Raw genomic sequence first — 57,671 nt, forward strand, 5'->3', positions numbered from 1 at the left:
GGGCGCCACGGACGGCGAACCACAGGGACAGTCCCACCGCGGCGAGGCCGAGCGCGCCGACGATCGCGGCCTTGGCGAGCTCCCGGTAGGCGAACGCCCGCCCGCGCTCCGCGGAGTTGACGGCCGCCCGGGTGCACAACTGCATGTAGCGCTTGACGGCGTGGTCGGTCGTGGTGCGCCAGGAGCCGGCCGCGACGGCCTCCCCGGCACGCTGCGCGCCGGCCCGCAGCAGGAAGTCCTCGCCCCGGGTCAGCTCCCGGTGCACGTCTGCCCGCTGGAACCCCTCGAAGAGTGCGCGTGAATCGGCGGGGAGGTCGGGCACATAGGTCTGCTCGAAGACGCGGCGGTCCTCGATGGTCGCGGTGAGCGTGTCGTACTGCCGGTCGGTGAGCGATCCGGCGGCCCGCGCCCCGGCGACGAGGGCGTCCTCGCGCGACACGAACTCCCTCACCCGCACCAGCTCGATCACGACCTGGGCCTCGCGCGCGAGTTGTCCGGCCTGCAGCGCGGTGAGCGCCGACTGGACGTCGAAGCCCGGTTCCACGAGGTCGCTGTACTCGGTGACGGCGCGGTCCCAGGAGATGTCGCGGGACAGCACGCGCTGCCGCAGGCCGTCGAGGCCGTCCACGGAGTCGAGCACGGTGTCGAGGACTTGGCGCTGCCGGTCGGAGAGCGTGCCCCGGTCGCCGCCCCGGATCGCCTCGCGCATGGCCGTCACGGCACGGTCGGTCCGGCGCTGCTGCTCCATCAGGTCGAGGGCCGCGGCCGTGCGGGGCTCCGCGCCCAGGTACGCGGCGGCGAGCCGACGTTCGATCTGGATCTGCCCGATCGCCGTGTCGACGGGGGTGCCGAAGGACTCGTACACCCCCTGGACCCGGACGAGCGCGCGGAGTTCGCCGGTCACGGAGACCATGGCGAAGCTCCACAGCGCCATGAGGGCGACGACCGGGGCGAGCGCGAGCGCCACGATGCGGGTACGGACCGTGGAGGGACGGCCGAAGGGCCAGCGCATGGACTCCCCAGGACGGCAGGACGGTCGGGTGGCCGGGCGACGGTTCGTTACCCATCGGTGTTACTCGCTGGTAGCGAGTGCGCGGATCAACCTAGGGGATGGCGTGCTCGAAGCGCAATGGCTGTCCGCGCCGGCTCCCGGCTCACCCACCTGCCGTCGGGCCGGCCGGCTCGGCCGTGCCTGGACCGACGGCGCGGGGCAGCGCGAAGGTCGTGACGACCGCCGCGTGGTCCGACGGCCACTCGTTGCCCGCGACGTCCGGCCAGCATCGCGGGGTGCCGCTGACGACCGTGCGCGAGTCGAGCACGCGCAGACCGCGGTGCAGGACGAAGTCGATGCGGTCCTGGGGTTCGGGCCGCCCGCTGCCGTCCTCGTGCAGCACGTGGACCGGCGACCAGGTGTGGCCCGGTTCCCGCGCCGGGTCGGGGTGGGCCTCGCGGTACGAGTCGCGCAGGCCGGCCTCCTCGGCCGCCCTCGTCACGGGCCACTCGACGTCCTGCCGGTCCAGATGCGAGGGCGCGTTGAAGTCGCCGGTCAGCACCACCGGGACGGCGTCGTCGGCCGCGTCGTCGATCCGCCGGAGCACCTCCCGCATCTGCTCCAGGCGTACGCCTTCGTGGGCGATCAGCTCGACCGCCGCGAGCCCGTCGAAGCGGGCCTCGTACGGGCCGTACGGCGTGTAGTCGAGGTGGGCGGTCCACACGTCCAGCTGCTGTCCGTCGTCCAGCCGGATCCGCACTCCCGTACCGCCGTAGAAGCCGACGTCCGGGTCGCCCAGGCGGGCCGTGACGGGGTACCGGCTGATGACGCCGAGGTTGTCGCCGGCGCGGTGGTGGTGCCAGCCGAGCGCGTCGGCGAGTTCCCGGGCGGAGTCCCCGTACGTCTCCTGGAGCCCGACGACGTCCGCGCCCGTCTCCGTGATGACCTTGAGCTGCTTCGCCCGGTGGTCGTCGACCTCGGTGCCGCCGCACCACAGGTTCCAGCTCATCACCCGCAGCTCGCACGGCGCGACCATCGCCCGCAGCCCGTCCGGGGTCACCTCCTCCAGGCTGGCGAGGACGGTGCGTCCGGCGGCGGGGGCGATCGGCGCGAGGGAGGGCACGGCGAGCACGGCGCAGCCGGCCGCCTCGGCGGAGGTGACCCCGGTCGGGGTGTCCTCCACGGCGACGCAGGCGGCGGGCTCGACGCCGAGGGCGCGGCAGGCGGCGAGGTAGGGGTCGGGGGCCGGCTTGGTGCGTTCGGTGTCGTCGGCGGTGACGGAGACGGCGAAGCGTTCGGCCCCGAGAGCCCTGAGGACCGTGTCGGCCACGGCCCGGGGCGACGCGGTGACCAGTGCGGTGGGCACGCCGTCACGGGCCAGGGCGTCCAGCAGCCGCGTCGCCCCCGGACGGGGCACGATGCCGGTGCGGACGCGGTGCGCGAACTCCCCGTGCAGTTCCTCGGCGATCTCCCGCACCGGGGCTCCGGTGATCCCGCCGAGCCAGGCGGCGGTGTGCTCGACGGGCCGTCCGAGCACCTCGGGCTGGTCGGCTACGGTCAGCCCGTGCCCGAGCCCGTCGGCCACCTGCTCCACCGCCTCCCACCACAGCCGCTCGGTGTCCACGAGCGTGCCGTCCATGTCGAACAGGACGGCCTGGAGGGTGGGCCGCGGGGTGGTGCGGTGGGTCACGGGGCTCTCTTTCGTCGGTGGGGGGCGTCGGTGGGTGGGACGCGTGCAGGAGTCTGTGTGGGGGGCGCTGGGGCTCGCCGGCGCGTGCCCCGCGCCGCTCAGGCGGAGCGCTCGGCGACCAGGACGGGCCTGTCGGGCAGGCTCACCGTGACCGCGCCGCCCGGGCCGAGTGCCGCGGCCTCGTGCGTGGGCAGGTCGGCCTTGACCTCGGTCCCGTCGGCGAGCCGCACGGTGACGCGGGTGGCCGCGCCGAGGAACGCGGTGGCCACGACCTGGGCGTCACCGCCGTCGTCGGCCCGGACCCGGACCACCTCGGGCCGTACGAGCACGTCGACCTCCCGTGCGCCCGGGGCGTCGCCGTCCACCGGCAGCCGCAGACCGAGGACCTCGACGGTCCCGCCGTCCAGCCGCCCGGGGATCCGGCTCATCGTGCCCACGAACTCGGCGACGAAGGCGGTGGCCGGGCGCCCGTACAGCTCGGCGGGTGCGGCGCACTGTTCGAGCCGCCCGGCGCGCATGACCGCGACCCGGTCCGCCATGGAGAGCGCCTCCTCCTGATCATGCGTCACGAACACGGTGGTGATGCCGAGTTCCTGCTGGAGGCGGCGGATCTCGTCGCGGAGGGTGAGCCGCACCTTGGCGTCCAGCGCGGAGAGCGGCTCGTCCAGCAGCAGGACGCGGGGCCGCAGCGCGAGCGCCCGGGCGAGGGCGACCCGCTGCTGCTGTCCGCCGGAGAGCTGGTGGGGGAAGCGTTCGCCCTTGTCGGCCAGCCCCACGAGGTCGAGCAACTCGGCCGCTCGGGAGTGCCGTTCCGCCGTGCGCACCTTGCGCATGCGCAGCCCGAAGGCCACGTTGTCGAGGGCGCTCAGGTGCGGGAAGAGGCTGTACGACTGGAAGACCATCCCGGCGTCACGGCGGTGCGCCGGGACTCCCGTGACGTCCTCGCCGTCGACCAGCACCTCGCCGGAGTCGGGGTGCTCGAACCCGGCCAGCATGCGCAGTGCCGTGGTCTTGCCGCAGCCGGACGGGCCGAGGAGGGCGAGGAGTTCACCCGGCCGCACCGTCAGGTCGAGGCCGTCGAGGGCGACGGTCTGACCGAACTCCCGTCGTAGGGAACGGAATTCGACGGTGGCGGCCTTTTCGAGCGTGGCGACGGTCATTGGTTCATCCCCGGTCTGCCGAAGCGGTTGCGGTACGGGAGCGCCCGCCGAGGACGGCGAGCGTGAGGAGCAGTGCCCAGGTGACGAGGAGGCTGAGCACGGAGACGGCGACGGACAGCTGGGCCTGCGAACCACCGACGCTGTAGATCCACACGGCGAACGGCTGGAAGCCGAGCAGCTGGGCCACCGTGAACTCGCCGAGGACGAGGGCCAGTGTGAGGAAGGAGGCGTTCAGCAGGGCCCCGCGCAGATTGGGCAGGACGACCCGGACCAACGCCTGCGGCCAGCCGGCGCCGCAGCTGCGGGCGGCCTCGACGAGGGTGCGTACGTCGACGGCACGCAGCCCCGCGTCCAGGGCACGGTGCACGAACGGCAGCGCCATCACGACGTACGCGAGGACCAGCACGAACGGGAAGTCGGGGTTCTGGAGGGCCACGAACGTCTGGAACAGCGGCGTGCGGGAGAGGTGTTCGGGACCCCACTTGAGCACGGTGGAGATCCCGGCGACGAACGCGATCGGCGGGACGACCAGCGGCAGCGAGCAGACCACCTCCACGACCGGCCGCAGCCGGGGCGCGCCGAGCCGCAGGGCGACCATGGCGGGCACCATCAGCAGCAGGACGACGGCGATGGTGGCGGCGGCCAGTTCCAGCGAGAGCAGCAGGCTGGAGGCGAAACCGTCGGTGGAGACGATCTCGCTGTACGCGTCGAGGGTGACACCCCGGCCGGGCACGTCCACCGTGAAGATCACGGACGCCGCCAGGGGCACCAGGAAGTACAGCCCGGCGAGGGCCAGGACGGCCCAGCGCCACAGGTTCAGGCGAGCCATCGCGCGCTCCGTCGTTGCAGGGGCAGGTACACGGCCATGACCAGTCCGGCGACGAGGACCATGTCGAGGCTGAGGGCGAGCGCCACGTTCTCCTGGCCGACCAGGACGTTGCCGGAGATGGCGTCGGCGATCTGGAGGGTGACCAGCGGGACCGCGCTGCCCACCATGGCCGCGGCGGTCGCGTACGCGGCGAAGGCACTGCCGAACAGCAGCACCAGGCCGCCGAGGAGCGAGGGCGCGAGGACGGGCAGGGCCACGTGCCGCCAGTACTGGAAGGCGCTCGCGCCGTTGTTCTGCGCGGCCTCGCGCCACTGGGAGCGCAGTCCGTCGAGGGCGGGCGTGATGGTGAGCACCATCAGCGGGACGAGGAAGTACAGGTAGACGACGACCAGGCCCCAGAAGCTGTACAGGTTCCAGCCCTTGCCGGTCAGGCCCAGGTGCCGGGTGAGCACGCCGGAGTTGCCGAGGGTGGCGACGAAGGCGAAGGCCAGCGGGACACCGCCGAAGTTGGCGAGGACGCCGGACGCGGTGAGCACGGCCTCGCGCAGGGCACGCGAGCGGGAGGTCACCACCGCCTGGGCGAGCGGCAGTCCGAGGACGGTGGCGATGGCCGCGGAGACGGCCGACAGCTTGACGCTGCCGACCAGCGCGGTCAGATAGGCACCCTGGAGCGAGGCGGTCAGGTTGGCCGCGGTGTACGACGTGGCGCCGGTGGCCTGGTCCTTGACGGTGAACGCGCCGTTCAGCATGGCCAGGGCCGGGATGCCGAACGCGATCGCGACGAAGACGAGCAGCGGGACGACGGCGAGCCGGCCGGAGGCGCGGCGCCGCCGCTGCTGCTTGCCTGCAGCGGCGGGCGCCGTGTCGGTCTCGGTGAGGACGGCGGTCATCCGGAGACGGCCTTGCCCCAGCCCTGGGCGAGGACCGTCTTGGCCTTGCTCTGCTGGGCCTCGCTGGGGAAGCTCGGCGTGCCGGAGACGGCGGGGAGCTTGTCGGCCGCGGTCTTGTCGAGCGTGCCGGCCTTGTCCATGGCAGTCATCAGGGCCGGGCGGGCGTACCCCTTGAGCCAGAGGTTCTGGCCCTCGGCGCTGTACAGGTACTCCTGCCACAGGCGCGCGGCCGCGGGGTGCGGGGCGCCCTTGTTGACGGCCTGCGAGTAGTACTGGGAGAACTGGCCGTCCGCCGGGACGGCGACCTTCCAGTCGACGCCCTTGGACTTGAACTCGTCGGCGTAGCCGGCGTTGAGGTAGTCCCAGTCGATGCTGATCGGCGTCTCGCCCTTCTCGACGGTGGCCGGGGTCGACTCGACGGGCGTGTAGTTGCCGTTCTTCTTCAGCTCGGCGAAGAAGTCCAGGCCGGGCTGGATGTCGTCGAAGGAGCCGCCGTTCGCGAGCGAGGCCGCGTAGACGCCGCCGAAGGCCGAACCGGACTTGGTGGGGTTGCCGTTGAGCGCGACCTTGCCCTTGTACTGCGGCTTGAGGAGGTCCTTGAAGGTCGTCGGGCACTCCTTGACCTTCTTGGCGTCGCAGCCGATCGAGATGTAGCCGCCGTAGTCGTTGTACCAGCGGCCCTCCGCGTCCTTCTGGCCCTCGGGGATGTCACCGAACCCGGCCACCTTGTAGGGGGCGAGCAGCCCCTGCTGGGCGGCGCTCAGTGCGAAGGAGCTGCCGAGGTCGAGGACGTCGGGGGCGCGGTCCTGGCCCTTGCGGGACGTGACGGCGTTGATCTCGTCCTGGCTGGAGCCGTCCGGGTTCTCGACCTCGACCCGGATGCCGTACTTCTTCTTGAAGCCGTCGATGAGGGCGCCGTAGTTCGCCCAGTCACGGGGCAGCGCTATCGCGTGCAGCGTGCCCTCCTTCTTGGCGGCCCGGACGAGGGCGTCGAGGCCGCCGAGGTCCGCGGCGGAGGTCGCGGTGGCCGCGCTCTTGCCGTCGGCGGTGGTCGCCTTGTCGTCGGGGGCGGCGCCGCAGGCGCTCAGGGCGAGTGCGGCGGCGACGGCGAGGCCGCCGGTGAGGAGGGCGGTCCTCGGCAGGAACACGGTCACGGTCTCTCCAGGAGTACGCACGAGGGTGTGGTGGAGCGGAGAACTTGTCTGAACAAGTTGGCCTCAGTAGGCCCGCCGGTGGTGTCCTGTCCGTAAACTTTGGCGAAACCGTGACCCCCGATTCCCTGCACAATCCCGGGCATGCCCGAACACGTCCCGATCTGGACTAGGCTGATCACGCTGTGCACAGCAGTCGGATCCGAGGGGAAGCATGGCGGCGCGACACGAGGAGATCGCCGACGAACTGCGGCGGGCGATCGACCGCGAGCAGTACACGGTGGGCAGTCTGCTGCCCGCGGAGACGGACCTCGCGGCCCAGTACGGCGTGTCGCGCGGCACGGTCCGCCAGGCGGTGGCGGCGCTGACCGCCGAGGGACTCATCGGCTCACGGCAGGGCGCCCGGCGCGTGGTCCTGGCCAGCCGGCGCAGCCAGAGCTTCGCCGAGCTGCGCAGCTTCGCCGAGTGGGCGCGCGCGATGGGGCGCGAGGCGACCGGGCACGTGGTGGCGCAGGAGTACCACCCGGCGACGACGGAGGACGCCATACGCCTTCAACTCCGCGAGGGGACAAGGGTGTTGCATGTGCTGCGGGTCCGCGGCCTGGACGGCGAGCCGGTGCTGCTGGAGCGGACGGTGTACGCGGACTGGGTCTCCCCCGCCGTCGAGGTCATCGAAGCGGACTGCCCGTCGGTCACCCAGCGGCTCTTCGAGGACACCGGCGTGGTCTTCGCCTACGGCGAGCACGTCATCGACGCGGTCGCGGCGGGCGCCCAGGACTCCGAACTGCTCGGCGTGCGCCGCACCAGCCCGCTGCTGCGGGTCCGCCGGGTCACCACGACACGCGAAGGGCGCCCGGTGGAGTGGTCCGACGACCGCTACCGCTCGGACGCCGTGAGCTTCAGCGTGCACAACTCGACGGGAAACAACGCCCTGGCGAGGAAGACGGCGGACTAGCCCCGAAGGGGGCGCGAGGAACGACGCGCCCGGCCACGAACGACCCCGCACCGGGGCCAACCCCGCGGCACCCCCGTCAGGGGCGCGAGCAACGACGCGCCCGGCCACGGACAACCCCGCACCCGCGCACAGCCCGAACCCCCACCCCACCGGGTGCACAGGGCACTTGAGGGGGCGCCGCCTAGGTGGGCGACCCCGAGGAGAACCTCCGCAAGAGGGGCGACAGCACCAGCACCGACTTCGTCCGCTCCACGAACGACTCCCCGGCGATCCGTTCGAGGACCCGCTCGAAGTGCCGCATGTCGGAGGCGAAGACCTGCACGACCGCGTCCGCCTCCCCGGTGACGGTGGAGGCGGCCACGACCTCCTGATAGCGCTCCAGCCCCCGCTGGATCGTCTCCGGCGAGGTGTTGCGCCGGCAGTAGATCTCGACGAACCCCTCGGTCTCCCAGCCGAGCGCCGCCGGGTCCACCCGTACGGTGAATCCGGTGATGGCGCCGGTCGCGCGCAGCCGGTCCACGCGCCGCTTCACGGCGGGCGCGGAGAGGCCGACCAGTTGCCCGATGTCGGCGTAGGAGCGGCGGGCGTCCTCGGCGAGGGCGTGCACGATGCGTTCGTCGAGATCGTTCAGCACTGCGGGTGGTTCACTTTTCTACGGTGGCGATACGGGAGCGGCGATAGCCGTAACTGAAGTAGAACACGAGCCCGACGGCCATCCAGACTCCGAAGACCACCCAGGTGACGGCCGAGAGGCTGCCCATCATCCACACGCACAGCGCGAAGCCGATCGCGGGCAGCACGGGCGACAGCGGCACCCGGAAGGTGCGCCGCATGTCCGGGCGGGTCCGGCGCAGCACCACCACGGCGATATTGACCAGCGCGAAGGCGAAGAGCGTGCCGATGCTGGTGGCGTCGGCCAACTGGCCGAGCGGGATGCAGGCGGCGAGGACGCCGCAGAAGAGCGAGACGATCACCGTGTTCGCGCGGGGCGCGCCGGTCTTCGGGTGGACCTTGGAGAAGACCTTCGGCACCAGGCCGTCGCGGGACATGGCGAACAGGATGCGGGTCTGGCCGTACAGAACGGTCAGGACGACGCTCGCGATGGCGATGACGGCGCAGGCGGCCAGCAGGGTGCCCCAGAAGGTCTGACCGGTGACGTCCTTCATGATCTCGGCGAGCGCGGCCTCCGAGTCGCCGAACCGCCGCCAGGGCTTGGCACCGACGGCGACGGCCGCGACGAGGACGTACAGGGCCGTCACGATGACCAGCGACAGCATGATCGCGCGGGGCAGGTCGCGCTGCGCGTCCTTAGCCTCCTCACCGGCCGTGGAGGCGGCGTCGAAGCCGATGTAGGAGAAGAAGAGGGTCGCACCCGCGGCGCTGACGCCCGCCATGCCCAGCGGCATGAAGTGCTCGTAGTTGCCGGAGCGGAAGCCCTGGACGCCGATGGCGCAGAACAGCACCAGCGCGGCGATCTTCACGACCACCATGATCGTGTTGGCGCGCGCCGACTCCTTCGCCCCGCCCAGCAGGAAGGCCATCGCGAGCAGCACCACGATGAGGGCCGGCAGGTTGAAGACGCCGCCGTCGCCGGGCGGCGCGGAGAGCGCGTCCGGGATGGTGACGCCGATGGTGCCGTCGAGGAGCTCGTTCAGGTACTCGCCCCAGCCGACCGCGACGGCCGCGACCGAGACGCCGTACTCCAGGACCAGACACCAGCCGCAGATCCAGGCGATCAGTTCGCCCATGGTTGCGTACGCGTAGGAGTACGAGGACCCGGCAACCGGGATCGTGCCCGCCAGCTCGGCGTAGGAGAGGGCGGAGAAGAGCGCGGTGAGTCCGGCGATCACGAAGGACAGGGTGACCGCGGGCCCGGCCTTGGGGACGGCCTCGCCGAGGACGACGAAGATGCCGGTGCCGAGCGTGGCGCCGATGCTGATCATGGTGAGCTGCCACAGCCCGAGGGAGCGCCGCAGCGTTCCCCCCTCGCCCTGGCCGCCCTCGGCGACCAGTCGTTCCACCGGCTTGCGGCGCATGAGCCGCGCGCCGACGCCGGGGGACGGTGGGGAGGATGTGGTGCGGGACTGCGGGGGTGCGCCTTGGTCGAGCACGCGCTGGCTCCTTGATCGCTGCCGGTCGGAACGGCGGGGACCGGCGGCACCCCTGCGAGCAGGAACCCACCGAGCGGGGTCCCCGCCACGCCTATGTACAGCGCATGACCCTACGAGTCCGGCCTTCACGGGCGTAATGCAGCAACCTTGCGCATCTCCGCAAGATCGTTGCGTTCATCGCATCCCGGCGCGTGTTCGTTGCGCGACCCCTTTCGATGGTTGCGCGCGGCGCCTTTCCGCACGTCGCTCGGGGGTTCGCGACGGCCCCGCGAGGGCGGGCACGGACCGCTCCGCGCCCTCCCGCGGACAGCACTCCACGACCCTCGAACTGCCGCCGCCCGAACGCGATCTCACGACCCGTCACCACACGGCACCGGACCCGCCCCGGCCATCGCGCGCCACACGCCGGCAGCCACGCAGCCGCCGCGTGCGCGGCCGAGCGGCCACGGCGAGGCACACACCGGCAGCAGCGCACTCGCCCGGCCACCACGCGTGGGCAGCCGACAGGCCACCCGTGCGCCCGGCCGGTCTCCTCGGCGCACAGCCGACCGGGCACCACGTGTACGCCCCGGCGATCGCGGCCCCCGGGCAGTGCCGGCCGGTGTCCTCCCGGCCGGTCCCGCCGACGGTCTCAGCTCTCGTCCGGATCTCCGGCCAGCGCCCGCGCCCGTGCCGTGTCGTCCTCGTCGAAGCCCATCAGCCCGGGCTGCCCGTAGGCCGCCGCCTGCGCGTCGATCCAGCGCGTATGGGCCTCCCAGGCGGCCTGCTTGCTGGTGCCCAGGGCCGCGCCGATCTGCGACCAGGAGGCACCGCTCGCGCGGGCGGCGCGGACGGTGAGCTGACGGCCGTGGGCCGCCTTGCGGGCGACCACCTCGCTCAGCGCGAGGAGTTCGAGGAGTTCGGCCCGGTCGAGGGACTCGGCGTCGCTCCCCGCCCCGGCCAGCGAATCCCGCGCCCGCAGGTCGTCGAGGCGGGCCACCGCGGTCAGCAGGGTGTGCTGCGGTTCGCAGCTCTGTGGCGTCGTCATGTCTCCAGCGTCACGTCAAGCGAGCTTGACGTCAAGAGAACCTGACGCCCGCCGGTCCGCCCTCCTCTCGACCGACCGCCGCCCGGTCCCCCGGCACCCGCCGGCCCGTCCGGGGCACGACATGCGTACGGCCCCTCTCCCCCCGCAGCAGGGAAAGGGGCCGTACGGCGGGTGCGCGCGTCAGCTCCAGCTGGCGTGCAGCGGCTTGCCCTCGGCGTAGCCGGCCGCGCTCTGGATACCGACGACGGCCTTCTCGGCGAACTCGTCCAGGGAGTTGGCACCGGCGTAGGTGCAGGAGGAACGGACACCCGCGATGACCGAGTCGATCAGGTCCTCGACGCCTGGACGGGCCGGGTCGAGGAACATGCGCGAGGTCGAGATGCCCTCCTCGAACAGCGCCTTGCGGGCCCGGTCGTACGCCGACTCGTCGCTGGTGCGGTTCCGCACGGCACGGGCGGACGCCATGCCGAAGGACTCCTTGTAGAGACGGCCGTCGGCGTCCTGCTGGAGGTCGCCCGGGGACTCGAACGTCCCGGCGAACCAGGAGCCGACCATCACGTTCGACGCGCCGGCGGCCAGCGCCATGGCGACGTCGCGCGGGTGCCGGACACCGCCGTCGGCCCACACGTGCTTGCCGTACTTCTTCGCCTCCGCGGCGCACTCCAGGACGGCGGAGAACTGCGGCCGGCCGACGCCGGTCATCATGCGGGTGGTGCACATGGCGCCCGGCCCGACACCCACCTTGATGATGTCCGCGCCCGCCTCGACGAGGTCCTTCACGCCCTCGGCGGCGACGATGTTGCCCGCGACGATCGGCACCTGCGGGTCGAGCCCGCGCACCGTCCGGATCGCGCTGATCATCGACTCCTGGTGGCCGTGCGCGGTGTCGATGACGAGCGTGTCGACGCCCGCGTCGAGGAGCTGCTTGGCCTTGCCCGCGACGTCGCCGTTGATGCCGACGGCGGCGGCGATGCGCAGCCTGCCGCCCGCGTCGGTGGCCGGCGTGTACAGCGTGGCGCGCAGGGCGCCCTTGCGGGTGAGGATGCCGGCGAGCCTGCCGTCGCCGTCCACCGCGGGGGCGTAGCGGCGGTTGGCGGCGTCGAGCCGGTTGAAGGCCTCGCGCGGCTCGATCTCCGCGTCGAGCAGCAGCAGGTCCCGGGACATGACCTCGGTCAGCTGCGTGAAGCGGTCCACGCCGGTGAGGTCGGCGTCGGTGACCACGCCGACCGGGCGGCCGTCCTCGTCCACGACGACGCCCGCGTTGTGCGCGCGCTTGGGCAGCAGCGCCAGCGCGTCGGCGACGGTCTGGTGGGGCGCGAGGACGATGGGGGTGTCGAGCACCAGGTGGCGTCCCTTGACCCAGCTGATGACCTCGGTGACGACCTCGATCGGGATGTCCTGCGGGATGACGACGAGGCCGCCGCGGCGGGCGACGGTCTCGGCCATCCGGCGGCCCGCGATCGCCGTCATGTTGGCGACGACGAGCGGGATCGTGGTGCCCGTGCCGTCCGGGGAGGTGAGGTCCACGCCCTGACGCGAGCCGACCGCGGAGCGGCTCGGCACCATGAAGACGTCGTCGTACGTCAGGTCGTAAGGGGGCTGGATGTCGTTGAGGAAACGCACGTGCTGCACATCCCAGTCGATCAGAGGTGGCCCCCGGACAGGTCAGCCAGGGGGAAGAGCACGTACTTCATTGTCCCATGCCGCCCTGTATGCGGTGCCCGCACAGATCATCCAGGCTGGTCAGGGAGGAGTTCGTCGGATCCTCCGAGAGAGAGGACGACGGAGAGTGCCGCGTCGAACCGTTCGTAGTGCCCGGCGGCCGACTCCAGCACCTGTTGCGCGACCTCCCACTCGTCGGGCCGCGCCTTCGCGTACCGCCGCCAGCCGGTCACCACGAGCAGTCTGCCCGGACTCGCGGGCCCCCAGTCCGGGTCGCCGAGGACGTCCGCGAGCGCGTCCCAGTTCCGCCCGAACCACTCCGGCAGGTCGAGGGCGCGCACGCAGCGCGCCATGAAGCCCGCCTTGTCGGTGATCCCCGTCAGGTCGAGCACGCTGACCTGCCAGCCGGCCGCGTGGCAGACCTCCGCGAGGGGGCTTCGGGTCATCTCAGCACCGCCCTGAACGACTCGTAGTGGTCATCGGTGTAGTACACCTCGTCGTGCAGCCCGGTGACCAGGCGTCGGGCGCCCCGGTCCCGTTCGCCCGGGGTCGGGACCGTGTACTCGTGGTAGTACCCGCGCTCGTGCAGCGGAAGCAGCCGTTCGAAGTTGCCGAAGACGGTTCCGTCCTTGGCGTACGGAAAAGGGCCGCCCCGGTCGATGAGGACGAGGGTCCGGCGTGCCTCGGCCGGGAGCCGGGACTCGGCGACGGTGGACATGCCGCCGGCCCAGGACAGGGTCGCCGTCGGCGTGCCCGCTCCCGTCGGCGCAGGCGTGTCGGAGGACGCCCGCGTGCCGGTGGAGTCTCGCGTACCCGTCGGCGTGTCCGTCGACGTCGTGCCCGTCGAGGGGTTCGTGTCCGTCGACGCGCAGCCCGTCAGCAGAACCGCGAGGCACAGCAGGAGGCCGGAGAGCGCACGGGGGACGGACCGCAGCAGCATGCCGCCGATGCTGCCACGGCCGCCCCGGACGGGCGCGCTGTCAGGGACCGTCCGGGTCCGCCCGGTTGAGCGCGGGACGCGGCGTCGGTCCGGCCGTCATCAGATAGTCCGCCGCGGAGGTGTCCGTCACCAGGCTGGTGACCAGCCCGGAACGCAGCACCGCGTCGATCGCGGCGGCCTTGCGCTGCCCGCCCGCGATGGCGACGACCTCGGGGATGCGCCGCAGCCGGTCGGCCTCGACCGTGATGCAGCGCTCGCCCAGATCGCGCCCGACCCGGCGCCCCTCCGCGTCGAAGAGGTGCGCGGACATCTCGGCGGCGACGCCGAGGGACGCGTAGTGCGCGCGCTCCTCGTCACTGAGCATGTCGTGCACCGTGGAGATGCCGGGCTCCCAGGAACCGATGGAGACGCACGCGACCGTGACCTTGTCGAAGTACTCGAAGGCGCGGGCGATGCCCGTCTGGTGGCGCAGCGCGGCCGCGGTGGCCGCGTCGGGCAGCAGCATCGGCGCGTAGATGGGGTGCGCGTCCCCGCCCGAGACCTGGGCCGCGCGGCGCACGGCCTCCACCGAACCGCGCTCGGCGGTCCCGGCGTCGTACACGCCCGTCAGCTGCACCACGGTGCACGGCGGGAGCCGGTCGAGCGCGGCCGCCATGTGGATGGTGGAGCGGCCCCAGGCCAGACCCAGCACGTCGCCCTCGTTGACCAGCTCGCCGAGCAGGTCGGCGGCGACCTCGCCGAGGTTCTCGGGGTCGGGCGACTCCTCGGCATCGGCCGGGGACTCGACGACGACGGCGTGCCGCAGCCCGTAGCGGGCGCGCAGCGCGTCGGAGCGCTCCGCGTCCAGCTCTGCGGGCACACGGATCTCGATCCTCACGAGATCTCGTTCGAGAGCGGTCTCCAGGACCCGGGCCACCTTGAAGCGGCTGACGCCGAACTCCTCCGCGATCTGGATCTTGGATTTGCCCTCGAGGTAGAAGCGGCGGGCCATGGCCGCCGCCTGCACCAGCTCAGCGGGTCCCATCCGCATGGCTGACCGGCCCGCCGACATACCCGACACGGCGATCTCCTCACTGCTGTTCACATTCTGGATTCGCCGTTCATCCTTGCAGATCCGGCGTACTTGATCAGCCCGGATGGGCGCCGTTCACGTTCCCGTGGCTCAGTGGTCGCACGCCCATGCCGCCTGGGCCGTGGCGTCCCGGGCCTGGGTGCGCAATGCACGTACCGCCTGCGCCGGGTCCGCCGCCCCGTACACAGCCGAGCCCGCGACGAACACATCGGCCCCCGCCTCCGCGCACCGCTCGATCGTGGAGGCCGACACGCCGCCGTCCACCTGGAGCCACAGTTCGAGGCCGTGCTTGCTGATCAGCTCACGGGTGCGACGGATCTTCGGGAGCATGATGTCGAGGAAGGCCTGGCCGCCGAAGCCCGGCTCGACCGTCATGATCAGCAGCATGTCCAGCTCGGGCAGCAGATCCTCGTACGGCTCGATGGGGGTCGCGGGCTTCAGCGCCATCGAGGCGCGGGCGCCCTTGGCGCGGATCTCCCGGGCCAGCCGGACCGGGGCCGCGGCGGCCTCGGCGTGGAAGGTGACGGAACCCGCCCCCGCTTCGACGTACTGCGGTGCCCACCGATCTGCGTCCTCGATCATCAGATGACAGTCCAGGGGCGTGTCCGTCGCACGGGCCAGGGACTCTACGACCGGCACACCGAGCGTGAGGTTCGGGACGAAATGGTTGTCCATGACGTCGACATGGAGCCAGTCCGCCCCTTCCACCGCTTTTGCCTCCTCGGCAAGACGGGCGAAGTCGGCGGACAGGATGCTGGGGTTGATCTGCACGGCCATGCCCCAAGCCTGCCATGCCCCGGACCGGTTGCTCTCCCCGGTCCGTACCTGGACCCTCAGGCGGATGTTGCGGGGCCCTCCGTCATGCCATGCTGGCCGCCGACCGGATCCAGAAAGGGCTACGGGGGTGGCCATGACGGACGGACAGGGGCGCCATGTGCGCCAGGGACTCATCGGCTTCGTGTGCGGTCGCCGCAGCAAGTGGCTGATCGTCGGACTGTGGCTCGTGGTGCTCGTGGTCGCGGCGCCGCTCGCCTCGAAGCTCACCGACGCGCAGGACAACGACGCGGCCTCCTGGCTGCCCGGCTCCGCCGAGTCCACCCAAGTCCTGGACGCGTCCAACCGGTTCAGGCCCGAGCAGATCCCCGCGGTCGTCGTCTACGCGCGCGACGGCGGGCTCACCGACGCGGACCGGCAGCGGATCACCGAGGACGTCCGGGAGATCAAGGCGCTCACGGCCCACGGTGTACGCGGCGCCGAGACCCGCGGTCCCGTCTACGACACACCGACCGCCCCCGAGGCCGCCCAGATCTTCGTCCCGATCACGATGGACGAGAAGGGCTGGGAGGAGATCGCGCCCGCGGTCGACTCGCTGCGCGACCGGGTCGGCCGCAGCGGCGCCGGGCTCAGCGTGCACATCACGGGCCCGGGAGGCACCTCCGCCGACTTCTCCAAGGCCTTCGAGGGCATCGACTCGACGCTGCTGTTCTCCGCGATGGCCGTCGTGATCGTGATGCTGCTGCTCACCTACCGCAGCCCGACCCTGATCTTCGTACCGCTGATCGGTGTGGTCGCCGCGCTCTTCGCGGCCCAGGCGCTGATCTACCTCCTCGCGAAACACGCGGGACTGACCGTCAACGGCCAGAGCGCGGGCATCCTCACCGTCCTCGTCTTCGGCGCGGGCACCGACTACGCACTGCTGCTGGTCGCCCGCTACCGCGAGGAGCTGCGCCGCCACGAGGACCGCCACGAGGCGATGGCGCTCGCCCTGCACCGCGCGGGCCCCGCCGTGCTCGCCTCCGGCGCCACGGTCGTCCTCAGCATGCTCGTGCTCCTGGCCGCCGAGATGAACTCGACGCGCGGCCTCGGTCCGGTGGCCGCGATCGGTGTGGCGATCGCCCTGCTCGCCATGCTGACCCTCTTCCCGGCCCTGCTGCTCGTCTTCGGCCGCTGGGTCTTCTGGCCGGTGATCCCGCACCTCGGCTCGGCCGACCCGACCGCGAGCGGCGTGTGGGCCCGCATGGGCGGGCGCATCGCACGCGGGCCGCGCCTGGTGTGGGTCGCCACCGCGCTCGCCCTCGCCGTCCTCTCGCTCGGTCTGCTCCAGCTCCGCGCCGGTGGGATCGGCAACGCGGACGCGTTCACCGGCAAACCGGACTCGATCACCGGCCAGGAGGTCTCGGCGCGGTACTTCCCGGCCGGCAGCGGCGACCCCCTGGTCGTCATCGCCGACCAGGCACGTGCGGACCGGGTGCGCGCAGCGGTGGCCGGCACCAAGGGCGTGGTGCCGGACAGCATCGCCGTGCCCGAGGGCACGAAACCCTCGTACGACGGCAAGGTGCTGTTCGAGGCGACGATGACCGACCCGGCGGACGGCGACGCGGCGAAACGGACCGTCGAGCGGGTGCGCGACGCGGTGCACGCGGTGCCCGGCGCCCACGCCGAGGTCGGCGGCGGCACCGCGTCCCTCCTCGACATGGACGAGGCGACCACCCACGACAACATGCTGGTCATCCCGGCGGTCCTGGTGGTCGTGCTGCTGATCCTGGCGGTCCTGCTGCGCGCTCTGGTGGCCCCGCTGCTGCTGATCGGCACCGTCGTGCTGTCCTTCGCGGCGGCACTCGGCGCGAGCGCGCTGTTCTTCCGGCACGTCTTCGACTACGCGGGCGAGCAGACCGACTTCCCGCTCTTCGTGTTCGTGTTCCTGGTGGCCCTGGGCATCGACTACAACATCTTCCTGACCACCCGGATCCGCGAAGAGGCCGCCCGCGACGGCACCCGCACGGGTGTGGTGACGGGCCTGGCCGCGACCGGCGCCGTCATCACGTCCGCCGGCCTCGTCCTGGCCGGCACGTTCGCCGCCCTCGGCACCCTGCCGATGGTCGCCTTCGCGGAGATCGGCTTCGCCGTGGCGCTGGGGGTGCTGCTGGACACCTTCGTCGTGCGCTCGGTCCTCGTGACGTCCCTGTTCCTGGACGTGGGAGAGAAGGTGTGGTGGCCGAACCGCCTCGCCCACGAGGAGGGTTCCGCGCGTACGGAGCCGGACTCCTCCGCGGCCCCGGAACCGGCGGCGCGGCAGGAGTAGGCCGCGCGGCAGCGTCCCGGGGGGCGCGGCCGACCCGCCCGAGCGCCGTGGCGGCAACCGGGTCGCGGCCGGGCAGGGGATCCGACGCCACCGTCCCGCGTGAACCGGCGTCAGCGTCCGGTGGCGTTCACCCGGTCCGGCGGATCAGGGCGAGGTACATCGCGTCCGTGCCGTGCAGATGCGGCCACAGCTGAACGTCGGGGCCGTCGCCCAGGGCCGGTACGCCCGGCAGGAACGGGCGGGCGTCGAGCAGTTCGGCGGAGCCGGCGTCGTAGTGCTTGAGCACGTCGTCGACGACCGCGCGGGTCTCCGCGAGGTGCGGCGAACACGTCGCGTACCCGACGACACCGCCGACCCGCACCGAGTCGAGCGCCGTCCGCAGCAGCCCGCGCTGGAGGGGGGCGAAACCGTCGAGGTCGTCGGGGCGACGCCGCCAGCGGGCCTCGGGACGGCGGCGCAGCGCGCCCAGACCCGTGCAGGGGACGTCCATGAGCACACGGTCGAAGGTGCCGGGCCGCCACGGCGGCCGGGTGCCGTCGGCGGCGATGACCTGGTAGGGCCCGGGGTTTCCCGCGAGGGCCTTCGCCACCAGACCCGCGCGGTGCGGCTGCTTCTCGGAGGCCAGCAGCACCGCGCCGCGTTCGGCGGCTAGCCCGGCCAGCAGGGCGGCCTTGCCACCGGGGCCGGCGCAGCCGTCCAGCCAGGTCCGGTCGGGCCCGTCCAGCGGCGCGTTCGCGAGGGCGAGCGCGACCAGCTGGCTGCCCTCGTCCTGGACGCCCGCGCGCCCCTCCCGCACGGCGTCGATGGCGCCCGGCTCGCCGCCCTCGGTGAGCCGTACCGCGTACGGCGACCAGCGGCCCGGGAGCGCCGATTCCTCGCCGAGCGCGTCGAGCAGTTCGTCGGCGCCGAGACGGCCGGGGCGGGCGACGAGCGTCACCTCGGGCCGTTCGTTGTCCGCTTCGAGCAGGTCCTCGATTCCGGCACGGCCGCCGCCGAGCGAGTCCCACAGTGCGGAGACGACCCAGCGCGGGTGCGAGTGCACGACGGCGAGATGGTCCTCGGGGTCCTCGTCGTAGGGCGGTGCGACCTGCTCCAGCCAGCCGTCCAGATCCTGCTGCGCGACCTTGCGCAGCACGGCGTTCACGAACTTGGCGCGCCCGTCGCCGAGCACGACCCGGGCGAGTTCGACGGCGGAGGAGACGGCGGCGTGCGTCGGGATCCGCGTCCCGAGCAGCTGGTGCACGCCCAGGCTGAGCACGTCGAGCACGGGCGGGTCGACCTCACGCAGCGGCCGGTCGACGCAGGCCGCGATGACGGCGTCGTACGTGCCCTGCCGGCGCAGCGTTCCGTAGACCAGCTCGGTGGCCAGCGCCGCGTCCCGCCCGTCGAAGTCGCCCTTCTCGCGGGCCTTGCGCAGCAGCGGCGGCAGGACGAGGTTCGCGTACGCGTCACGCTCGTCCACGGCCCGCAGCGCTTCGAAGGCGAGCATGCGGACCGGGTCCTTCTGGGGACGGCGGTAGGGCTTGCCGGGCTTGCGCGGCCGACGGGACTGCTCACTCACGAAAAAGGTGCTCCGGATCCTGGATGGTTCGACCCGTCCAGCCTACGTCCGTACGGGCACGGCCGACCCCGCGGGCCGGGTGCGCCCGCGTGCGCGCACCCGGTCCGCGGGGACGTCGTCGTCAGACGCCGAGCCGCTCCCCGGAGGGGATGCGCACGCCGCGCGCCCAGTCCGCGGCGCGCATCGGCTTCTTGCCCTGGGCCTGGACCCAGAGCAGCTCCACGGCGTACGAACCGGTCCCCGCGTACACGTTGTTCTTGCCGACGGCCAGCTCGCCCGGGGAGAGGTCGGTGTGGTCCGGGAGCGGGGCGACCTGGATGAGCTTGAGCCGCTCGCCGCGGAAGACGGTCCACGCGCCGGGCGCCGGCGTGCAGCCCCGCACCAGCCGGTCGACGCGGAGCGCCGGGGCGGACCAGTCGACGTGGGCGAGCTCGACGGTGATCTTCGGCGCCGTGGTGACGCCGTCGGCCGGCTGCGGCACGGCCTTGAGGGTGCCGTCCTCGATGCCGTCCATCGTCGCGGAGAGCAGCCCCGCCCCGGCGAAGGCGAGCCGCGTGAGCAGATCCCCGCTGGTGTCCGTGCGCCGGATCTCCTCGGTGACGGTGCCGTACACCGGGCCCGAGTCGAGGCCCTCCTCGATCAGGAAGGTGGAGGCGCCGGTGATCTCGTCCCCCGCCATGATCGCGTGCTGCACGGGGGCCGCGCCGCGCCATGCGGGCAGCAGCGAGAAGTGCAGATTGACCCACCCGTGCGCCGGGACGTCCAGCGCGACCCGGGGCAGCAGCGCGCCGTAGGCGACGACGGGGCAGCAGTCCGGAGCGATCTCCCGCAGCCGGGCCAGGAAGTCCTCGTCACGCGGCTTGGCCGGCTTCAGCACCTCGATCCCGGCCTCCTCCGCGCGCTGGGCGACCGGGCTGGCGACGAGCCGGCGGCCCCGTCCGGCCGGGGCGTCGGGCCGCGTGACGACGGCGGCCACCTCGTGGCGCCCGGAGGCGATCAGGGCGTCCAGGGCGGGAACGGCGACCTCGGGGGTACCTGCGAAGACGAGCTTCATGGGTGGCGGCTGGCCTCTCGGGCGGGAGTTCGTATCGGCTCGCGCGACAGCCGGCGAACCGGGTCGTGCGGGGCAACTCACCAGTCTATGCGGCACGGGGGCCCGCGGCTCGGGAGTATCCGCGCGGGGCACGTACGCCCCCGGGAGGCGGACCGGACGGCGTGCCGCCCCGTCCGCCTCCTGGGGGCGTACGCGTCAAGACGCGCCCCGTGCATATGCCCTTACGCGCCCGCAGCGTGACCACTCACCCGGAAACGCGTTGGTCAAGAAAGAGTTGACCACAAGGGCCGCATGTGCGGCCCGATCCCTTTTCAACGCCGGTTCGAGAGGCTTGTTCATGGCCGACCACGCAACCCACGACGCCCAGGCTCGGGCCAGCCTGCACTTGCTGGTGCGCGACATCGAGCGGGTCCGCCGGCAGGTGGACGCACTGCGCACGCTCACCGCCCAGTTGGGCAACGTCTACCGCCCGCGCCGCTCCGGCCCCTCCGCGGGCTTCGTCGTCTACGGGCGCGCCCCCGCCCCGACCGTCCGTCTCGCGCAGGAGCTGCGGGACAGCGTCGAGACCCTGGTCACGGCCGCCGTGGACTTCGACCGCTCACTCGGTTTCTCGTGGGACGCGGTCGGCTCGGCCCTGGGGGTCACCAAGCAGGCCGTGCACCGCCGTTACGGCGCCCGCCGCGCCGCCGCCCAGGCCGCCGCGGAGGCGGAGCGCGCCACGGAGACGGCGGGCCCCCGGGCGGTGGCCGTCAACACCGGCATCCCCACGGTGCCGACGGTCCCCGCGGCCCGCTCCATGCCGACCCAGCCGACGGGAAGTCCCACCCTCCGCGAAGAGGTCAGGCCCACGGCGTTCCCGGGCCCGCGCAACGGCTGATCCGCCCGTCACCGCCTCCCGGTGTCCACAGCCGACCCGGGAGGCAGACGCATGCCCGCGCCAAGTCGTGCCGGGCACCCACCTGTAGTGGGCTCGCTGTACGCTCACCGGGCTGCAGGCCCGCCGGGCACACACCTGAAGTCGGCCCGCGCCGGGGGCGCGCTCGGGGTACAGGCCCGCCGGGCACCCACCCGCAGTCGCCCCGGGCCGGACGCGCACACGGCGTGCAGACCGTCGGGCGAGCACCGGTCGAGGGCCCCGGCGGACCACACGGACCGAGCCCGCCTCCTGCCGCGGGGAACGCTCGTTGCGAGCGCCCGCTCCACGCCGACCCGAACGGCCGACACGAGCACCCACCCCACACCGACCCGGACGGCCGCGGCGACCGCCGACGCATCGCGCCGAGCGGCACTCACCCGATGTCGAGCGGATCGATGCGGATCCGTATCGGTTCGCTCCCGCCGCGCGCCAACCGCGCCGCCTGCGCGGCCTTCAGCGCGGCCGCCAGCGCGGCTCCGCTCCCCGGCGGCACCCGCACGAGGACCCGCTCCCAGTGCTCCCCGGGCGGCGGCCCACCGGCCCGCCGAGGCCGCCCCGCCTCCGTACCGGGCACCGGGACGGGCCCCAACACCTCGGCATCATGGGGCAGTTGGGCGGCCGTGAGGAACTCCGCCAACGCCTCCGGCGCACCGGACACCGCGGCCATCCGCGACACCGGCGGGAAGCCCAGCTCGGCCCGCTCGGCAAGTTCCCGCACGGCGTGCCCGACGGGATCCCAGCGGACCAGTGCCTGTACCGGACGCAACGTCGGCTCGGCGACGACCACCACGGTCCCGCCGACGCCCTGTGGACGGACGAGCGCCGCCGCTGCCAGCCAGCGCCGCAACGCGTCCTCGCCGGCCCGCAGATCGGGCCGCCCGAGCATGGCCCAGCCGTCCAGGAGCAGCGCGGCCGCGTACCCGCCCTCGGCCACCGGTTCGGCGCCCGGAGTGCTCACGACCAGGGCGGGCGCCTCGGAGACGGTGTCCAGCACCTGCTCCCGCCCGGACGTACGGACCGGGACGGCCGGGAAGGCCCGTCCCAGCTCCTCGGCGGTGCGCCGCGCCCCCACGATCTGTGCCCGCAGCCGGAAGCCTCCGCATTCGGGACAGTGCCAGGCGGGCTCGCCGCGCCCGCACCAGTCGCACCGCAGCTCCCCCGCGTCCTGCGCCTGGAGCGGCCCCGCGCAGTGCCGGCAGCGCGCGGGGGCCCGACACTGCGCGCAGGCCATCCGGGGTACGTAGCCGCGGCGCGGCACCTGCACCAGCACGGGGCCGTGCCGCAGGCCCTCCCTGACGGTCTGCCAGGCGAGCGTGGGCAGCCGGGCCGCGCGGGCCGCCTCGTCCCGCGCGAGGTCACCGTCGCCGACGGTCCGTACGAGGGGTGCCGTCGCACGGACCTGGTCGCGGTCCGCGACCAGTGGCAGCGCCCATCCGCTCTCGACGAGCTGCGCGGCCTCCACCGTGCAGCTCCAGCCGCCCAGCAGGAAGCCGCACCGGTCGCGCGAGGCCCGCAGCTCCAGCACCTCCCGGACGTGTGGGAAGGGGGCGTTGTCGTCGCTGTGTCCGGCGTCGCCGTCGTCCCAGACGACGACGAGCCCCAGGTTCCTCACGGGCGCGAACATGGCGGCGCGGGTGCCGACGACGGCCCGCACGGCCCCGCGCCGTACGGCGAGCCATTCGCGGTAGCGGCGCTCCTGCCCGGCGTCGGCCGTCAGCACGGCGTGCTGCCCCTCCCCCAGCAGTGCCGTCAGGGCGGCGTCGACGCGGGCGGCGGGCCGGCCCGCCGGTACGACGACCAGTGCCCCGCGCCCGGAGGCCAGCGTCGCCTGCACGGCCCGGGCGATCTCCTCGGCCCACTGGGGCCCGGGGAGCGCGGTCCACACGGCCCGTGGTGCACCGCCGGAGGCGAGGGAGGCGAGGAAGTCCGGCCCGCGGCCGTACCGCTGCCAGGTGCCCGGGGCGGGCGCCGGGGGCGGAGGCGGTGCGGGGGTGGACTCCCGGGCCTCGGCCCGCGCGTGCCGGGGCGGGACGGCGAGTTGCAGCACATCGGCGAGGGAGCCGGCGTAGCGGTCGGCGACGGCCCGGGCGAGCCCCAGCAGTTCGGGGTCCAGGACGGGTTCGGGCGACACGACCTGCGCGAGCGCGGCCAGCGGCCCGCTGTAGTCGGACTCGGCGATCCGCTCGACGACGAACCCGTCGATGAGTCCGCCGCCCTCACGGCGCCCGTCGCGGACATTGCGGCCGCCGGCGCCGAACCTGACCCGGACCCGGACGCCCGGCTGCGCGGCCTCGTCGAGCTCCTCGGGCACCGCGTAGTCGAAGTACCGGTCGAGATGCAGCACGCCCTTGTCGACCAGCACCCGCGCCACCGGCAGCTCCTTGGCCAGCGCGGCCCCCCGCCAGGTACGCGGCTTGGCCTTCGGTGCCTTGGCCTTGCGCACGGCCTCCCGGATCAGCGCGAGCTGCTCGGGCGGCGCACTCTCCGCGCCGCCTTCCCCCTGACCGTTCTCGCTGCTCACAGCAGCATTCCTACCAGACCCCACTGACACGGGACGGCCGTCCCGGCCCCCACCGGCACGGGCCCGGAGCCCGAGCCCCGCGACCCGGGCCGGCCGGACACCGGTCCCGTCACGAACACCGAGGCCCGGCTCCCCCGAAGGGCAGCCGGGCCTCGTGACAGTACCGGTCGGACCTTACAGACCCGCGGCCCGGCGCAGCGCGTCCACGCGGTCCGTGCGCTCCCAGGTGAAGTCGGGGAGCTCGCGGCCGAAGTGGCCGTACGCGGCCGTCTGCGAGTAGATCGGGCGCAGCAGGTCGAGGTCGCGGATGATGGCCGCCGGGCGGAGGTCGAAGACCTCGCTGATGGCGGTCTCGATCTTCTCGGCCTCGACCTTGGCGGTGCCGAAGGTCTCGACGAAGAGGCCGACGGGCTCGGCCTTGCCGATCGCGTAGGCGACCTGGACCTCGCAGCGGGAGGCGAGGCCCGCGGCGACGACGTTCTTCGCGACCCAGCGCATGGCGTAGGCGGCGGAGCGGTCGACCTTGGACGGGTCCTTGCCGGAGAAGGCGCCGCCGCCGTGGCGGGCCATGCCGCCGTACGTGTCGATGATGATCTTGCGGCCGGTGAGGCCGGCGTCACCCATCGGGCCGCCGATCTCGAAGCGACCGGTCGGATTGACCAGCAGGCGGTAGCCCTCGGTCTCCAGCTTGATGCCGTCGTCCAGCAGCGCCTTCAGCTCCGGCTCGACCACGAACTCGCGGATGTCGGGGGCCAGGAGCGAGTCCAGGTCGATGTCGCTCGCGTGCTGCGAGGAGACGACGACCGTGTCCAGACGGACCGCCTTGTCGCCGTCGTACTCGATGGTGACCTGGGTCTTGCCGTCGGGGCGGAGGTAGGGGATGGTGCCGTTCTTGCGGACCTCGGACAGGCGCCGCGAGAGCCGGTGCGCCAGGTGGATCGGAAGCGGCATCAGGTTCGGCGTCTCGTCGGTCGCGTAACCGAACATCAGACCCTGGTCGCCGGCGCCCTGCTTGTCCAGCTCGTCCTCGTCGCCCTCGACCCGGGACTCGTACGCCGTGTCGACACCCTGCGCGATGTCCGGGGACTGCGAGCCGATCGACACCGAGACGCCGCAGGAGGCTCCGTCGAAGCCCTTCTTGGACGAGTCGTAGCCGATCTCGAGGATCTTGTCGCGCACCAGCTGCGCGATCGGCGCGTACGCCTTGGTCGTGACCTCGCCGGCCACGTGCACCAGGCCGGTCGTGATCAGCGTCTCCACGGCGACGCGGGACGTGGGGTCCTCGCGCAGGAGCGCATCGAGAATGGTGTCGCTGATCTGGTCAGCGATCTTGTCGGGGTGACCTTCGGTCACGGACTCCGAGGTGAACAGGCGACGGGACACAACGCTCCCTGTGGTTGCAGCGGCTGCTGGCTGATCATTGGTGGACGGGACGGGGGCTGCGCCCGGCGTCGTCCGAGAACAGTTTATCTGTCGTGCCCACCGGCAGGTCCCCCTGTCTCGCTTGTCGGAAGCGCTGTGACCTGCGGCACGGGCATTCTGCGCCATGGCGATCCGCCTCCGCCAGGGCCACCGCACCTGTTTTTGCGCGCCGGGAGGCATCTGCCGGGACGGGTGAGAAAGCTACTCCAATCGGCGCGTCACGAGGTCCCACACGGTATCGGCCAGCGCTTCCTTGGGCCCGTGGGCCACCGGGGTCTCGCTGCCGTCGGCTCCGAGCACGACGGCCTCGTTCTCCTCGGAGCCGAAGGTCTTGCGCTCGCCCACCTCGTTCACCACGAGGAAGTCGCAGCCCTTGCGCTCCAGCTTCTTCCGGCCGTTCGCGAGGACGTCGTCCGTCTCGGCGGCGAAGCCGACCACGACCTGGCCGGGGCGGGCCCGCGTGGCGGAGATCTCCGCGAGGATGTCGGGGTTGCGGACCAGGGCGACGGGCTCGGGCTCCTGGCCGTCCTTCTTCTTGATCTTCCCCGCCGCGTACGCCGCCGGGCGGAAGTCGGCGACCGCCGCCGCCATCACGACGACGTCGGCGTCCGGGGCCGCCTTCAGCACGGCCTCGCGCAGCTGTACGGCGGTGCCGACCTGGACGACGTCCACGCCCGCGGGGTCCGGCATGCCGGTGTTCGCGGCGATCAGCGTGACCCGGGCTCCGCGCGCGGCGGCGGTGCGGGCGAGGGCGTACCCCTGCTTGCCGGAGGAACGGTTGCCGAGGAAGCGGACCGGGTCGAGGGGTTCGCGGGTGCCGCCCGCGCTGACGACGACATGCCGTCCGGCGAGGTCGGGCTCCGTCACGCCGCGGGCCAGCACCCGACGGCAGACCTCGAAGATCTCCGCGGGCTCGGGCAGCCGCCCCTTGCCGGTGTCGACGCCGGTCAGCCGCCCGACCGCGGGTTCGACGACGACGGCGCCGCGGCGGCGGAGCGTCGCCACGTTCTCCTGGGTGGCGGGGTGTTCCCACATCTCCGTGTGCATGGCGGGCGCGAAGACGACCGGGCAGCGGGCGGTGAGCAGGGTGTTGGTCAGGAGGTCGTCGGCCAGGCCGTGGGCCGCCTTGGCGAGCGTGTCGGCCGTCGCGGGGGCCACCACGACGAGATCGGCCTGCTGTCCGATGCGGACGTGCGGGACCTCGTGGACGTCCGACCAGACCTCGGTGGACACGGGGTGGCCGGAGAGGGCGGACCAGGTGGCGGCGCCGACGAAGTGCAGCGCGGACGCGGTGGGCACGACACGTACGTCATGACCGGACTCCGTCAGCTGTCGCAGCAGCTCACACGCCTTGTAGGCGGCGATGCCGCCGCTGACCCCCAGAACGACCTTCGGCTTGTCCACCGGGCCTCCCCACACTCGACTACGTACAACCCCATGACACACCACAGGCCCGACAGTCGCGCTGCCGGGCCTGTGGAAAAGACTTCTGCAATCTGCAGATCTTGCTTACGGTGTGAGATTGCCGACTACGCCGGGCCCTCGATGGCCTCGGAGGTCAGCAGACCCGCGTTGATCTCGCGCAGGGAGATCGAGAGCGGCTTCTCGTGGACGTGGGTGTCGACGAGCGGACCGACGTACTCGAGGAGGCCCTCGCCGAGCTGCGAGTAGTACGCGTTGATCTGGCGGGCACGCTTGGCCGCGTAGATCACGAGGCTGTACTTCGAGTCGGTGGCCTCAAGGAGCTCGTCGATCGGAGGGTTGATGATGCCCTCGGGCGCGGTGATGGAAGAGGACACGCTCTGCCTTCCGAAAGGTGGGATTGATCAGTGAAGATCACACAACGTCCATCAAGGCTAGCAGCTCGCGCGCCACGTCCTCGACGGAGGTGTTGACCAGGGTGACATCGAACTCCGGCTCGGCCGCCAGCTCGATCTTGGCGGCTTCCAGGCGGCGCTCGATCACCTCGGGCGGTTCCGTGCCCCGCCCGGTGAGCCTGCGCACCAGCTCCTCCCAGGAGGGCGGAGCCAGGAACACGAGCAGAGCCTCCGGCATGGACTCGCGAACCTGACGTGCGCCCTGGAGGTCGATCTCCAGGAGGACCGGCACGCCGGCCTCCAGGTGCTCCAGGACGGCCGCACGCGGCGTCCCGTAGCGATTGCCGGCGAATTCGGCCCACTCCAGCAGCTCACCGTTGGCGATGAGCTTGTCCATCTCCTCGTCGGAGACGAAGAAGTAGTGGACTCCGTGCTTCTCACCGGGGCGCGGCTTGCGTGTCGTCGCCGACACGGAGAGCCAGACCTCGGGGTGTTCCTTGCGCATATGGGCGACGACCGTGCTCTTGCCGACCCCGGAGGGGCCGGAGAGCACGGTCAGCCGCGGACGTTCACTCATGCAGCGATTATTCCAGCAATCCCGGAGTGCCCAGGACTCAGGCGCCGGAGCCGCCGAACTCGCGCTCCAGGGAGGCGATCTGGTTCGAGCCGAGGCCACGCACGCGGCGGCTCTCGGAGATCCCGAGTCGCTCCATGATCTGCTTGGCGCGGACCTTGCCCACGCCCGGCAGGGACTCAAGGAGGGCGGAGACCTTCATCTTGCCGATGACGTCGTTCTCCTGGCCCTGCTTGATGACCTCGTGAAGAGAGGCGCCGGAGTGCTTGAGTCGATTCTTGACCTCGGCCCGCTCCCGGCGAGCCGCGGCGGCCTTTTCGAGCGCGGCTGCGCGCTGTTCAGGGGTAAGGGGCGGAAGAGCCACGCCTACGTCACCTCGGATGTCGAACTGTCGGATACGGACCGGTGAGGAACCTAGTCGCCCCACACCTGGGGAGCTACGAGCAACACGCTTGCCCGTTCTCCCCCACTGCCTTGAAGCGTGGGAGGTGCCCCCACTCGACGGAGACTAGCGGGCAAGTGCGCCAGAGTCAGCGAGAACAGCGGAAAAGTCCTGGTCAGCCTCCCTGGAGCCAGACATTTCCGACATACTGCCCCGGATTTGAGAATGTATTCAGACTCAAGGCGCTCCGCGGACACTCATCGGAGGACTGCAGATCGAGGGTCGGAGTGCTCGCCGGACCGTCCCGGCGGTCCGGCGAGCGGCCGGCGAAGGCCCTCAGGCGGCCTCGACGGCGGCCCTGATCTCCTCAGCGAAACGCTCCGCGGCCTCCCGCAGCGCGACGACGTCGGGACCGTGACGCAGAACACCCCGGCTCACGTTCGGGACGACGTTGCGCACGGCCGCTCCGAAGACACCCGCCAGATCGCCCGCCGTCGCCCCCTGGGCGCCGATCCCGGGCGCGAGGAGAGGGCCGTTGATGTCGAGGTCGTAGGAGGACAGATCACCGAGCGTGGCACCGACCACGGCGCCGAAGGAGCCGAGCGGCGACTCCCCCGCGTTCTCGGCGGCCAGGTGCCCGAGCACGGTCGCCCCGACGTTCCGGCCGTCGGCACGGACGGCGTGCTGGACCTCGCCGCCCTCCGGGTTGGACGTCAGCGCGAGCACGAAGAGCCCGGCGCCGCTCTCGCGGGCCAGTTCCACCGCGGGCTTCAGCGAGCCGTAGCCGAGATACGGCGAGACGGTCAGCGCGTCCGAGAAGAGCGGCGCGTCCTTGCGCAGGAAGGTCTCCGCGTACGCGGCCATGGTCGAGCCGATGTCGCCGCGCTTGGCGTCCATGACGACCAGGGCGCCGGCCGCACGGGCCTCCTCGACCGACTTCTCCAGCACCGCGATCCCGCGTGAGCCGAAGCGCTCGAAGAACGCGCTCTGCGGCTTGAGGACCGCCACCCGGTCGGCCAGCGCCTCCACCACGGTGCGGCTGAAGCGCTCCAGGCCCGCGATGTCGTCGCCGAGGCCCCAGTCGGTGAGCAGGGACGCGTGCGGGTCGATGCCCACGCACAGGGGCCCGCGCTCGTCCATCGCGCGGCGCAGTCGTGCGCCGAAGGGTTCCAGGCTCATGCGGACTTCCTCACGTCGGCGCCGACCGCGTCGGCGAGGGTGGCGTACGGGCTCGTACGAAGGCGCGCGGCGAGCCCCTTGTGGATGGCGCGGCCCCAGAAGGGACCCTCGTAGATGAAGGCGCTGTAGCCCTGGACCAGCGTGGCGCCGGCCAGGATGCGCTGCCAGGCGTCCTCGGCGTTCTCGATGCCGCCGACGCCCACCAGGGTGATCCGGTCGCCCACGCGCGCGTAGAGGCGGCGCAGGACCTCCAGGGAGCGCGCCTTCAGGGGCGCTCCGGAGAGGCCGCCGGTCTCCTTGACCAGGGAGGCGTCGGACTTCAGACCGAGGCCCTCGCGCGCGATGGTGGTGTTGGTCGCGATGATGCCGTCCAGTCCGAGCTCCACTGCGAGGTCGGCGACCGCGTCGACGTCCTCGTCGGCGAGGTCGGGAGCGATCTTGACCAGGAGCGGCACGCGGCGGCCGGTGACCGAGCGGTCGGCGGCCTCGCGCACGGCGCTCAGCAGCGGGCGCAGTGCCTCGGTCGCCTGGAGATTGCGCAGACCGGGTGTGTTCGGGGAGCTGACGTTGACGACGAGGTAGTCGGCGTGCCGGGCCAGTCGCTCGGTCGACTTCACGTAGTCGCCGACGGCCTCCTCCTCGGGGACGACCTTGGTCTTGCCGATGTTGACGCCGACGACCGTCCTGAAGACGGGCGTGCGGGCGGCCAGGCGCTCGGAGACGGCCGCGGAGCCCTCGTTGTTGAACCCCATGCGGTTGATCAGTGCCCGGTCCTCGACGAGGCGGAACAGCCTCTTCTTGGGGTTGCCGGGCTGCGGCTCCCCCGTCACGGTGCCGATCTCGATGTGGTCGAAGCCCAGCATCGACATGCCGTCGATGGCGACGGCGTTCTTGTCGAAGCCGGCCGCCAGCCCGAAGGGGCCGTGCATGCGCAGGCCGAACGCCTCCGTGCGCAGTTCCTCGTGGCGGGGCGCCAGCGCCGCCGCGACGAACGTCCGCAGCACCGGGACGCGGGCGGCCAGACGGATCCAGCGGAAGGCGAGGTGGTGGGCCTGCTCGGGGTCCATCCGTTTGAAAACCAGACGGAAGAAAAGCTTGTACATCTCTGTGTCCTCGTCAGACGTGCCCTCGTGAGACCCGTGGACCGGGACCTCATGAGGAGCCTCATGAAGAGGGGGACACCGTTTCCGGTGTCCCCCTCGGGGCTGCTAGTCGCGGGCCGCGATCAGATGCTCGGCGTGTTCCTGGAGCGAGCGCACGCCCACGTCGCCGTGGTTGAGCGCGTCGATCCCCTGGACGGCGGCGGCGAGCGCCTGGACCGTGGTGAGGCAGGGCACGGAGCGGGCCACCGCGGCCGTACGGATGTCGTAGCCGTCGAGGCGGCCGCCGGTGCCGTACGGCGTGTTGACGATGAGGTCGACCTGGCCGTCGTGGATCAGCTGGACGATGGTCTTCTCGCCGTTCGGGCCCTCGCCCTCGCTCTGCTTGCGCACGATCGTGGCGTTGATGCCGTTGCGCTTGAGGACCTCGGCGGTGCCGGACGTCGCGAGCAGCTCGAAGCCGTGGGCGACGAGTTCACGCGCCGGGAAGATCATCGAGCGCTTGTCGCGGTTGGCGACCGAGATGAAGGCGCGGCCCTTGGTCGGCAGCGGACCGTACGCGCCCGCCTGCGACTTGGCGTAGGCCGTGCCGAACACCGAGTCGATGCCCATCACTTCGCCGGTGGAGCGCATCTCCGGGCCGAGCACCGTGTCGACGCCGCGCCCGTGGATGTCGCGGAAGCGCGACCACGGCATGACGGCCTCCTTGACGGAGATCGGCGCGTCCAGCGGCAGCGTGCCGCCGTCGCCGTTGGCCGGCAGCAGGCCCTCGGCCCGCAGCTCGGCGACGGTCGCGCCCAGCGAGATGCGGGCGGCGGCCTTCGCCAGCGGCACCGCGGTCGCCTTCGAGGTGAAGGGGACGGTGCGCGAGGCGCGCGGGTTGGCCTCCAGGACGTAGAGGATGTCGCCCGCCATCGCGAACTGGATGTTGATCAGACCGCGGACGCCGACGCCCTTCGCGATGGCCTCCGTGGAGGCCCGCAGGCGCTTGATGTCGAACCCGCCGAGCGTGATCGGAGGCAGGGCGCACGCCGAGTCGCCGGAGTGGATGCCGGCCTCCTCGATGTGCTCCATGACGCCGCCGAGGTAGAGCTCCTCGCCGTCGTAGAGCGCGTCGACGTCGATCTCGATCGCGTCGTCGAGGAACCGGTCGACCAGGACCGGCCGGGAGGGGCTGATCTCGGTGGACTCGGCGATGTAGGACGACAGCCGGGTCTCGTCGTAGACGATCTCCATGCCGCGCCCGCCGAGGACGTACGAGGGGCGCACCAGGACCGGGTAGCCGATCTCGTCGGCGATGGCCTTGGCCTCGGCGAAGGTGGTGGCCGTGCCGTGCTTGGGGGCCGGCAGGCCCGCCTCGGCGAGGACGCGGCCGAAGGCGCCGCGGTCCTCGGCGGCGTGGATCGCCTCGGGGGACGTGCCGACGACCGGCACGCCGTTGTCCTTGAGCGCCTGCGACAGGCCCAGCGGGGTCTGGCCGCCGAGCTGTACGACCACACCCGCGATCGGGCCGGCCAGCGACTCCGCGTGGACGATCTCCAGGACGTCCTCGAGGGTCAGCGGCTCGAAGTACAGCCGGTCGGAGGTGTCGTAGTCGGTCGACACGGTCTCCGGGTTGCAGTTGACCATCACGGTCTCGTAGCCGGCGTCGCTCAGCGCGAAGGAGGCGTGGACGCAGGAGTAGTCGAACTCGATGCCCTGCCCGATGCGGTTCGGGCCGGAGCCCAGGATGATCACCGCGGGCTTCTCGCGCGGGGCGACCTCGGTCTCCTCGTCGTAGGAGGAGTAGAAGTACGGCGTCTTCGCGGCGAACTCGGCGGCGCAGGTGTCCACCGTCTTGTACACCGGGCGCACACCGAGCGCGTGCCGCACCTCACGGACGACGTCCTCGCGCAGCCCGCGGATCTCGGCGATCTGGGCGTCGGAGAAGCCGTGCCGCTTGGCCTCGGCGAGCAGCTCCGGGTCCAGCTTCTCGGCGGCGGCCAGCTCGTCCGCGAGCTCCTTGATCAGGAAGAGCTGGTCGACGAACCAGGGGTCGATCTTCGTCGCCTCGAAGACCTCCTCGGGCGTGGCGCCCGCGCGCACGGCCTGCATGACGGAGTTGATGCGCCCGTCGGTGGGCCGGACCGCCTCGCGCAGCAGCTCGGCCTTGTCGCCGGGCTCGCCGACGAAGGTGAACTGGCTGCCCTTCTTCTCCAGGGAGCGCAGCGCCTTCTGGAGCGCCTCGGTGAAGTTGCGGCCGATCGCCATGGCCTCGCCGACCGACTTCATGGTCGTGGTCAGCGTGGAGTCGGCGGAGGGGAACTTCTCGAAGGCGAAACGCGGGGCCTTCACGACGACGTAGTCGAGGGTCGGCTCGAAGGACGCCGGGGTCTTCTCGGTGATGTCGTTCGGGATCTCGTCGAGCGTGTAGCCGACGGCGAGCTTGGCCGCGATCTTGGCGATCGGGAAGCCGGTCGCCTTGGAGGCGAGCGCCGAGGAGCGCGAGACGCGCGGGTTCATCTCGATGACGATGATGCGGCCGTCGTCGGGATTGACCGCGAACTGGATGTTGCAGCCGCCGGTGTCGACGCCGACCTCGCGGATGATCGCGATGCCGATGTCGCGCAGCCGCTGGTACTCGCGGTCGGTCAGCGTCATGGCCGGCGCGACGGTGATGGAGTCGCCGGTGTGCACGCCCATCGGGTCGAAGTTCTCGATGGAGCAGACGACCACGACGTTGTCGTTCTTGTCGCGCATCAGCTCCAGCTCGTACTCCTTCCAGCCGAGGATGGACTCCTCCAGGAGCACCTCGGTGGTCGGGGAGAGCGTGAGGCCCTGGCCGGCGATGCGGCGCAGTTCCTCCTCGTCGTGGGCGAAGCCGGAGCCGGCGCCGCCCATGGTGAAGGAGGGGCGTACGACGACGGGGTAGCCGCCGAGCGTCTCGACGCCCCCCAGGACGTCGTCCATGGAGTGGCAGATGACGGACCGGGCGGACTCGCCGTGGCCGATCTTCTCGCGCACGGCCTCGACGACGCCCTTGAAGAGGTCGCGGTCCTCGCCCTTGTTGATCGCCTCGACGTTGGCGCCGATGAGCTCGACGCCGTACTTCGCGAGCACACCCTGCTCGTGCATGGAGATCGCGGTGTTGAGCGCCGTCTGGCCGCCGAGGGTGGGCAGCAGCGCGTCGGGGCGCTCCTTGGCGATGATCTTCTCGACGAACTCCGGGGTGATCGGCTCGACGTAGGTGGCGTCGGCGATCTCCGGGTCGGTCATGATCGTCGCCGGGTTGGAGTTCACGAGGATGACCCGCAGGCCCTCGGACTTCAGGACCCGGCACGCCTGGGTGCCGGAGTAGTCGAACTCGGCGGCCTGGCCGATGACGATCGGGCCGGAGCCGATGACCAGGACGGACTGGATATCGGTGCGCTTAGGCACGCTGGCCCTCCATCAGGGATACGAAGCGGTCGAACAGGTAGGCGGCGTCGTGCGGGCCGGCTGCCGCTTCGGGGTGGTACTGGACGCTGAAGGCCGGCTGGTCGAGCAGCTGGAGGCCCTCCACCACGTTGTCGTTGAGGCAGACGTGGGAGACCTCGGCGCGGCCGTAGGGGGTGTCGGACACCTTGTCGAGCGGGGCGTCGACGGCGAAGCCGTGGTTGTGCGCGGTGACCTCGACCTTGCCGGTCGTGCGGTCCTGCACCGGCTGGTTGATGCCGCGGTGGCCGTACTTCAGCTTGTAGGTGCCGAAGCCGAGGGCACGGCCGAGGATCTGGTTGCCGAAGCAGATGCCGAAGAGCGGGGTCCTGCGCTCCAGCACCGCCTGCATGACCGCGACCGGGCCGTCGGCGGTGGCCGGGTCGCCCGGGCCGTTGGAGAAGAACACGCCGTCGGGGTTCACGGCGAAGACGTCCTCGGCCGTGGCCGTCGCGGGCAGGACGTGCACCTCGATGCCGCGCTCGGCCATGCGCTGCGGGGTCATGCCCTTGATGCCCAGGTCGACCGCGGCGACGGTGAACTTCTTCTCGCCGATCGCGGGGACGACGTACGTCTCCTTGGTGGCGACCTCGGCGGAGAGGTTCGCGCCCTTCATCTCGGGCGCCTGGCGCACCTCGGCGAGCATGGTGCCCTCGTCGGGCAGGGCGTTGCCGGAGAAGATGCCGACGCGCATGGCGCCGCGCTCGCGCAGGTGGCGGGTGAGGGCGCGGGTGTCGATCCCGCTGATGCCGACGACGCCCTGGTGGCGCAGCTCCTCGTCCAGCGAGCGCTTGGCCCGCCAGTTGGAGGGCACGCGCGCGGGGTCGCGTACGACATAGCCGGAGACCCAGATGCGCTGCGACTCGGGGTCCTCGTCGTTGACGCCGGTGTTGCCGACGTGCGGGGCGGTCATCACCACGACCTGGCGGTGGTACGACGGGTCGGTGAGGGTCTCCTGGTAGCCGGTCATGCCGGTGGAGAACACCGCTTCGCCGAAGGTCTCCCCCACGGCCCCGTAGGCACGGCCGCGGAAGATCCGGCCGTCCTCCAGGACGAGTACCGCGGGAACCTTCGAGGCTCCCCTTGTGGAGGTCGTCATCGTGCGCCTTCCGTTTCCGTCTTGTTGATCATGGAGTTGATTGCGTCGACCCAGTCGCCGTGCTCGGCCGAGCGGTCCGAGCGGAAGCCGGAGTCGATCAGCCTCTCGCCGTGCGCCCAGGTGACGACCAGCAGCCCGCCCTCGGTGAGGACCTTGCCCGCGATGCCCTTGTCGAGCCGGGCCTCGCGCAGCGCGGCGGCCGGGACGAAGAAGTCGGTGGCGCCCGGGCGCACGACGTCCAGTCCCTCGTCCGTCAGGGTGAGCTCGACCCGGCTGCGGGTGCCCAGGCCGTGCGCCACGATCCGGTCGAGCCACTGCCCGGCGGTGGTGGAGCCGTGGTAGCGGCCGCTCATGCTCAGTCTCGCCGGGCCGGGGTGTTCCGGCACTCCAGGCGCCTGCGGCTCGCCGCCTCCGTCGAGGGTGCCGGCCGACGGGCGGGTGGGCAGCTCGGGCAGGTCTCCCTGGAGGGTGCCGCGCCACTTCCAGCCCTCGCGCATCAGCCAGTAGACGAGTGCGACGAACAGGGCGAGGCCCACGAGCCAGCCGATCCGGGCGGCCCAGTCGGTCACTTCCGCCGACTTCTGTTCGGCGGCCATCGAGATGAGAGGTGTCACGCGAGCTTCCCGTCGACGAGGGTGGCCTTGCCCCGCAGCCAGGTGTGCGTGACCCGGCCCGGCAGCTCGCGGCCCTCGTAGGGGGTGTTGCGGCTGCGCGAGGCGAAGCCCGCGGGGTCCACGGCCCCACGGTATGCCGTGTCCACCAGCGTGAGGTTCGCGGGCTCACCAGCCGAGACGGGACGTCCGTGACCGGCGGCGCGGCCGATCCGCGCGGGCTTGACGGACATGCGGTCGGCGACACCGGCCCAGTCGAGCAGTCCGGTCTCCACCATCGTCTGCTGGACGACGGACAGCGCGGTCTCCAGGCCGACCATGCCCATGGCCGCCGCGGCCCACTCGCAGTCCTTGTCCTCGTGCGGGTGCGGCGCGTGGTCGGTGGCGACGATGTCGATCGTGCCGTCGGCGAGGGCCTCACGCAGGGCCATGACGTCGCGCTCGGTGCGCAGCGGCGGGTTGACCTTGTAGACCGGGTTGTAGGTGCGCGCCATCTCGTCGGTGAGCAGGAGGTGGTGCGGGGTGACCTCGGCGGTGACGTCGATGCCGCGGGACTTGGCCCAGCGGACGATCTCGACGGAGCCGGCGGTCGAGAGGTGGCAGATGTGGACGCGCGAGCCGACGTGCTCGGCGAGCAGGACGTCCCGGGCGATGATCGACTCCTCGGCCACCGCCGGCCACCCGCCGAGGCCCAGCTCGGCCGAGACGACGCCCTCGTTCATCTGGGCGCCCTCGGTGAGGCGAGGCTCCTGGGCGTGCTGGGCGACGACGCCGCCGAAGGCCTTCACGTACTCCAGCGCGCGGCGCATGATCACCGCGTCGTCCACGCACTTGCCGTCGTCGGAGAACACGGTCACGCCGGCCGCGGACTCGTGCATGGCGCCCAGTTCGGCGAGCTTCTTGCCCTCCAGGCCGACGGTGACGGCGCCGATGGGCTGCACGTCGCAGTAGCCGTGCTCCTGCCCGAGCCGGTAGACCTGCTCGACGACGCCGGCGGTGTCGGCGACGGGGAAGGTGTTGGCCATCGCGAAGACGGCCGTGAACCCGCCGCTCGCCGCCGCGCGGGTTCCGGTGAGCACGGTCTCGGAGTCCTCGCGGCCCGGCTCGCGCAGATGCGTGTGCAGGTCGACCAGACCCGGCAGCAGCACCTTGCCGTCGGCCTCGACGACCTCCGCGCCCTCGGCGGACAGTGCGGTGCCGACGGCCTCGATGACCTCGCCGTCGATCAGGACGTCCTGGGGCTCGCCCCCGAGCACCTTCGCACCACGGATCAGGATCTTGCTCATGGTCTTACTTCTCCTCGTCCGCGGAAATGGTGTGCGCGGAGCGCTCGTTGGAAGGGTGGTGGTGGGAGACGGGCGGGCGGGTGTGGGTGACGGCGGGCTCGTTGCCGCCGAGCAGCAGGTACAGGACGGCCATCCGGATGGAGACGCCGTTGGCGACCTGCTCGACGACGGTGCAGCGATCGGAGTCGGCGACCTCGGCGGTGATCTCCATGCCGCGGACCATCGGGCCGGGGTGCATCACGATGGCGTGCTCGGGCATCCGCGCCATGCGGTCGCCGTCGAGGCCGTAGCGCCGCGAGTACTCGCGCTCGGTCGGGAAGAACGCCGCGTTCATCCGCTCCCGCTGGACGCGCAGCATCATCACGGCGTCGGACTTGGACAGGGTGCTGTCGAGGTCGTACGAGATCTCGCACGGCCAGGACTCGACACCGACGGGCACCAGGGTCGGCGGGGCGACGAGGGTGACCTCGGCGCCGAGGGTGTGCAGCAGGTCGACGTTGGACCGGGCGACGCGGCTGTGCAGGACGTCGCCGACGATCGTGATGCGCTTGCCGGACAGGTCCTGGCCGATGCCGGCGTCACGGCCGACGAGGCGGCGCCGCATGGTGAAGGCGTCGAGCAGGGCCTGGGTGGGGTGCTGGTGGGTGCCGTCGCCGGCGTTGATGACGGCGGCGTCGATCCAGCCGGAGGTGGCCAGCCGGTAGGGGGCTCCGGAGGCGCCGTGCCGGATGACGACGGCGTCGACACCCATGGCTTCGAGGGTCTGGGCGGTGTCCTTGAGGGACTCGCCCTTGGAGACGCTCGACCCCTTGGCGGTGAAGTTGATGACGTCCGCCGAGAGGCGCTTCTCTGCGGCCTCGAAGGAGATCCGGGTCCGGGTCGAGTCCTCGAAGAAGAGGTTCACGACGGTGCGGCCGCGCAGGGTCGGCAGCTTCTTGATCGGCCGGTCGGCGACCCGGGCCATCTCCTCGGCGGTGTCGAGGATCAGGACGGCGTCGTCGCGGGTGAGGTCGGCGGCCGAGATGAGATGACGCTGCATCTGTCAGGCTCCGTAAGGCAGTTCAGGAGGATTCGGGCATGCGGGGGCGCGCAGGGCACTCGTCGGGCGTACGGCGCGGTGCCGTACGGGGGAGTGCTACTGCCGCTCGCCCGGGGAGGTCCGCTTCGCGCCGAGCAGCACGGTGTCGCGACCGTCCTCCTCGGCGAGTTGGACCTTGACCGCCTCCCGCAACGACGTGGGGAGGTTCTTGCCGACGTAGTCGGCACGGATGGGCAGTTCGCGGTGGCCGCGATCGACGAGGACGGCGAGCTGCACGGCACGCGGACGGCCGATGTCGTTCAGCGCGTCGAGCGCGGCGCGGATGGTGCGGCCGGAGAAGAGCACGTCGTCGACGAGGACGACCAGGCGGCCGTCGATGCCGTCACCGGGGATCTCGGTGCGGGCCAGCGCGCGCGGCGGGTGCATGCGCAGGTCGTCGCGGTACATGGTGATGTCGAGGGAGCCGACCGGGATCTTTCGGCCGGTGATCTCTTCGAGCTTGGCCGCGAGCCTGCGGGCCAGGAAGACGCCTCGGGTCGGAATGCCGAGGAGCACCACGTCGTCGGCGCCCTTGGCGCGCTCGACGATCTCGTGGGCGATACGGGTCAGCACCCGCGCGATGTCGGGGCCTTCGAGAACGGGCCGGGCATCGGACTCGTGCTGCTGCTTGTCCTGCTCTGTGTCCATACGAAACGGACCTCCTTCTCCGCCTCACGGGACGGATCATTAAAGGACGTCGGAATTGCGCCATCGACCATACCAGCCCGGCAACGTCCCTGATCACATCCCTTTGAGCCACCGCGCGTGACTCCCACGGAAGGGTCGGTGCGAACCGTTCGGCTTGACGGGGAAGAGTAACGCTGCGTAACCTCACAGTGAGTCACCAGAGTCACCAGCCGCGCGGCGGAGCCGCACGTTGATACAGGTCCGGGGAGCTATATGTCCAGCGAATACGCCAAACAGCTCGGGGCCAAGCTCCGCGCCATCCGCACCCAGCAGGGCCTTTCCCTCCACGGCGTCGAGGAGAAGTCCCAGGGTCGCTGGAAGGCGGTCGTGGTCGGATCGTACGAGCGCGGAGACCGCGCGGTCACCGTGCAGCGCCTCGCGGAGCTGGCGGACTTCTACGGAGTGCCGGTGCAGGAGCTGCTGCCGGGCACCACCCCGGGCGGAGCCGCCGAGCCGCCGCCGAAGCTCGTCCTCGACCTGGAGCGTCTTGCCCACGTCCCGGCGGAGAAGGCAGGTCCTCTCCAGCGGTACGCGGCCACGATCCAGTCGCAGCGCGGTGACTACAACGGCAAGGTGCTGTCGATCCGCCAGGACGACCTGCGCACCCTCGCGGTCATCTACGACCAGTCGCCCTCGGTCCTCACCGAGCAGCTGATCAGCTGGGGTGTCCTGGACGCGGACGCGCGTCGCGCCGTCACCCACGAAGAGGCCTGAGCCCTTCGCACCACTCAGCAGAAACGTGCCGCCGGGGTGGCCGGAACCATGGTGTTCCGGCCACCCCGGCGGCTTTCTGAGCGCCTCGGAAGCCTCCCGGGCACCAGGACGCCGGAGGGCCCGCAGCATGATCTGCTGCGGGCCCTCCGGCGTTCCGTACCTTCGCGCGCGTGGCGTGCGTGGTACAGCGCCTGCGTGTGCGCCACGCATCTGGTGGCGCACACCTGCGGGCACGGCCCTTGCGGGCGCACGCCCGGGTGCGCGTCGTGCGGTCAGGCCTCGTCGCGGCGGAGCGACGGCTTCAGGTCCTTCAGCCGGCCCAGCAGGCCGTTCACGAACGAGGGCGAGTCGTCCGTGGAGAACTCCTTGGCCAGCTGCACCGCCTCGTCGAGCACCACGGCGTCCGGGGTCTCGTCGACCCAGATCAGCTCGTAGGCGCCGAGGCGGAGGATGTTGCGGTCGACGACCGGCATCCTGTCCAGCGTCCAGCCGACGGCGTACTGCGCGATGAGCTCGTCGATCCGCGACGCCTTCTCGGCGTAGCCCTCGACCAGCTCCATCGTGTACTCGCTCACCGGAGGCTGCCGGGTGTCGGTCCGGGAGTGCCGGATCCAGTCCGCGAGGACCGTCAGGACGTCCACGCTGCGCTGGTCGCCCTCGAAGAGGATCTGGAAGGCGCGCTTGCGTGCCGTGTTGCGGGCAGCCACGGTTAGCTGTTCACCCGGCCGAGGTAGTCGCTCGTGCGGGTGTCGACCTTGATCTTCTCGCCGGTGGTGATGAAGAGCGGCACGTTGATCTGGTGGCCGGTCTCCAGGGTGGCGGGCTTGGTGCCACCGGTGGAACGGTCGCCCTGGACGCCCGGCTCGGTCTCCTGGATGACGAGCTCGACAGCGGCCGGCAGCTCGACGAAGAGCACCTCGCCCTCGTGCTGCGCGACGGTGGCGGTGAAGCCCTCGATCAGGAAGTTCGCGGCGTCGCCGACGGCCTTCCGGTCGACGTGCAGCTGGTCGTAGGTCTCCATGTCCATGAAGACGAAGTACTCGCCGTCCATGTACGAGAACTGCATGTCGCGCTTGTCGACAGTGGCCGTCTCGACCTTGACACCGGCGTTGAACGTCTTGTCGACGACCTTGCCGGAGAGCACGTTCTTGAGCTTGGTGCGCACGAAGGCCGGGCCCTTGCCGGGCTTGACGTGCTGGAACTCGACGACGGACCAGAGCTGGCCGCCTTCGAGCTTGAGCACCATGCCGTTCTTGAGGTCGTTCGTGGAAGCCACGGTTGCGGAATCTCCTGGACTGACGTGGACGACCCCGGGACACGCGCACAGCTCGAAGCTAGAGCGCGAGCAGCTCCTTGGTCGTGATGGTGAGTAGCTCGGGTCCGCCGTCCGCCTCGGGGCGGACGACGAGCGTGTCATCGATCCGGACACCGCCCCGGCCCGGGAGGTGGACCCCCGGTTCGACGGTGACCGGCACACAAGCGTCCAGTTTACCCATGGCCGCGGGGGCCAGCTGCGGGTCCTCGTCGATTTCGAGCCCGACACCGTGCCCGGTCAGCGGAGGAAGTGCCTCCGCGTACCCCGCGGAGTCCAGTACCTGACGCGCGGCCCGGTCCACGTCACGGAAGGCGGCGCCGGGTGTCAGCGCCTCCCGCCCGGCTCGCTGGGCGGCGAAGACCAGGTCGTAGAGCTCGATCTGCCAGTCCGCGGGCGAGGTGCCGATGACGAAGGTGCGGCCGATCTCGCAGCGGTAGCCGCGGTAGGTCGCGCCGAGGCAGACGGAGAGGAAGTCGCCCTCCTCGACACGCCGGTCGGTGGGCCGGTGGCCGCGCCGCCCGGAGTTCGGGCCGGTGCCGACGGCGGTCGGGAAGGCCGGGCCGTCGGCACCGTGGTCGACGAGGCGGCGCTCCAGTTCCAGGGCGAGGTGCCGCTCCGTGCGGCCGACGAGGATGGACTCCAGGAGCTCCCCCAGCGCCTGGTCGACGATCTCGGCGCCGATCCGCAGCGAGGAGATCTCCTCCTCGTCCTTGATCACCCGCAGCTGCTCCACCGCTGCGCCCAGGTCTCCGAGGCGCAGCCGCGGCGCCACGGAGAGGATGGCGCGGTGCCGTGCCACGGTCAGATGGTGCTCCTCGACGGCGACGGACTCGGCGCCCTGGGCCGCGGCGACCTCGGCGGCGGCGACGGCGGCATCACCGCCGGCGCGCGGCAGCACCCGTACGAGCAGGGTCTCGTCGGGGCGTCCTTCCCCGGCCTCGCCGCTCGGCGGACTGCCGCACAGCAGGAGGTCCTCGGTCACTCCCAGCAGGAGCACGGCACCGGCCGGGGCCGCGCCGGCGAGGTACCTCACATTGGCCGGGCGGGTGACGAGCGCCGTCTCGCTCCCGCCGGCCGCACACCGCTCCCGGAGCCGCTCTCTGCGGGCCGCGTACACCTCTGGCATGAACCGAGCGTACGAGCGGTGGCCGGATGTCGCCGGTCAAGAGAGGCCGGACGGGTCCAGAAGGGCCGTTCCGGTGAGTCGGCGGGAGTGCGCGGGGACCGGCCGGCCGGAGTGCGGAGGCGCCGGGCACCTCGCCGCCGCGGGCCTGGTGGGCGGGGCCGGACGGCGCCCGCAGGAGCCGTCGCGGCGGCTGCCCACCACCGCCGTGGACGCGGGTCGCCGCCCGTCGTCGCGACGGCGGACCGGGGGCCCTCAGCGCGGCGGACCCGCACAGCTCACCCGTGCTGCGGGGAGGAGCGCGTCACCACTGCGGCGGGCTGGCGATCGATCGGGCGAGCACGTCGTCCAGGACGCGGGCCGTCGTCGGCACGTCGAGCTGGGAGTTGTCGATGATGGGCAGCCCGGAGCCGTACCACCCGGCCATGCGGCCGTGGATGCGGGCGACCTCCTCGTCGGACAGACGGCGGTTTCCGGAGCGCTCGGCATTGCGCTCCAGGACTATCTCCAGGCCGGGCAGCAGGACGACCGGCATCAGGCCCGGCCCCACGTGCCGCTTCCAGCCGCCGAGGCCGACCACCGGGCGGTCCGGGAAGACGGCGTCGTCCAGGATGCAGGAGATGCCGTTGGCCAGGAAGTTCCGTGCGGCGAAACCGCAGGTGCGGCGGGCGAGACGGTACTGCGCCTCCGAGTTGTCGTTCCACCCGGACTGCGGGTCGGCGAAGCCCGAGCGCACCCATTCGCGTACGTCGTCGAGGCTGATGTGCGCGGTGGGGACCCGCCGGTGGTCCGCCCAGTACTTGGCGACGCTGGTCTTGCCGGCGCCCGCGGGGCCGATGAGCAGGACCGCGAGCGTGGTGGCCGCGGGGTCGGGCGCTTCCGCGGCGGGCGACGGCGCGGGCACCGGCACCGGAGCACCGGACGGCAGCCGCACATGCCCGGTGGTGTCCGGCGTCGGCGGGACCGGTGCGTGGTGCGCATGCTGCGGCGCGCCCTGGTGGGGCGGCTGCGCGTGAGCGTGGTGCGGGGGCACGTGCTGCGGGGCCGGGGCGGGTGGCACCCCGGGAGGTACGGGCGCTCCGGCGAAACCCGGGGCGGGGGCGGGACCCGGGTGTCCCGGGTGGTGTCCGGCCGACGACCAGCCGGCGACCGGTCCGTGCCCCGGCTGGTGGGGCGGCGGCAGCGGAGCCCCCACTGCGTCCTGCATCCGGTGCCACTCCGTCTCGTTCTTCTCGGGCTCGGTTCACGTCCGGGCGCAGGAGCCGGTGTCGGGAGTCCGGCCGTGCGCGACCCCACGGGCCCTCGCACGCTCGTCCCCTCCGCACCGGCGCGACCCTTCGGCTCACTCGCCGCAGGCAATGCGCGCTGGCAGCGGGGCGCGAACCCCGCTTCGCTACCGAACGGTACCGTCCCCGGCCGTCGTTTGGTGAACGGCCGGGGTCGGCCCGAAGTGCCCGTGCCGCAAGGCGAATCGGACGGACGGTGCCTCGCGGGGACTTACTCGCCCACTTCGCCGTACGCGGCGAGCAGCACGGCGGGGTCCGGTCCCTCCATGACGGTGGGCTTGGCCAGCCCGTCGAGGACGATGAAGCGCAGCAGGTCGCCGCGGGACTTCTTGTCGACCTTCATGTTCTCCAGGAGCTTTGGCCACTGGTCGTAGCGGTAGCTCAGCGGGAGGCCGACGGACTCCAGGATGGTGCGGTGGCGGTCGGCGGTCGCGTCGTCCAGGCGGCCCGCCAGACGGCCGAGTTCGGCGGCGAAGTGCATGCCGACGGAGACGGCGGCGCCGTGCCGCCACTTGTAACGCTCGTTCTTCTCGATGGCGTGCGCGAGCGTGTGCCCGTAGTTGAGGATCTCGCGCAGCCCCGACTCCTTGAGGTCTCCGGAGACGACCTCGGCCTTGACCTTGATGGAGCGCTCGATGAGCTCGGCGGTGTGCGGGCCCGCGGGGGTGCGCGCCGCCTGCGGGTCGGCCTCGATGAGCTCCAGGATCACGGGGTCGGCGATGAAGCCGGCCTTGATGATCTCCGCGAGCCCGGAGACGAAGTCGTTGACGGGCAGCGAGTCGAGCGCGGCCAGGTCGCAGAGCACGCCGGCGGGCGGGTGGAAGGAGCCGACGAGGTTCTTGCCCTCGGCCGTGTTGATGCCGGTCTTGCCGCCCACCGCCGCGTCCACCATGCCGAGCACGGTGGTCGGAACGGCGATCCAGCGCACGCCGCGCAGCCAGGTCGCCGCGACGAAGCCCGCCAGGTCGGTGGTGGCGCCGCCACCGACGCCGACGATGACGTCGGTGCGGGTGAAGCCGGACTGGCCGAGGGCCTTCCAGCAGTACGCGGCGACCTCCGCGGTCTTGGCCTCCTCCGCGTTGGGCACCTGGACGGCGACCGCCTCGAAGCCCTGCTCGGCCAGGTCCGCGCGAAGCGCGTCACCGGTCTCGGCGAGCGCCTCGGGGTGGATGACCGCGACGCGCTTGGCACGGTCGCCGATCAGTGCGCCCAGTTCACCGAGGAGCTGACGGCCGACCAGGACCTCGTAGGGGTCGGTGCCCGCCGTGCCGCCGACCTGGATACGGGTCACTGCCTCGCTCATGCTTCCTTCAACTCCAGTGCGTCGAGGACCGCTTGGGCGACCTCTTCGGGGGTGCGGCCGTCGGTGGCCACGACGGCCCCGGCGACCTCGGTGTACAGGTGGCGGCGTGCGTCCATCAACTCGCGCCACTGGCGGCGCGGGTTGACGGCGAGCAGCGGCCGGGCGGTGTTGAGGCCGGTGCGCTTGACCGCCTCCTCGACGTCCATCGAGAGATAGACGACCAGGTGCGCGGCGAGCAGCGTGCGGGTGTCCTCGTCGAGGATCGCGCCGCCGCCGAGCGCGAGGACTCCCTCGTGCTCGGCGAGCGCCTTGTGCACGGCCTGCTTCTCGATCGCGCGGAAGGCCGGCTCGCCCTCGTCGACGAAGATGTCGGCGATGGTGCGGCCCTGCGCGGCCACGATGTCGTCGTCCGTGTCACGGTAGACGCAGCCGAGCCGCTCGGCGACGAGCGCGCCCACCGTGGACTTGCCGACGCCCATGGGCCCGACGAGGACAACGCGCGGGGCGGTCACCGGATGGCCAGGTTCTCAAGGTACGACTGCACGTTCCGGCGGGTCTCCGGGACACTGTCGCCGCCGAACTTCTCGGCGACGGCGTCGGCCAGGACGAGCGCGACCATCGCCTCGGCGACGATGCCGGCGGCCGGGACCGCGCAGACGTCGGAGCGCTGGTGGTGGGCCTTGGCGGCCTCGCCGGTGGCGACGTCGATGGTGGCGAGCGCGCGGGGCACGGTGGCGATCGGCTTCATCGCGGCGCGGACGCGCAGCAGCTCGCCGGTGGTGAGACCGCCCTCGGTGCCCCCGGAGCGGCCGGAGCTGCGCCGGATGCCGTCCTCGGTGTGGACGATCTCGTCGTGGGCCTTCGAGCCGGGCACACGGGCGAGCTCGAAGCCGTCGCCGACCTCGACGCCCTTGATGGCCTGGATGCCCATGAGCGCGGCGGCGAGCCGGGCGTCGAGACGTCGGTCCCAGTGGACGTGGGAGCCGAGGCCGACGGGCACGCCGTACGCCAGGACCTCGACGACGCCGCCGAGGGTGTCGCCGTCCTTGTGGGCCTGGTCGATCTCCGCGACCATCGCCTTCGACGTGTCGGCGTCGAGGCAGCGCACCGGATCGGCATCGAGGCGCTCGACGTCCGAGGGCTTCGGGTACACGCCGTAAGGGGCCTTCGCCTGGGCCAGCTCGACGACGTGCGAGACGATCTCGATCCCGGCCGTCTCCTTCAGGTACGAGCGGGCCACCGCGCCGAGTGCCACGCGGGCCGCGGTCTCGCGGGCGGAGGCGCGCTCCAGGATCGGCCGGGCCTCGTCGAAGCCGTACTTCTGCATGCCGGCGAGGTCGGCATGACCGGGGCGCGGCCGGGTCAGCGGGGCGTTGCGGGCCAGTTCGGCGAGGACCTCGGGGTCGACCGGGTCGGCGGCCATGACCTGTTCCCACTTGGGCCACTCGGTGTTGCCGACCATGACGGCCACCGGCGAGCCGAGCGTGAGGCCGTGGCGCACGCCGCCCAGGAAGGTGACCTCGTCGCGCTCGAACTTCATGCGGGCACCGCGTCCATAGCCCAGGCGCCGCCGGGCGAGGTGGTCGGCCACCATCTCCGTGGTGATCGGCACGCCGGCGGGAAGGCCCTCCAGCGTCGCGACAAGTGCGGGACCGTGGGACTCCCCCGCGGTCAGCCAGCGCAACCTGCTCAACGGTGCTCCTCATGCTCGCGCCCTGGTACTGCTGCTGCGTACGCGCGTCCTCGTGTACGGCGACGGCGTGACCGGGTGCGCGGCCCTGGCCCGCCACCTCCGATCCTCCCACGTCCGGGGCTCGGATCCGGTCGCAGGTCCATCAGGCGGACGCACATCGTCACGTGAGCTCGACCGGACGTCACCTGTGCGCGACCGGCGAATTCCGGCCACATTCCGGCAAACCCGGCCCTTTCCTCGCGCATTCCCCTGACGGAAAAGACGGTCAGATGCACGCGAAGGGATTCCCGAGTCCGGCCCGCGAGGAGAATGCAGGTCGCTCGTCGAGGGCGGCGCTCGGCCGTACCGCGAGTCGCTCCGGGCCTAGTCTGTGGGGCGTGAATGCGAGACGTTTCCTGAGATCGGTCGGCGGCCAGTTCCTTCTCGCGACGCTGGCGGTGCTGCTTCTGTTCCTGCTGGTCGGAGCCGGTGTCTCGTACCTGCTCGGAAGCGCCTTCGGGGGCGGCTGGTTCGTCTTCTGACCTGCGCGGCCGGGGTGTGCGCCCATGGTGCGGGCCACGCCCCGGCCGCCTGCCGTCAGTGCAGGGTGCCGTTCAGGGCGTCCTCCAGCACCTGCGCATAAGCGGTGGTGCCGAGATCATTGGGATGAATGGATCCACGACTGGGCATCGCGGCCTCCTGGAAATCTCCCGGACCGTTCGGACTCATCTGAATGGGATTGATGTAGTGGGGCCCGTCACAGAAGGCGTGGCCCTCGAACTTGTACTGCGGGTTCGTGTAGACGATCTTCGGGTCGCCGAAACTCGTCGCCGACTGCTTCATCACCGTGGCGAGTTTGTCCGCCCACGAGTTGAAGATCGCGACCTCACGGTCGTTGTACTCGACCGCGCACGCCGTGGGGCTGAACAGCCGGGGGTACCCCATGAGCACGATCTTGGCGTTCGGCGCCTGCGAGCGGATCTCGGTCAGGGTCTCCGAGACCCAGGGTCCGACACTGTTGGCGATGAACTCCGGCTCGTACTCCGTGAGCGGCTTGGGGTCGCTCTTGTACGTGTATCCGCTGTCGGAGCAGTCCGTGGCCGCGCAGGCCGCCGCCAGGGGTGAGAACCGCGCGTCGTTGCCGCCGATGGAGATCGTGACCAGGGTCGTGTCCGCGCTGAGCACACCGGAGCCCAGCTGCGGGATCTCCCCGAACTCCCCGTCGTTCCCCCAGCCCCAGGGGGCCGTCTGGTCGTCGCGGCCCGCCGAGTACTTGCCGAGCGCGTTGTCCGTGTACGCGCCCGAGCAGGCGACGAACTGGTAGTCCAGGGTCGGGTCGTTCGCGTCGGCGAGCGCGCCGACGGAGGACGAGCGGCCCGGCAGGACGGCCTTGCGGCTCCAGGCGTTGGCGCTGCGGTGGCAGGCGTTCCACGTCCGCTTGCCGTAGTCCATGTCCGACTCGGGGGCGTACGATCCCGCGCCCTCACCGGACGAGAACGAGTCGCCCATCGCGACGACGAAGTCCTTGGGCTTCGCGGACAGCGGCACGAACGCCACCGCGTCCCAGGCCACGTCGTCGTCGGCCGTGCCGTCGCCCGCGGCGTTGCTCAGGGAGACGCTCTGCGGCTTGGAGCCGTTGACGAAGTGGTACGTGCCGAGCGGGTACCACTCGTTCTTCGACGTGACCTGGTTGATCGTGCGGTGCCGCGTGGTGCCGTCGCCGAGGGTGATGTCGTACCTGGCCTGCTGCGACTCGGAGCCGGTGGACGGGAGGTGCACCATGACCCGTGCCCACTGGTCGAGCCGCTGGGTCAGCGTCCAGGTGCCGGTGACCTTCATCTGCGTGATGCGGTTGGCGCTGTTACGGGTGTGCGCGAACCAGAAGTGGGCGCCGAAGCCGCCGCCGACCTGGTGGAAGTCCTCCTTGCCCTCGTACGTGGTGACGGTCCCCGGGGTGTCGGCGAAGTCCCAGGACATGGTTCCGGCGTTGCTCCAGGTCTTGGAGCAGTCGGTGCGCATGGTCGGTATGCCGGCGGCCACGTCGTCGACGATCCGGGCGCCCGAGGGAAGTCCGCTCGTGGAGCAGTTGGGCTGGCCGCTGTTGCCCCGGCCGAGCTCGGCACGCAGCGTCTTGTAGGTGAGGGTCTCGTTGCCGCACTCGAGGGAACAGGTCGTCTTCCAGCTGGCGTTGGCGTGGTACCAGTACTGCTTGTAGCAGTCCTCCGTGGTGCACTGCGGCGGGTTGCCCGAGTCACAGCCGTTGCTGCCGTTGCAGAAGGTGTCCAGGGACGGCTTGACCCGTGTGCGGGCTCCCGCGTTGCCCCACCACGCCGCCTGGAAGCCGTGGGTGTTGCCGCTGTCCTGCACGCCGGCGTCGCTGTAGGAGCGGCCGGTGTCGATCGGGAAGGCGGCCCAGCCCATCACCTTTTCCGGGTAGGGCCACTTCTGCGGCTGCGCGGCGTCCGCGTAGTGGTTGTTGTCGAGGAAGGCGAACCGGTCGGCCGGGTACTTGGGGTTGGCCGGGTTGTTCAGCCAGCCGAGGCCCCATTTGCCGCTGGAGTCTGGGGTGTTGTAGCCGAGGTTGTAGTTCCAGGCGGCGGCGAACCAGTTCTCGATGTACTTGGGGTCGTCGTCGTTGATCTTGATCGTCTGGCCGTCGGTGTGCAGCTCGTTCCACTTGTTCGCGAGCGTCTGCGCGGCGACGGCGACGTTCGCGGCGTAGTCGAGCGCGATGGCCCGCTGCTGGTCCGCGGGGAGGGCGCCCGGCTTGCCGGGCTGCTGACGGGTGGCGACGCTCATGCCGTCGGTCTGCTGGCCGATGCCGTAACCGCAGTCGGCCTTGGCCCAGTCGATCGACCAGATCTTGGTCGGGTCGTAGCCGGTGGTGCCCGGGTAGATGTTCGTGCCGTAGAAGTTGCCGATCAGCGCGTTGCCCGTCTGGCCCGGCAACGCGTGGTACGACGCCTGCCACAGGTTGGACTCCTGCGCCAGGATGCCCAGCAGCACCTGCGCCGGGATCCGCGAACCCGAGGCGGCTCCCTTCAGCGCGGGCACCGGGAACATCGTCGACGGCGAGACCGAGGAACCGAGGCCGTCGGCCGAACGCCAGCCGCCCTGGGTGATGTAGCCGCTGGTGAGGTTTCCGCGGATCGCCATGTCCACGGCCCACTCGACCTGGTTCGGGGTGGGCTGGAGGGCCTGCTGCGACTCGTCGTTGCGCGGGACGGAGCAGGTCCGCTCGGGGTCGGACGTCGTGTTGGACGAGGCCGCGGTGGCGGCGAGGGCCTGCTTGGTGCTGCCGCCCGCGGTGGCGGTCCGCAGCGCGGGCGAGTGCTGCCCGGCCCCGCTGGTGGTGTCCGGCGGGACGGTGAAGTCCACCTTCTTGTCGGTGGCGGGTACCCGGGCCTCGATGGTGAACGGCAGCGGGCTGTCGTCACCGGTGGCCGCGAGCGGGCTGGTCACATGGGAACGCAGCCCCTCGGAGACGGCCCGCTCGATGACCAGACGGCCGTGCGAGGAGACCTCCGTACCGGCGTCGGCCTCCAGTCGCCGTATGCCGCTGGGCAGTTGGGCGACGCCTTGCGGCTTCCCGGTGAGGAACAACCGCCCGCCGGTGCCGGCGGACAGTCCCACCTTGCCGAGGGTTCCGTGCGCCAGTTCCGTGACCTTGCCGCCCGCGGCCCGGCGGACGGCGACATCGTTGCCGTGCCGGTCGAGGAAGCCGACGCCGCCGTCCGCGTCGGGGTGCAGACGGAACGCGGGACCCGACGTCCGGCCGATCAGCTTGGTGGAACCGTTGCCCGTGATGCGGGTGAGCCGGTTGCCGAGGGCCGCGACCGTCGCGTCCCCGACCGGGACGGCGGACGTCGCCTCGCCGCGCACGGTGACGGTGCCGCTCACCTTGCCGGTGACGGTGTTCAGCCGCAGCAGCCGCGTCTTGCCGACCTCCTCGTCGGCGGCCTGGGTCAGCACCGCCGTCTCCCCCGTGCCGCAGCCCGGGTTGAAGTAGGCGAGCGAGACCTGCTGCGGCAGCTTCGTCACCTTGTGGGTGCCGAGGTCGACCACCGCGGCGAAGGCGCCGCGGTCGAACAGCGCGGGAGTGTTGGTGAAGGTGCGCGGCGCATAGGCCACCACGGCCCGCTTGCCGGAGCCCGAGACGCACACGTTGCCGATCCACGCGTCCGCGTCGAACCCGTCCTCCCGCAGCGTGGCCGCCTCCTGCCACCGGTAGGCGTCGGCGCTGTCGGCGACCAGGACGTGCAGTCCGCGCGCGTCGCCCGCCACGGTGACGGCCCGGTCGTCCGACGTCCGCCAGCCCTTCGGCAGCGTACGGTCCGGATCGGCGACCTGGGACGGACCCGACGGATCAGTCGTCGTCCCGGCCGTCAGCGCGGCCGTGTTCGGGGCCTTGCCCGCCGAGGCCCCGCCGTCGCCCGGCGCCTGGGGTGCGGCGAGGGCGTACGCCGAGGGCAGCATGCCCACGGTCAGGGCCGACGTCAGTACGACGGCCCATCTCTTTCTTGCCGTTCGGAGTTTCACCTGTCAGCCGTCCTGCTCCCTGTCGGCCCGCGGGTCACGCGGGAAACGGATGGTCCATGCAACATCCGCTGGGAACAGTAGGAGGCCGTCGCGGTGACGGTTCTGCGATCACGGGCACTGGCGCAATGCCGCCAGCCGGTGCGGGCGTTCGGGAAAACCCCCGGCGCCCGGGGCCTGATCCGGCAATTCCCGGCGTCGCGTGAGGCGGGCGGGAACTGCCGGACGAGACCTAGCGGGCGGCGAGCGCGTGCTCGCCCGCCTTGCGCATCGCGTCGAGCGGAGCGGGCGAGCGCCCGGTCATCTGCTCGACCTGAAGGACCGCCTGGTGCAGCAGCAGGTCGAGTCCGCTGACCACGGCCCCGCCGTAGGCGGACCAGCGCGCCGCGAGGTCCGTGGGCCACGGGTCGTAGAGCACGTCGAAGAGGGTCGCGGGCCGTTCCGGGACCGCGGCGGCCAGCGCGTCGGTGGTCCCGGCCGGAGTCGTGGCGATCACCAGCGGCGCGCGCAGCGCCTGCTCGGCGTCCGCCCAGTCCGCGGTTCGCACCTCGACGTCGAGTCGTTCGCCCCATTGCCGCATCTCCGCGGCGCGCCCCTCGCTGCGGACGTAGGCGACGACCTCACCGGTGCAGATCCGGGCCAGTGCGGCCAGCGCGGAGGACGCGGTGGCGCCCGCGCCGAGGATGGCGGCGGAGTCCACCTCCTCGATGCCCCGCTCACGCAGGGCGGCGACCATGCCCGGGATGTCCGTGTTGTCGCCGACGCTGCGCCCGTCCTCGGTGAACACCACCGTGTTGACGGCCTCGACGGAGGCCGCCGTGTCGCTGATCTCGTCCAGCAGCGGCATGACAGCCCGCTTGAGCGGCATGGTCAGCGACAGCCCGGCCCACTCCGGGCCGAGCTCCGCGAAGAACCCGGGCAGCGCCTCCTCGTCGACCTCGAAGCGGTCGTACGACCGGTCGCCGAGCCCCAGTTCCGTGTACGCGGCCCGGTGGAGCACCGGGGACAGCGAGTGCGCGATGGGGGAACCGAGGACGGCGGCCCGACGGGCGTCAGTTCTTGCCCGAGCTGTCATTGAACTTTTCCTTGAGCTTCTGGAAATCGGCGTAGGTCTTGGCGAACTCGGTGTTGCTCTGGCCGTCGGTCGCCACGAAGTAGATCCAGCCGTCGTCCGTCGGGTTGAGCGCGGCCCGCAGCGCCTCGTCGCCCGGGTTTCCGATCGGACCGGGCGGCAGCCCCTTGCGCGTGTACGTGTTGTACGGGTCCTGGTTGCTGTTGATCTCCGACTCGCTGATGTCGATGTTGCTCTGCTTCTTCAGGTAGTTGAAGGTCGAGTCGAACTGCAGCAGCTGGTTGGTCTCGGTATTGGTCGGCTTGAGGCGGTTGTAGACGACTTCGGCCATCTTGCGGAAGTCGTCGTGCGTCTTGCCCTCGGCCTGGACCAGACTCGCGACCGTGACGAGCTGGTACGGGCTCTCCAGGCCGAGACTCTTGGCCTTCCCCTTGAGGTCGAGCTCGTTGTACCTCTGGTTGGCCTGGGCGACCATCTTCTTCAGGACATCCTCGGGCTTCATGCCCTTGGCGGCCGGATACGTGGCCGGGTAGAGGAACCCCTTCCAGCGGGTCCTTGACGTCCTTGCCGGCCTTCGCCCAGTCCGGCAGCCCGAGGTTCTTGTAATCCTTCTGGGCCACCTTGCCGGTGGTACCGCCCGGAAGGTGGAGCTTCTTGTCGATGGCCTCGTAGACCGCGGAGTTCCGCTGCCCCTCGCTGATGGTCAGGTTGTTCTGACTCTTGGGGTCGAGCATCCATTTCACGGCGCTCGCGGCGGACATCTGCTTCTTCATGGTGTACGCGCCGGCCTGGATGGAGCCCGATTCGGAGTTCTGGGTGAACGCCGACACGAAGGCGTCGACGCTCTTGACGACGCCGGCGTCCCGCATGAGGCGCCCGATCTCCGCACCGCCCGCACCCTTGGGCACCTGGACGTTCACGCTCTCGCCGGTACCTTCGCCCGCATAGTCCGGCGCCGGGCCAAAACGATTCTGGTAGAACTGGTACCCGTAATATCCGACTCCGCCGAGTCCTCCTCCGAAGACCAGTACGACCACGAGGCAGGCGCAGCCGCTGCGACGTTTCTTCCCTTTGCTCCCGCCCTTGCCGCGGCGGTCGCCGCGGCCCCGGCGGCCCTGCGGATCGTCGTCGAAGTCGTCGTCGTCATCGTCTCCGCCACCGGCGAAGAAGGCGTGTTCGCCCTGGTCGGGACCGGGGTCCCAGTCCGTCTTCGGCTCGGGTTCGGCGCGTCGGCGGGCCGGCGGCTCCGGAGGCGGATAGGCGTCCGGAGTGTTGTAGTAGTCGGGCTGCCCACCGCTGTACTGCCCGCCGTACGGGTCGGCCGGATCGGCGGCGTACGGGACCTGGGTGTGCGACCCGGTGTTCCAGCTGCCGTCGTTGTACTGCTGCTGCCCCTGACCGGCGTACTGCTGCTGCCCGTGGTCGACGTACTGCTGCCCCTGGCCCGCGTAGTGCTGGTCCGGGTACTGCTGCTGGCCCTGGCCGGAGAACTGCTGCTGCCCCTGGCCGGAGAACTGCTGCTGGCCCTGGTGCGGATACTGCTGCTGCCCCTGGCCGTACGCGTCCTGCTGACCCGTGCCCCAGCCGCCGTACTGCGCCTGCTGCTGCGGCTCCTGCGGGTGGTGCTGTGGCTGGCCGCCGTAGGGGGACTGGCCGTCGGCGGCCTGTCCTCCCCATCCGCCGTCCCCGTACAACGGGTCCTCCGGATGCCACGGTTCGGAGCCTGCGCCCCGGCCATACTCAGTCATCGATCCCCTACGAGCCGCGAGACGGCGGCTGCTGGTGCGGTGAGCCCGGCTCCCGTCCGCCTCTTTGCTGTGCGGCGGCTGTTCGAACACCACCGCATCGCGCGGAACGTTACCGTATCGCGATCAGATGACCACTTCGACGCCCTCGCCGGGAGATTTACCTGACACCCGTTCGGATTCCAAGGCCTGCTGCAGGATGATGACCGCTGCCGCCTGGTCGATGACCGACCGGCCCTTCTTGGATTTCACACCCGAGGCGCGCAGGCCCTGACTCGCGGTCACCGTGGTCATCCGCTCGTCGACGAGCCGCACCGGGACGGGTGCGATCCCCCGGGCCAGTTCCTGGGCGAAGGCGCGGACCTTCACCGCGGCCGGGCCCTCGCCCCCCTTGAGGGAGCGAGGCAGCCCCACGACGACCTCGATCGGCTCGTACTCCTCGACGAGCTGCTTCAGCCGGCGGTGGGCCGCGGGGATGTCACGCCCCGGGACCGTCTCCACCGGAGTGGCGAGGATCCCGTCGGGGTCGCACGAGGCGACCCCGATGCGGGCGTCCCCGACGTCGATCGCGAGTCGACGTCCTCTGCGCATGGTCCTGACCGTTCTCTACTTGGCGGTCTCGGCGACGAGGCGCTCGACCGAGTCGATGGCCTCACCGATCGCGGCCGGGTTCTGGCCGCCGCCCTGGGCGACGTCCGGCTTGCCGCCACCGCCGCCGCCGAGGGTCTTGGCGGCCGTGCGGACGAGGTCACCGGCCTTGAGGCCGCGCTCGCGGGCGGCCTCGTTGGTGGCGATGACCGTCAGCGGCTTGCCGTTGACCGTGGTGAACAGGGCGACCACCGCGGCCCGTCCGCCCTGGATGCGGCCGCGCACGTCGAGGACCAGCTTGCGCAGGTCGTCGGCGGTCGTGCCGTCCGGCACCTGGCCGGTGACGAGGGCGACGCCGTGCACGTCCTTGGCGGAGTCGACGAGACCGCCGGCGGCCTGGAGGACCTTCTCCGCACGGAACTTCTCGATCTCCTTCTCGGCGTCCTTCAGCTTGCCGAGCATGGCGGAGACCTTCTCCGGGAGCTCCTCGGAACGGCCCTTGATCAGCTCCTGGAGCTGGGCGACGACCGTGTGCTCGCGGGCGAGGAAGTTGTAGGCGTCGACGCCGACCAGGGCCTCGATGCGACGCACGCCGGAGCCGATCGACGACTCGCCGAGCAGCTTGACCAGGCCGAGCTGGGCGGTGTTGTGCACGTGCGTGCCGCCGCACAGCTCCTTGGAGAAGTCACCGATGGTGACGACGCGGACGCGCTCGCCGTACTTCTCGCCGAACTCGGCGATGGCGCCCTGCTTCTTGGCCTCGTCGATGCTCATGACCTCGGCCTGGACATCCAGGTCGCGGGCGAGCACCTCGTTGATCTGCTGCTCGACGTCGGTCATCACGGCCGTCGGTACGGCGGACGGGGAGCCGAAGTCGAAGCGGAATCGACCGGGCTGGTTCTCCGAACCGGCCTGGGCGGCCGTCGGGCCGAGGGCGTCGCGCAGGGCCTGGTGCGTGAGGTGCGTGGCCGAGTGGGCGCGGGCGATGGCCTTGCGGCGGCGGACGTCGATGGAGGCCTGGGCCTTGGAGCCGACGGTGACCTCGCCCACCTGGACGACGCCCTTGTGGACGTACACCCCCGGGACGGGCTTCTGGCAGTCGCGGATCTCGATGACGGCGCCGGAGTCGACCTTGATGCGGCCCGTGTCGCCGATCTGACCGCCGCCCTCGGCGTAGAACGGGGTGCGGTCGAGGACGATCTCGACCTCGTCGCCCTCCGTGGCGGCCGGCGAGGAAGCGCCGTCGACGAGGATGCCGACGATCGTCGACTCGCCCTCGGTGCGGTCGTAGCCGATGAAGTCGGTCTCGCCGGCGGCGTCGGCGATCTGCCGGTAGGCGCCGAGGTCGGCGTGGCCGGTCTTCTTGGCCTGGGCGTCGGCCTTGGCGCGCTCCCGCTGCTCCTTCATCAGGCGGCGGAAGCCGTCCTCGTCCACGGAGAGGCCCTGCTCGGCGGCCATCTCCAGGGTGAGGTCGATCGGGAAGCCCCAGGTGTCGTGGAGCAGGAACGCCTTGTCGCCGGCGAGGACCGTGCCACCGGACTGCTGGGTCTCGGTGACGGCGGTGTCGAGAATGTTGGTGCCGGCCTTCAGGGTCTTGAGGAAGGCGGCCTCCTCGGCGAGGGCGACCTTCTCGATGCGCTCGCGGTCGGTGATGAGCTCGGGGTACTGCTGGCCCATCATCGCGATCACGGTGTCGATCAGGTCCTTGACGACCGGACCGGTGGCACCGAGCAGGCGCATGTTGCGGATGGCGCGGCGCATGATGCGGCGCAGCACATAGCCGCGGCCCTCGTTGCCGGGGGTCACGCCGTCGCCGATGAGCATCACGGACGTCCGCATGTGGTCGGTGACCACGCGCAGGGAGACGTCGGAGTCGTGGGCGGCGCCGTACTCGACGCCGGTCAGCTCGGTGGCCTTCTTGATGACGGCCATGGAGGTGTCGATCTCGTACATGTTCTGCACGCCCTGCAGAATCATGGCGAGGCGTTCCATGCCGAGACCGGTGTCGATGTTCTTGCTGGGCAGCTCGCCGAGGATCTCGAAGTCCTCCTTCGAGGTGCCCTCGCCACGCTCGTACTGCATGAAGACCAGGTTCCAGATCTCCACGTACCGCTCGTCGTTGACGGCCGGGCCGCCCTCGACGCCGAACTCGGGGCCGCGGTCGTAGTTGATCTCGGAGCACGGGCCGCAGGGGCCCGGGACGCCCATGGACCAGTAGTTGTCCTTCTTGCCGAGGCGCTGGATGCGCTCGGCCGGGACGCCGATCTTGTCGCGCCAGATCGTCTCGGCCTCGTCGTCGTCGAGGTAGACCGTGATCCACAGACGCTCGGGGTCGAGTCCGTAACCACCCTTGTCCTGGGGCGTGGTGAGTAGCTCCCAGGCGTAGGTGATGGCGCCTTCCTTGAAGTAGTCGCCGAAGGAGAAGTTGCCGCACATCTGGAAGAACGTGCCGTGGCGGGTGGTCTTGCCGACCTCTTCGATGTCGGGCGTGCGCACGCACTTCTGCACGCTGGTGGCGCGCGGCCACGGCGCCTTGACCTCACCGAGGAAGTACGGCTTGAAGGGCACCATGCCGGCGGGGACGAGGAGCAGAGTCGGGTCGTCCGCGATGAGCGACGCCGAAGGGACGACGGTGTGACCGCGCTCCTCGTAGAAGCTCAACCAGCGGCGGCGGATTTCAGCCGACTCCATCAGTGGTCCTCATTCCGGTTGTACGAGTACGTCGTGTTCTCGATGTACTTGATCTGCTTGTCGTTGCCGATGGCGGCGATGCCCCGCTGCGCGGGGAGCTCGGCGTCGGTGCGGTGGTTCAGACCGAGGGCGTCGCCGAGTTCGGCCTCTCGCTGGGCCATGCCGTCGCGGACGTCGAGCGCGAACTCCTTGAGCCGGTGGCCCGCGTCGATCGCCTTGTTCGCGGCCTGCGCCGCGAGGCTCTCCGGGGTCAGCTTCCTGAGCTTGCGGTTGACCTTGGTGGTGGCCCACACACCCGCGGCTGCGCCGGCGGTGAACCAGAACGTACGGCGGAACATCGCTGCGTCAGTCCTTCTTCCGCTTGCTCCGTCGCGCGGACGGGACGGTGCGGCCCACGATCACGGTACGTCGGGGGGCCTTCTCGGGCACATTCTCACGACGGCCTCCGATGGCACGCCGCACGCCGTAGCCGAACGCCGCGACCTTCACCAGGGGGCCGCCGAAGGTGGAGGCGACGGTGGTCGACAGCGCCGACGCGTTCGACGTGACCTCCTGGACGTCCGACGCGATGGCGTCGACCCGGTCGATCTGCGTCTGCGCGGACCGCACCGCGGCGGACGCGTCGGCCAGGAGCGGGACTGCCTGTTCGGTCACGTCCGCGACGAGCTTGGTCGTCGCCCTGAGCGTCTGGGCCAGCCTCGCCAGAGCGACGGCGAGGAAGGAGACCAGGATCGCCCAGAAGACGGCCACGAGGATCCCGGCCACCTCTCCACCGGACACTGTGCACCCGCTCCCTGACTGCATGCCTGAACATCGAAAAGTCGTCCCCCGAGCCTATCGCGCCGGGGCCGCCGCTCCGTACCGCATTACCGCCCGCCCCGTGCGGAGTTGCGGGAAGTGATTGTACGGACCGCTTACGGATCAGTACTCTCCGTGTCCCATGCAGCGCTCTCACCGCCCTCGGGGCGCCGGTGGTCCGGTGCCCGGCAATCTGCCCCTGGAACTCGACGCGTTCGTGGGGCGCTCGGCCGAACTGGCCGGGCTGGCCGGGGCCCTGGACACGGCGCGGCTGGTGACCGTCACCGGTATGGGAGGCGTCGGCAAGTCGAGACTGGCGACGCGTGCCGCGGCCCGGGCCGAGCTGCGCGACGGGGTGTGGCGCGTGGACCTCTCCGCGATCCGCGACCCGGGCCTCGTCGAGTACGCGGTCGTCGAGGGCCTCGGCCTGACGGACCAGACGTCGCGACCGCCGCGCGAGACGCTCCTCGACCACCTCGCCGAACGCCAACTCCTCCTGGTCCTCGACGGGTTCGAGCATCTGGTGGA

Annotated in this window: 49 protein-coding genes and 1 pseudogene (2 of these 50 cut by a window edge); 6 read left to right on the forward strand and 44 right to left on the reverse strand. The window is 71.5% G+C overall.

The window, feature by feature from the left end:
* From BKI49_RS05180 to BKI49_RS05205, 6 genes are all read right to left on the reverse strand, one after another.
* On the reverse strand, window positions 1–1,012 hold the 5' end (the start) of the coding sequence (locus BKI49_RS05180) for a nitrate- and nitrite sensing domain-containing protein (RefSeq protein ID WP_095933005.1). The gene continues 1,634 nt to the left of window position 1, outside the view; 1,012 of the gene's 2,646 nt are visible here — the first part of the coding sequence; it begins with the start codon at window positions 1,010–1,012; its stop codon lies beyond the left edge, outside the window.
* Window positions 1,013–1,154: 142 nt separating this feature from the next.
* Window positions 1,155–2,681: an HAD-IA family hydrolase gene (locus tag BKI49_RS05185; RefSeq protein ID WP_257004624.1), complete on the reverse strand. Its 1,527-nt coding sequence runs from the start codon at window positions 2,679–2,681 to the stop codon at window positions 1,155–1,157.
* Window positions 2,682–2,779: 98 nt separating this feature from the next.
* Complete coding sequence (locus tag BKI49_RS05190) at window positions 2,780–3,841, reverse strand: ABC transporter ATP-binding protein (RefSeq protein ID WP_095933006.1); 1,062 nt, start codon at window positions 3,839–3,841, stop codon at window positions 2,780–2,782.
* 4 nt (window positions 3,842–3,845) lie between these two features.
* Window positions 3,846–4,670: an ABC transporter permease gene (locus BKI49_RS05195; RefSeq protein WP_095933007.1), complete on the reverse strand. Its 825-nt coding sequence runs from the start codon at window positions 4,668–4,670 to the stop codon at window positions 3,846–3,848.
* The gene (locus BKI49_RS05200; RefSeq protein WP_095933008.1) at window positions 4,658–5,560 is read right to left on the reverse strand and encodes an ABC transporter permease; all 903 of its coding nucleotides are present in this window, start codon (window positions 5,558–5,560) and stop codon (window positions 4,658–4,660) included. Before BKI49_RS05200 ends, BKI49_RS05195 begins: the two co-directional genes overlap by 13 nt.
* Window positions 5,557–6,714, reverse strand: coding sequence for an ABC transporter substrate-binding protein (locus BKI49_RS05205; protein WP_095933009.1), 1,158 nt, complete (start codon window positions 6,712–6,714; stop codon window positions 5,557–5,559). The genes BKI49_RS05200 and BKI49_RS05205 overlap by 4 nt, the downstream gene beginning before the upstream one ends.
* A 211-nt stretch (window positions 6,715–6,925) precedes the next feature.
* Between BKI49_RS05205 and BKI49_RS05210 the strand changes: the two genes are divergently transcribed.
* Window positions 6,926–7,666: a GntR family transcriptional regulator gene (locus tag BKI49_RS05210; RefSeq protein WP_095933010.1), complete on the forward strand. Its 741-nt coding sequence runs from the start codon at window positions 6,926–6,928 to the stop codon at window positions 7,664–7,666.
* Between the two features lie 181 nt (window positions 7,667–7,847).
* Here BKI49_RS05210 and BKI49_RS05215 read toward each other — a convergent pair whose 3' ends face one another.
* The 8 genes from BKI49_RS05215 to rpe all read right to left on the reverse strand — a co-directional run bounded on the left by BKI49_RS05215 (window position 7,848) and on the right by rpe (window position 15,255).
* On the reverse strand, window positions 7,848–8,300 hold the full coding sequence (locus tag BKI49_RS05215) for an Lrp/AsnC family transcriptional regulator (RefSeq protein WP_037621108.1): 453 nt from the start codon (window positions 8,298–8,300) through the stop codon (window positions 7,848–7,850).
* A gap of 10 nt (window positions 8,301–8,310) precedes the next feature.
* A complete protein-coding gene (locus BKI49_RS05220) occupies window positions 8,311–9,777 on the reverse strand; it encodes an amino acid permease (RefSeq protein ID WP_095933011.1) in 1,467 nt (488 codons plus the stop codon).
* A 631-nt stretch (window positions 9,778–10,408) separates the two neighbouring features.
* Entirely contained in the window at window positions 10,409–10,804 is a 396-nt protein-coding gene (locus BKI49_RS05225; protein ID WP_095933012.1) for a hypothetical protein, read from the reverse strand.
* Between the two features lie 180 nt (window positions 10,805–10,984).
* Window positions 10,985–12,427 carry a GuaB1 family IMP dehydrogenase-related protein gene (locus tag BKI49_RS05230; RefSeq protein ID WP_179332348.1) on the reverse strand — a complete coding sequence of 481 codons (1,443 nt, stop codon included), beginning with the start codon at window positions 12,425–12,427 and terminating at the stop codon, window positions 10,985–10,987.
* 107 nt (window positions 12,428–12,534) lie between these two features.
* Entirely contained in the window at window positions 12,535–12,912 is a 378-nt protein-coding gene (locus BKI49_RS05235) for a barstar family protein (protein ID WP_095933014.1), read from the reverse strand.
* Window positions 12,909–13,406, reverse strand: coding sequence for a guanyl-specific ribonuclease (locus tag BKI49_RS35190; RefSeq protein WP_179332338.1), 498 nt, complete (start codon window positions 13,404–13,406; stop codon window positions 12,909–12,911). Before BKI49_RS35190 ends, BKI49_RS05235 begins: the two co-directional genes overlap by 4 nt.
* Before the next feature lie 40 nt (window positions 13,407–13,446).
* Window positions 13,447–14,490: a sugar-binding transcriptional regulator gene (locus tag BKI49_RS05245; RefSeq protein WP_095933015.1), complete on the reverse strand. Its 1,044-nt coding sequence runs from the start codon at window positions 14,488–14,490 to the stop codon at window positions 13,447–13,449.
* A 78-nt stretch (window positions 14,491–14,568) separates the two neighbouring features.
* Window positions 14,569–15,255 (reverse strand): ribulose-phosphate 3-epimerase, encoded by a 687-nt coding sequence (rpe, locus tag BKI49_RS05250; RefSeq protein ID WP_095933016.1) that lies wholly within the window; start codon window positions 15,253–15,255, stop codon window positions 14,569–14,571.
* Between the two features lie 133 nt (window positions 15,256–15,388).
* Here rpe and BKI49_RS05255 point away from each other — a divergent pair, with 133 nt between their 5' ends.
* Entirely contained in the window at window positions 15,389–17,560 is a 2,172-nt protein-coding gene (locus BKI49_RS05255; protein WP_095933017.1) for an MMPL family transporter, read from the forward strand.
* 127 nt (window positions 17,561–17,687) lie between these two features.
* Here the strand turns inward: BKI49_RS05255 and BKI49_RS05260 are convergent, their stop codons facing one another.
* Both BKI49_RS05260 and fmt read right to left on the reverse strand, forming a co-directional pair.
* Window positions 17,688–19,121 carry an RsmB/NOP family class I SAM-dependent RNA methyltransferase gene (locus tag BKI49_RS05260; protein WP_028803676.1) on the reverse strand — a complete coding sequence of 478 codons (1,434 nt, stop codon included), beginning with the start codon at window positions 19,119–19,121 and terminating at the stop codon, window positions 17,688–17,690.
* 121 nt (window positions 19,122–19,242) lie between these two features.
* Window positions 19,243–20,175, reverse strand: coding sequence for a methionyl-tRNA formyltransferase (gene fmt / locus BKI49_RS05265; RefSeq protein ID WP_095933018.1), 933 nt, complete (start codon window positions 20,173–20,175; stop codon window positions 19,243–19,245).
* A gap of 337 nt (window positions 20,176–20,512) precedes the next feature.
* Here fmt and BKI49_RS05270 point away from each other — a divergent pair, with 337 nt between their 5' ends.
* Window positions 20,513–21,052, forward strand: a complete 540-nt coding sequence (locus tag BKI49_RS05270; RefSeq protein ID WP_095933019.1) for a hypothetical protein — start codon at window positions 20,513–20,515, stop codon at window positions 21,050–21,052.
* Window positions 21,053–21,464: 412 nt separating this feature from the next.
* On the opposite strand, the gene BKI49_RS05275 is transcribed toward BKI49_RS05270, so the two are convergent.
* From BKI49_RS05275 to pyrR, 14 genes are all read right to left on the reverse strand, one after another.
* Window positions 21,465–23,612 (reverse strand): primosomal protein N', encoded by a 2,148-nt coding sequence (locus tag BKI49_RS05275; RefSeq protein ID WP_095933020.1) that lies wholly within the window; start codon window positions 23,610–23,612, stop codon window positions 21,465–21,467.
* Between the two features lie 174 nt (window positions 23,613–23,786).
* Complete coding sequence (metK, locus tag BKI49_RS05280) at window positions 23,787–24,995, reverse strand: methionine adenosyltransferase (protein ID WP_095933021.1); 1,209 nt, start codon at window positions 24,993–24,995, stop codon at window positions 23,787–23,789.
* 240 nt (window positions 24,996–25,235) lie between these two features.
* Window positions 25,236–26,438 (reverse strand): bifunctional phosphopantothenoylcysteine decarboxylase/phosphopantothenate--cysteine ligase CoaBC, encoded by a 1,203-nt coding sequence (gene coaBC / locus BKI49_RS05285; RefSeq protein ID WP_095933022.1) that lies wholly within the window; start codon window positions 26,436–26,438, stop codon window positions 25,236–25,238.
* Window positions 26,439–26,563: 125 nt separating this feature from the next.
* Window positions 26,564–26,833: a DNA-directed RNA polymerase subunit omega gene (rpoZ, locus tag BKI49_RS05290; protein WP_028803682.1), complete on the reverse strand. Its 270-nt coding sequence runs from the start codon at window positions 26,831–26,833 to the stop codon at window positions 26,564–26,566.
* A 37-nt stretch (window positions 26,834–26,870) separates the two neighbouring features.
* Window positions 26,871–27,428 carry a guanylate kinase gene (gene gmk, locus BKI49_RS05295; RefSeq protein WP_028803683.1) on the reverse strand — a complete coding sequence of 186 codons (558 nt, stop codon included), beginning with the start codon at window positions 27,426–27,428 and terminating at the stop codon, window positions 26,871–26,873.
* Between the two features lie 37 nt (window positions 27,429–27,465).
* Window positions 27,466–27,789 (reverse strand): integration host factor, encoded by a 324-nt coding sequence (locus tag BKI49_RS05300; RefSeq protein WP_016638838.1) that lies wholly within the window; start codon window positions 27,787–27,789, stop codon window positions 27,466–27,468.
* A gap of 354 nt (window positions 27,790–28,143) precedes the next feature.
* The gene (pyrF, locus tag BKI49_RS05305; protein ID WP_095933023.1) at window positions 28,144–28,986 is read right to left on the reverse strand and encodes an orotidine-5'-phosphate decarboxylase; all 843 of its coding nucleotides are present in this window, start codon (window positions 28,984–28,986) and stop codon (window positions 28,144–28,146) included.
* On the reverse strand, window positions 28,983–30,089 hold the full coding sequence (locus BKI49_RS05310) for a quinone-dependent dihydroorotate dehydrogenase (RefSeq protein ID WP_095933024.1): 1,107 nt from the start codon (window positions 30,087–30,089) through the stop codon (window positions 28,983–28,985). The genes pyrF and BKI49_RS05310 overlap by 4 nt, the downstream gene beginning before the upstream one ends.
* Window positions 30,090–30,194: 105 nt before the next feature.
* Window positions 30,195–33,503 carry a carbamoyl-phosphate synthase large subunit gene (carB, locus tag BKI49_RS05315; RefSeq protein WP_095933025.1) on the reverse strand — a complete coding sequence of 1,103 codons (3,309 nt, stop codon included), beginning with the start codon at window positions 33,501–33,503 and terminating at the stop codon, window positions 30,195–30,197.
* Window positions 33,496–34,638 (reverse strand): glutamine-hydrolyzing carbamoyl-phosphate synthase small subunit, encoded by a 1,143-nt coding sequence (gene carA / locus BKI49_RS05320; RefSeq protein ID WP_095933026.1) that lies wholly within the window; start codon window positions 34,636–34,638, stop codon window positions 33,496–33,498. The genes carB and carA overlap by 8 nt, the downstream gene beginning before the upstream one ends.
* Window positions 34,635–35,234 (reverse strand): PH-like domain-containing protein, encoded by a 600-nt coding sequence (locus BKI49_RS05325; protein ID WP_095933148.1) that lies wholly within the window; start codon window positions 35,232–35,234, stop codon window positions 34,635–34,637. The genes carA and BKI49_RS05325 overlap by 4 nt, the downstream gene beginning before the upstream one ends.
* 14 nt (window positions 35,235–35,248) lie before the next feature.
* Window positions 35,249–36,535, reverse strand: a complete 1,287-nt coding sequence (locus BKI49_RS05330; protein ID WP_095933027.1) for a dihydroorotase — start codon at window positions 36,533–36,535, stop codon at window positions 35,249–35,251.
* A 4-nt stretch (window positions 36,536–36,539) separates the two neighbouring features.
* Complete coding sequence (locus BKI49_RS05335) at window positions 36,540–37,574, reverse strand: aspartate carbamoyltransferase catalytic subunit (protein WP_095933028.1); 1,035 nt, start codon at window positions 37,572–37,574, stop codon at window positions 36,540–36,542.
* A 96-nt stretch (window positions 37,575–37,670) separates the two neighbouring features.
* Window positions 37,671–38,261, reverse strand: a complete 591-nt coding sequence (gene pyrR, locus BKI49_RS05340; protein WP_095933029.1) for a bifunctional pyr operon transcriptional regulator/uracil phosphoribosyltransferase PyrR — start codon at window positions 38,259–38,261, stop codon at window positions 37,671–37,673.
* A 252-nt stretch (window positions 38,262–38,513) separates the two neighbouring features.
* Here pyrR and bldD point away from each other — a divergent pair, with 252 nt between their 5' ends.
* Entirely contained in the window at window positions 38,514–39,014 is a 501-nt protein-coding gene (gene bldD / locus BKI49_RS05345) for a transcriptional regulator BldD (RefSeq protein WP_028803692.1), read from the forward strand.
* 272 nt (window positions 39,015–39,286) lie between these two features.
* Here bldD and nusB read toward each other — a convergent pair whose 3' ends face one another.
* The 7 genes from nusB to aroC form a co-directional block, all read right to left on the reverse strand.
* Window positions 39,287–39,721, reverse strand: a complete 435-nt coding sequence (nusB, locus tag BKI49_RS05350) for a transcription antitermination factor NusB (RefSeq protein WP_095933030.1) — start codon at window positions 39,719–39,721, stop codon at window positions 39,287–39,289.
* A 2-nt stretch (window positions 39,722–39,723) separates the two neighbouring features.
* Window positions 39,724–40,290, reverse strand: coding sequence for an elongation factor P (gene efp, locus BKI49_RS05355; protein WP_095933031.1), 567 nt, complete (start codon window positions 40,288–40,290; stop codon window positions 39,724–39,726).
* A gap of 58 nt (window positions 40,291–40,348) precedes the next feature.
* On the reverse strand, window positions 40,349–41,455 hold the full coding sequence (locus BKI49_RS05360) for an aminopeptidase P family protein (RefSeq protein WP_095933032.1): 1,107 nt from the start codon (window positions 41,453–41,455) through the stop codon (window positions 40,349–40,351).
* Between the two features lie 301 nt (window positions 41,456–41,756).
* Complete coding sequence (locus tag BKI49_RS05365) at window positions 41,757–42,659, reverse strand: Pro-rich N-terminal domain-containing protein (RefSeq protein ID WP_095933033.1); 903 nt, start codon at window positions 42,657–42,659, stop codon at window positions 41,757–41,759.
* 290 nt (window positions 42,660–42,949) lie between these two features.
* On the reverse strand, window positions 42,950–44,041 hold the full coding sequence (gene aroB, locus BKI49_RS05370; RefSeq protein ID WP_095933034.1) for a 3-dehydroquinate synthase: 1,092 nt from the start codon (window positions 44,039–44,041) through the stop codon (window positions 42,950–42,952).
* Window positions 44,038–44,553, reverse strand: coding sequence for a shikimate kinase (locus BKI49_RS05375; protein WP_095933035.1), 516 nt, complete (start codon window positions 44,551–44,553; stop codon window positions 44,038–44,040). Before BKI49_RS05375 ends, aroB begins: the two co-directional genes overlap by 4 nt.
* Window positions 44,550–45,734 carry a chorismate synthase gene (gene aroC / locus BKI49_RS05380; protein WP_095933036.1) on the reverse strand — a complete coding sequence of 395 codons (1,185 nt, stop codon included), beginning with the start codon at window positions 45,732–45,734 and terminating at the stop codon, window positions 44,550–44,552. The genes BKI49_RS05375 and aroC overlap by 4 nt, the downstream gene beginning before the upstream one ends.
* Window positions 45,735–46,111: 377 nt before the next feature.
* Here aroC and BKI49_RS35195 point away from each other — a divergent pair, with 377 nt between their 5' ends.
* Window positions 46,112–46,255, forward strand: a complete 144-nt coding sequence (locus tag BKI49_RS35195; RefSeq protein ID WP_179332340.1) for a hypothetical protein — start codon at window positions 46,112–46,114, stop codon at window positions 46,253–46,255.
* Window positions 46,256–46,310: 55 nt separating this feature from the next.
* On the opposite strand, the gene BKI49_RS05385 is transcribed toward BKI49_RS35195, so the two are convergent.
* The 7 genes and pseudogenes from BKI49_RS05385 to BKI49_RS05420 all read right to left on the reverse strand — a co-directional run bounded on the left by BKI49_RS05385 (window position 46,311) and on the right by BKI49_RS05420 (window position 57,149).
* Window positions 46,311–50,252: a golvesin C-terminal-like domain-containing protein gene (locus BKI49_RS05385; RefSeq protein WP_257004626.1), complete on the reverse strand. Its 3,942-nt coding sequence runs from the start codon at window positions 50,250–50,252 to the stop codon at window positions 46,311–46,313.
* Between the two features lie 229 nt (window positions 50,253–50,481).
* Window positions 50,482–51,324 (reverse strand): shikimate dehydrogenase, encoded by an 843-nt coding sequence (locus tag BKI49_RS05390; protein ID WP_095933037.1) that lies wholly within the window; start codon window positions 51,322–51,324, stop codon window positions 50,482–50,484.
* Window positions 51,302–53,069 (reverse strand): annotated as a pseudogene (gene mltG, locus BKI49_RS05395) (endolytic transglycosylase MltG). Before mltG ends, BKI49_RS05390 begins: the two are co-directional and overlap by 23 nt.
* A gap of 123 nt (window positions 53,070–53,192) precedes the next feature.
* The gene (ruvX, locus tag BKI49_RS05405; protein ID WP_028803703.1) at window positions 53,193–53,657 is read right to left on the reverse strand and encodes a Holliday junction resolvase RuvX; all 465 of its coding nucleotides are present in this window, start codon (window positions 53,655–53,657) and stop codon (window positions 53,193–53,195) included.
* Between the two features lie 15 nt (window positions 53,658–53,672).
* Window positions 53,673–56,345 carry an alanine--tRNA ligase gene (gene alaS, locus BKI49_RS05410; RefSeq protein WP_095933038.1) on the reverse strand — a complete coding sequence of 891 codons (2,673 nt, stop codon included), beginning with the start codon at window positions 56,343–56,345 and terminating at the stop codon, window positions 53,673–53,675.
* A complete protein-coding gene (locus BKI49_RS05415) occupies window positions 56,345–56,683 on the reverse strand; it encodes a DUF6167 family protein (protein ID WP_095933039.1) in 339 nt (112 codons plus the stop codon). Before BKI49_RS05415 ends, alaS begins: the two co-directional genes overlap by 1 nt.
* Before the next feature lie 7 nt (window positions 56,684–56,690).
* Window positions 56,691–57,149: a DUF948 domain-containing protein gene (locus tag BKI49_RS05420; protein WP_095933040.1), complete on the reverse strand. Its 459-nt coding sequence runs from the start codon at window positions 57,147–57,149 to the stop codon at window positions 56,691–56,693.
* Between the two features lie 136 nt (window positions 57,150–57,285).
* Between BKI49_RS05420 and BKI49_RS05425 the strand changes: the two genes are divergently transcribed.
* Window positions 57,286–57,671: the 5' end (the start) of an ATP-binding protein gene (locus BKI49_RS05425; RefSeq protein ID WP_095933041.1), read on the forward strand. Its footprint extends 1,783 nt past the window's final position; only the first 386 of its 2,169 coding nucleotides appear in the window; it begins with the start codon at window positions 57,286–57,288; the stop codon falls past the right edge of the window.

The organism is Streptomyces sp. Tue6028 (assembly GCF_002300165.1).
Lineage (GTDB): Bacteria > Actinomycetota > Actinomycetes > Streptomycetales > Streptomycetaceae > Streptomyces > Streptomyces siamensis.

What these genes read in the sequence shown, in the direction of transcription:
- BKI49_RS05190 (WP_095933006.1), bottom strand. Translation starts at nt 3,841, where the DNA reads ATGACCGTCGCCACGCTCGAAAAGGCCGCCACCGTCGAATTCCGTTCC.
- BKI49_RS05195 (WP_095933007.1), bottom strand. Translation starts at nt 4,670, where the DNA reads ATGGCTCGCCTGAACCTGTGGCGCTGGGCCGTCCTGGCCCTCGCCGGG.
- BKI49_RS05200 (WP_095933008.1), bottom strand. Translation starts at nt 5,560, where the DNA reads ATGACCGCCGTCCTCACCGAGACCGACACGGCGCCCGCCGCTGCAGGC.
- BKI49_RS05210 (WP_095933010.1), top strand. Translation starts at nt 6,926, where the DNA reads ATGGCGGCGCGACACGAGGAGATCGCCGACGAACTGCGGCGGGCGATC.
- BKI49_RS05225 (WP_095933012.1), bottom strand. Translation starts at nt 10,804, where the DNA reads ATGACGACGCCACAGAGCTGCGAACCGCAGCACACCCTGCTGACCGCG.
- BKI49_RS05235 (WP_095933014.1), bottom strand. Translation starts at nt 12,912, where the DNA reads ATGACCCGAAGCCCCCTCGCGGAGGTCTGCCACGCGGCCGGCTGGCAG.
- BKI49_RS35190 (WP_179332338.1), bottom strand. Translation starts at nt 13,406, where the DNA reads ATGCTGCTGCGGTCCGTCCCCCGTGCGCTCTCCGGCCTCCTGCTGTGC.
- rpe (WP_095933016.1), bottom strand. Translation starts at nt 15,255, where the DNA reads ATGGCCGTGCAGATCAACCCCAGCATCCTGTCCGCCGACTTCGCCCGT.
- BKI49_RS05255 (WP_095933017.1), top strand. Translation starts at nt 15,389, where the DNA reads ATGACGGACGGACAGGGGCGCCATGTGCGCCAGGGACTCATCGGCTTC.
- fmt (WP_095933018.1), bottom strand. Translation starts at nt 20,175, where the DNA reads ATGAAGCTCGTCTTCGCAGGTACCCCCGAGGTCGCCGTTCCCGCCCTG.
- BKI49_RS05270 (WP_095933019.1), top strand. Translation starts at nt 20,513, where the DNA reads ATGGCCGACCACGCAACCCACGACGCCCAGGCTCGGGCCAGCCTGCAC.
- gmk (WP_028803683.1), bottom strand. Translation starts at nt 27,428, where the DNA reads ATGAGTGAACGTCCGCGGCTGACCGTGCTCTCCGGCCCCTCCGGGGTC.
- pyrF (WP_095933023.1), bottom strand. Translation starts at nt 28,986, where the DNA reads ATGAGCCTGGAACCCTTCGGCGCACGACTGCGCCGCGCGATGGACGAG.
- BKI49_RS05310 (WP_095933024.1), bottom strand. Translation starts at nt 30,089, where the DNA reads ATGTACAAGCTTTTCTTCCGTCTGGTTTTCAAACGGATGGACCCCGAG.
- carA (WP_095933026.1), bottom strand. Translation starts at nt 34,638, where the DNA reads ATGACGACCTCCACAAGGGGAGCCTCGAAGGTTCCCGCGGTACTCGTC.
- BKI49_RS05325 (WP_095933148.1), bottom strand. Translation starts at nt 35,234, where the DNA reads ATGGCCGCCGAACAGAAGTCGGCGGAAGTGACCGACTGGGCCGCCCGG.
- BKI49_RS05330 (WP_095933027.1), bottom strand. Translation starts at nt 36,535, where the DNA reads ATGAGCAAGATCCTGATCCGTGGTGCGAAGGTGCTCGGGGGCGAGCCC.
- BKI49_RS05335 (WP_095933028.1), bottom strand. Translation starts at nt 37,574, where the DNA reads ATGCAGCGTCATCTCATCTCGGCCGCCGACCTCACCCGCGACGACGCC.
- pyrR (WP_095933029.1), bottom strand. Translation starts at nt 38,261, where the DNA reads ATGGACACAGAGCAGGACAAGCAGCAGCACGAGTCCGATGCCCGGCCC.
- bldD (WP_028803692.1), top strand. Translation starts at nt 38,514, where the DNA reads ATGTCCAGCGAATACGCCAAACAGCTCGGGGCCAAGCTCCGCGCCATC.
- BKI49_RS05360 (WP_095933032.1), bottom strand. Translation starts at nt 41,455, where the DNA reads ATGCCAGAGGTGTACGCGGCCCGCAGAGAGCGGCTCCGGGAGCGGTGT.
- BKI49_RS05365 (WP_095933033.1), bottom strand. Translation starts at nt 42,659, where the DNA reads ATGCAGGACGCAGTGGGGGCTCCGCTGCCGCCGCCCCACCAGCCGGGG.
- aroB (WP_095933034.1), bottom strand. Translation starts at nt 44,041, where the DNA reads ATGAGCGAGGCAGTGACCCGTATCCAGGTCGGCGGCACGGCGGGCACC.
- BKI49_RS05390 (WP_095933037.1), bottom strand. Translation starts at nt 51,324, where the DNA reads ATGACAGCTCGGGCAAGAACTGACGCCCGTCGGGCCGCCGTCCTCGGT.
- ruvX (WP_028803703.1), bottom strand. Translation starts at nt 53,657, where the DNA reads ATGCGCAGAGGACGTCGACTCGCGATCGACGTCGGGGACGCCCGCATC.
- alaS (WP_095933038.1), bottom strand. Translation starts at nt 56,345, where the DNA reads ATGGAGTCGGCTGAAATCCGCCGCCGCTGGTTGAGCTTCTACGAGGAG.
- BKI49_RS05415 (WP_095933039.1), bottom strand. Translation starts at nt 56,683, where the DNA reads ATGTTCCGCCGTACGTTCTGGTTCACCGCCGGCGCAGCCGCGGGTGTG.
- BKI49_RS05420 (WP_095933040.1), bottom strand. Translation starts at nt 57,149, where the DNA reads ATGCAGTCAGGGAGCGGGTGCACAGTGTCCGGTGGAGAGGTGGCCGGG.